General features: G+C 39.2%; 51 protein-coding genes and 1 tRNA gene (1 of these 52 running past the window's edge). 40 read left to right on the top strand and 12 right to left on the bottom strand.

What is annotated here, in order from left to right; translation table 11 throughout:
* The 4 genes from xylB to KV40_RS27245 all read right to left on the bottom strand — a co-directional run.
* Window positions 1-298: the start of a xylulokinase gene (gene xylB / locus KV40_RS27260; RefSeq protein ID WP_036487819.1), read on the bottom strand. Its footprint begins 1,169 nt before the window's first position; the window shows 298 of its 1,467 coding nt (coding positions 1-298); the start codon lies at window positions 296-298; its stop codon lies beyond the left edge, outside the window.
* Between the two features lie 208 nt (window positions 299-506).
* Window positions 507-1,910 (bottom strand): sugar porter family MFS transporter, encoded by a 1,404-nt coding sequence (locus tag KV40_RS27255; RefSeq protein WP_036487818.1) that lies wholly within the window; start codon window positions 1,908-1,910, stop codon window positions 507-509.
* 163 nt (window positions 1,911-2,073) lie between these two features.
* On the bottom strand, window positions 2,074-3,072 hold the full coding sequence (locus tag KV40_RS27250; protein WP_036487817.1) for a ribose ABC transporter permease: 999 nt from the start codon (window positions 3,070-3,072) through the stop codon (window positions 2,074-2,076).
* Entirely contained in the window at window positions 3,069-4,622 is a 1,554-nt protein-coding gene (locus tag KV40_RS27245) for a sugar ABC transporter ATP-binding protein (protein ID WP_036487816.1), read from the bottom strand. Before KV40_RS27245 ends, KV40_RS27250 begins: the two co-directional genes overlap by 4 nt.
* 149 nt (window positions 4,623-4,771) lie before the next feature.
* Here KV40_RS27245 and KV40_RS27240 point away from each other — a divergent pair, with 149 nt between their 5' ends.
* Window positions 4,772-5,158 carry a four helix bundle protein gene (locus tag KV40_RS27240; protein WP_036487815.1) on the top strand — a complete coding sequence of 129 codons (387 nt, stop codon included), beginning with the start codon at window positions 4,772-4,774 and terminating at the stop codon, window positions 5,156-5,158.
* A 143-nt stretch (window positions 5,159-5,301) separates the two neighbouring features.
* On the opposite strand, the gene KV40_RS27235 is transcribed toward KV40_RS27240, so the two are convergent.
* On the bottom strand, window positions 5,302-6,270 hold the full coding sequence (locus KV40_RS27235) for an ABC transporter substrate-binding protein (RefSeq protein ID WP_052056005.1): 969 nt from the start codon (window positions 6,268-6,270) through the stop codon (window positions 5,302-5,304).
* Window positions 6,271-6,667: 397 nt separating this feature from the next.
* On the opposite strand from KV40_RS27235, the gene KV40_RS27230 reads away from it, so the two are divergent.
* From KV40_RS27230 to KV40_RS27220, 3 genes are all read left to right on the top strand, one after another.
* Window positions 6,668-7,714, top strand: coding sequence for a LacI family DNA-binding transcriptional regulator (locus KV40_RS27230; protein ID WP_036487812.1), 1,047 nt, complete (start codon window positions 6,668-6,670; stop codon window positions 7,712-7,714).
* 258 nt (window positions 7,715-7,972) lie between these two features.
* Window positions 7,973-8,731 (top strand): AraC family transcriptional regulator, encoded by a 759-nt coding sequence (locus KV40_RS27225; protein WP_216595743.1) that lies wholly within the window; start codon window positions 7,973-7,975, stop codon window positions 8,729-8,731.
* Window positions 8,732-8,858: 127 nt separating this feature from the next.
* Complete coding sequence (locus KV40_RS27220; protein WP_036487809.1) at window positions 8,859-9,806, top strand: S9 family peptidase; 948 nt, start codon at window positions 8,859-8,861, stop codon at window positions 9,804-9,806.
* 117 nt (window positions 9,807-9,923) lie between these two features.
* Here the strand turns inward: KV40_RS27220 and KV40_RS27215 are convergent, their stop codons facing one another.
* Window positions 9,924-11,993: an NAD-binding protein gene (locus tag KV40_RS27215; protein ID WP_036487807.1), complete on the bottom strand. Its 2,070-nt coding sequence runs from the start codon at window positions 11,991-11,993 to the stop codon at window positions 9,924-9,926.
* A 251-nt stretch (window positions 11,994-12,244) separates the two neighbouring features.
* Between KV40_RS27215 and KV40_RS27210 the strand changes: the two genes are divergently transcribed.
* The 6 genes from KV40_RS27210 to KV40_RS27185 all read left to right on the top strand — a co-directional run bounded on the left by KV40_RS27210 (window position 12,245) and on the right by KV40_RS27185 (window position 16,087).
* On the top strand, window positions 12,245-12,532 hold the full coding sequence (locus KV40_RS27210; protein ID WP_036487806.1) for a PAS domain-containing protein: 288 nt from the start codon (window positions 12,245-12,247) through the stop codon (window positions 12,530-12,532).
* Entirely contained in the window at window positions 12,498-12,749 is a 252-nt protein-coding gene (locus KV40_RS27205; protein WP_036487804.1) for a hypothetical protein, read from the top strand. Before KV40_RS27210 ends, KV40_RS27205 begins: the two co-directional genes overlap by 35 nt.
* Before the next feature lie 36 nt (window positions 12,750-12,785).
* Window positions 12,786-13,388: a chromophore lyase CpcT/CpeT gene (locus KV40_RS27200; RefSeq protein WP_036487803.1), complete on the top strand. Its 603-nt coding sequence runs from the start codon at window positions 12,786-12,788 to the stop codon at window positions 13,386-13,388.
* Window positions 13,389-13,406: 18 nt separating this feature from the next.
* Window positions 13,407-14,405: a DUF6208 family protein gene (locus tag KV40_RS27195; protein ID WP_036487802.1), complete on the top strand. Its 999-nt coding sequence runs from the start codon at window positions 13,407-13,409 to the stop codon at window positions 14,403-14,405.
* Between the two features lie 185 nt (window positions 14,406-14,590).
* On the top strand, window positions 14,591-15,016 hold the full coding sequence (locus KV40_RS27190; RefSeq protein WP_036487800.1) for a TerB family tellurite resistance protein: 426 nt from the start codon (window positions 14,591-14,593) through the stop codon (window positions 15,014-15,016).
* 213 nt (window positions 15,017-15,229) lie between these two features.
* Window positions 15,230-16,087: a branched-chain amino acid ABC transporter permease gene (locus tag KV40_RS27185; RefSeq protein ID WP_036487799.1), complete on the top strand. Its 858-nt coding sequence runs from the start codon at window positions 15,230-15,232 to the stop codon at window positions 16,085-16,087.
* A gap of 166 nt (window positions 16,088-16,253) precedes the next feature.
* Here the strand turns inward: KV40_RS27185 and lipA are convergent, their stop codons facing one another.
* The gene (gene lipA / locus KV40_RS27180; protein WP_036487797.1) at window positions 16,254-17,159 is read right to left on the bottom strand and encodes a lipoyl synthase; all 906 of its coding nucleotides are present in this window, start codon (window positions 17,157-17,159) and stop codon (window positions 16,254-16,256) included.
* Window positions 17,160-17,445: 286 nt separating this feature from the next.
* Between lipA and KV40_RS27175 the strand changes: the two genes are divergently transcribed.
* The 4 genes from KV40_RS27175 (at window position 17,446) to KV40_RS27160 (ending at window position 20,708) form a co-directional block, all read left to right on the top strand.
* Window positions 17,446-18,006 (top strand): response regulator, encoded by a 561-nt coding sequence (locus KV40_RS27175; RefSeq protein ID WP_036487796.1) that lies wholly within the window; start codon window positions 17,446-17,448, stop codon window positions 18,004-18,006.
* Window positions 18,007-18,164: 158 nt separating this feature from the next.
* On the top strand, window positions 18,165-18,350 hold the full coding sequence (locus KV40_RS27170; protein WP_253274401.1) for a hypothetical protein: 186 nt from the start codon (window positions 18,165-18,167) through the stop codon (window positions 18,348-18,350).
* Between the two features lie 22 nt (window positions 18,351-18,372).
* Window positions 18,373-19,497 (top strand): AI-2E family transporter, encoded by a 1,125-nt coding sequence (locus tag KV40_RS27165; RefSeq protein ID WP_081942955.1) that lies wholly within the window; start codon window positions 18,373-18,375, stop codon window positions 19,495-19,497.
* Window positions 19,498-19,502: 5 nt separating this feature from the next.
* Window positions 19,503-20,708, top strand: a complete 1,206-nt coding sequence (locus KV40_RS27160; RefSeq protein WP_036487795.1) for a homocysteine biosynthesis protein — start codon at window positions 19,503-19,505, stop codon at window positions 20,706-20,708.
* A 24-nt stretch (window positions 20,709-20,732) separates the two neighbouring features.
* Here KV40_RS27160 and KV40_RS27155 read toward each other — a convergent pair whose 3' ends face one another.
* Window positions 20,733-21,515 carry a hypothetical protein gene (locus KV40_RS27155; protein ID WP_052056003.1) on the bottom strand — a complete coding sequence of 261 codons (783 nt, stop codon included), beginning with the start codon at window positions 21,513-21,515 and terminating at the stop codon, window positions 20,733-20,735.
* 231 nt (window positions 21,516-21,746) lie between these two features.
* Here KV40_RS27155 and KV40_RS35870 point away from each other — a divergent pair, with 231 nt between their 5' ends.
* Complete coding sequence (locus tag KV40_RS35870) at window positions 21,747-22,559, top strand: lipopolysaccharide assembly protein LapB (protein ID WP_036487794.1); 813 nt, start codon at window positions 21,747-21,749, stop codon at window positions 22,557-22,559.
* Window positions 22,560-22,565: 6 nt separating this feature from the next.
* Window positions 22,566-23,207 (top strand): 1-acyl-sn-glycerol-3-phosphate acyltransferase, encoded by a 642-nt coding sequence (locus KV40_RS35865; RefSeq protein ID WP_036487793.1) that lies wholly within the window; start codon window positions 22,566-22,568, stop codon window positions 23,205-23,207.
* 103 nt (window positions 23,208-23,310) lie between these two features.
* On the opposite strand, the gene KV40_RS27140 is transcribed toward KV40_RS35865, so the two are convergent.
* The gene (locus KV40_RS27140) at window positions 23,311-23,574 is read right to left on the bottom strand and encodes a helix-turn-helix transcriptional regulator (protein ID WP_036487792.1); all 264 of its coding nucleotides are present in this window, start codon (window positions 23,572-23,574) and stop codon (window positions 23,311-23,313) included.
* Between the two features lie 1,132 nt (window positions 23,575-24,706).
* Between KV40_RS27140 and KV40_RS27135 the strand changes: the two genes are divergently transcribed.
* The 17 genes from KV40_RS27135 (at window position 24,707) to KV40_RS27055 (ending at window position 46,222) form a co-directional block, all read left to right on the top strand.
* Window positions 24,707-24,778: transfer RNA gene (locus KV40_RS27135), tRNA-Val, on the top strand.
* A gap of 630 nt (window positions 24,779-25,408) precedes the next feature.
* On the top strand, window positions 25,409-27,406 hold the full coding sequence (locus tag KV40_RS27130) for a nucleoside-diphosphate sugar epimerase/dehydratase (RefSeq protein WP_072013921.1): 1,998 nt from the start codon (window positions 25,409-25,411) through the stop codon (window positions 27,404-27,406).
* A 116-nt stretch (window positions 27,407-27,522) separates the two neighbouring features.
* Window positions 27,523-29,001 carry a DUF4832 domain-containing protein gene (locus tag KV40_RS27125; RefSeq protein ID WP_052056002.1) on the top strand — a complete coding sequence of 493 codons (1,479 nt, stop codon included), beginning with the start codon at window positions 27,523-27,525 and terminating at the stop codon, window positions 28,999-29,001.
* Between the two features lie 63 nt (window positions 29,002-29,064).
* Window positions 29,065-30,432, top strand: a complete 1,368-nt coding sequence (murJ, locus tag KV40_RS27120) for a murein biosynthesis integral membrane protein MurJ (RefSeq protein WP_036487791.1) — start codon at window positions 29,065-29,067, stop codon at window positions 30,430-30,432.
* A 41-nt stretch (window positions 30,433-30,473) separates the two neighbouring features.
* Window positions 30,474-31,559 (top strand): glycosyltransferase, encoded by a 1,086-nt coding sequence (locus tag KV40_RS27115; protein ID WP_036487790.1) that lies wholly within the window; start codon window positions 30,474-30,476, stop codon window positions 31,557-31,559.
* A 13-nt stretch (window positions 31,560-31,572) separates the two neighbouring features.
* The gene (locus KV40_RS27110) at window positions 31,573-32,928 is read left to right on the top strand and encodes an oligosaccharide repeat unit polymerase (protein WP_036487789.1); all 1,356 of its coding nucleotides are present in this window, start codon (window positions 31,573-31,575) and stop codon (window positions 32,926-32,928) included.
* Entirely contained in the window at window positions 32,909-34,111 is a 1,203-nt protein-coding gene (locus KV40_RS27105; RefSeq protein ID WP_052056001.1) for a glycosyltransferase, read from the top strand. The genes KV40_RS27110 and KV40_RS27105 overlap by 20 nt, the downstream gene beginning before the upstream one ends.
* 64 nt (window positions 34,112-34,175) lie before the next feature.
* Window positions 34,176-35,339, top strand: coding sequence for a glycosyltransferase family 4 protein (locus KV40_RS27100; RefSeq protein WP_036487788.1), 1,164 nt, complete (start codon window positions 34,176-34,178; stop codon window positions 35,337-35,339).
* A 19-nt stretch (window positions 35,340-35,358) separates the two neighbouring features.
* Window positions 35,359-36,237: a sulfotransferase domain-containing protein gene (locus tag KV40_RS27095; RefSeq protein WP_156114208.1), complete on the top strand. Its 879-nt coding sequence runs from the start codon at window positions 35,359-35,361 to the stop codon at window positions 36,235-36,237.
* A gap of 60 nt (window positions 36,238-36,297) precedes the next feature.
* Window positions 36,298-36,909, top strand: coding sequence for a sugar transferase (locus KV40_RS27090; RefSeq protein ID WP_036487786.1), 612 nt, complete (start codon window positions 36,298-36,300; stop codon window positions 36,907-36,909).
* Window positions 36,910-37,004: 95 nt separating this feature from the next.
* Window positions 37,005-37,901 carry a phytanoyl-CoA dioxygenase family protein gene (locus KV40_RS27085; protein WP_036487785.1) on the top strand — a complete coding sequence of 299 codons (897 nt, stop codon included), beginning with the start codon at window positions 37,005-37,007 and terminating at the stop codon, window positions 37,899-37,901.
* A 43-nt stretch (window positions 37,902-37,944) separates the two neighbouring features.
* A complete protein-coding gene (locus KV40_RS27080) occupies window positions 37,945-39,036 on the top strand; it encodes a GNAT family N-acetyltransferase (RefSeq protein WP_036487784.1) in 1,092 nt (363 codons plus the stop codon).
* Between the two features lie 60 nt (window positions 39,037-39,096).
* Complete coding sequence (locus KV40_RS27075) at window positions 39,097-40,197, top strand: glycosyltransferase family 4 protein (RefSeq protein WP_036487783.1); 1,101 nt, start codon at window positions 39,097-39,099, stop codon at window positions 40,195-40,197.
* A gap of 16 nt (window positions 40,198-40,213) precedes the next feature.
* On the top strand, window positions 40,214-41,176 hold the full coding sequence (locus KV40_RS27070; RefSeq protein ID WP_036487782.1) for an NAD-dependent epimerase/dehydratase family protein: 963 nt from the start codon (window positions 40,214-40,216) through the stop codon (window positions 41,174-41,176).
* A gap of 75 nt (window positions 41,177-41,251) precedes the next feature.
* Window positions 41,252-42,229, top strand: a complete 978-nt coding sequence (locus KV40_RS27065) for a glycosyltransferase family 4 protein (RefSeq protein ID WP_036487781.1) — start codon at window positions 41,252-41,254, stop codon at window positions 42,227-42,229.
* A gap of 235 nt (window positions 42,230-42,464) precedes the next feature.
* Window positions 42,465-43,586 carry an aminotransferase class I/II-fold pyridoxal phosphate-dependent enzyme gene (locus tag KV40_RS27060; RefSeq protein WP_036487780.1) on the top strand — a complete coding sequence of 374 codons (1,122 nt, stop codon included), beginning with the start codon at window positions 42,465-42,467 and terminating at the stop codon, window positions 43,584-43,586.
* Between the two features lie 686 nt (window positions 43,587-44,272).
* On the top strand, window positions 44,273-46,222 hold the full coding sequence (locus KV40_RS27055) for a polysaccharide biosynthesis tyrosine autokinase (protein WP_216595742.1): 1,950 nt from the start codon (window positions 44,273-44,275) through the stop codon (window positions 46,220-46,222).
* 137 nt (window positions 46,223-46,359) lie between these two features.
* Here KV40_RS27055 and fusA read toward each other — a convergent pair whose 3' ends face one another.
* Window positions 46,360-48,450, bottom strand: a complete 2,091-nt coding sequence (gene fusA, locus KV40_RS27050) for an elongation factor G (protein WP_036487778.1) — start codon at window positions 48,448-48,450, stop codon at window positions 46,360-46,362.
* Window positions 48,451-48,468: 18 nt separating this feature from the next.
* Here fusA and KV40_RS35360 point away from each other — a divergent pair, with 18 nt between their 5' ends.
* Complete coding sequence (locus tag KV40_RS35360) at window positions 48,469-48,684, top strand: hypothetical protein (protein ID WP_156114207.1); 216 nt, start codon at window positions 48,469-48,471, stop codon at window positions 48,682-48,684.
* Between the two features lie 78 nt (window positions 48,685-48,762).
* Here KV40_RS35360 and panD read toward each other — a convergent pair whose 3' ends face one another.
* A complete protein-coding gene (panD, locus tag KV40_RS27045) occupies window positions 48,763-49,176 on the bottom strand; it encodes an aspartate 1-decarboxylase (protein WP_036487777.1) in 414 nt (137 codons plus the stop codon).
* A 191-nt stretch (window positions 49,177-49,367) separates the two neighbouring features.
* On the opposite strand from panD, the gene KV40_RS27040 reads away from it, so the two are divergent.
* The 5 genes from KV40_RS27040 (at window position 49,368) to KV40_RS27020 (ending at window position 54,024) form a co-directional block, all read left to right on the top strand.
* On the top strand, window positions 49,368-49,571 hold the full coding sequence (locus KV40_RS27040) for a hypothetical protein (protein ID WP_036487776.1): 204 nt from the start codon (window positions 49,368-49,370) through the stop codon (window positions 49,569-49,571).
* A gap of 190 nt (window positions 49,572-49,761) precedes the next feature.
* Window positions 49,762-50,634: a response regulator gene (locus KV40_RS27035; RefSeq protein WP_036487775.1), complete on the top strand. Its 873-nt coding sequence runs from the start codon at window positions 49,762-49,764 to the stop codon at window positions 50,632-50,634.
* Between the two features lie 22 nt (window positions 50,635-50,656).
* On the top strand, window positions 50,657-50,953 hold the full coding sequence (locus KV40_RS27030; protein WP_036487774.1) for a circadian clock KaiB family protein: 297 nt from the start codon (window positions 50,657-50,659) through the stop codon (window positions 50,951-50,953).
* A 53-nt stretch (window positions 50,954-51,006) separates the two neighbouring features.
* The gene (gene kaiC, locus KV40_RS27025; protein ID WP_036487773.1) at window positions 51,007-52,515 is read left to right on the top strand and encodes a circadian clock protein KaiC; all 1,509 of its coding nucleotides are present in this window, start codon (window positions 51,007-51,009) and stop codon (window positions 52,513-52,515) included.
* A 60-nt stretch (window positions 52,516-52,575) separates the two neighbouring features.
* On the top strand, window positions 52,576-54,024 hold the full coding sequence (locus KV40_RS27020) for an ATP-binding protein (RefSeq protein WP_052056000.1): 1,449 nt from the start codon (window positions 52,576-52,578) through the stop codon (window positions 54,022-54,024).
* A 79-nt stretch (window positions 54,025-54,103) separates the two neighbouring features.
* Here the strand turns inward: KV40_RS27020 and KV40_RS27015 are convergent, their stop codons facing one another.
* Window positions 54,104-54,541, bottom strand: a complete 438-nt coding sequence (locus tag KV40_RS27015) for a response regulator (protein ID WP_036487772.1) — start codon at window positions 54,539-54,541, stop codon at window positions 54,104-54,106.
* Between the two features lie 1,003 nt (window positions 54,542-55,544).
* Between KV40_RS27015 and KV40_RS32690 the strand changes: the two genes are divergently transcribed.
* A partial coding sequence (locus tag KV40_RS32690) for a DUF4347 domain-containing protein (protein WP_156114206.1) occupies window positions 55,545-57,671 on the top strand: 2,127 nt, incomplete at its 3' end.

Raw genomic sequence — 57,671 nt, 5'->3', positions numbered from 1 at the left:
TCCACAAAATCGCAGGGCGGATTACCTGCCCCTGAGCATCAAGGGGCACCATACCATGCATTTGCCCTGATAGACCCAAGGCGATCGCCTGTCTTCCATTCAACTGCTGAGTGACATCGCTAAGAGCCTTTAAGCTGGATTCAATCCAATCTGACGGGTTTTGTTCTGTCCAACCAGGATGTGGAGTTAACAAAGAATAGCTATAAGTCGCTTGAGCAACGATCCGCCCTTTAAGATCGACAGCGATCGCTCGTACGCCTCCCGTTCCCAGATCTAAACCAATAACAACGTCAGACAATTAAACCTCCTTATATGTTTATTTCAAATTTACGCAATAAATACTTTTTTCCCGCTCACCTGCATAATTTTATAAGTTAGTAAAGTCTACTAGTAGAGCAGGACGTAAATAAAGCAACCATTTAATTTTTTAAAAAGCTTATAAATTAAAGCTTTTTGACTTTTAATTTTTGACTTTTTACTTCCGCCTAGCGGTACTAGCTCAAAAACTACTGCATCTGTTCTAACTCCATTCCTTTAGTTTCTTTGACGAAAAAGAGGACGAAAAAGAAAGAAATAGCCGCTGCCGTTGTATAAATACCGTATGCCGCTCCCAATCCTAAGTATTGCAGTATGGGAGGAAAGCTAGTAGAAATCGCAAAATTGGCGATCCATTGTATAGCCGTGGCAATTGAAAGCGCGGCACCGCGAATTCTGTTGTTAAACATTTCTCCTAACAGTACCCAAACTACGGGACCCCAAGAGAAACCAAAGCAAAATACAAAGATATTGGCGGCAAACAGAGCGATAAAACCAGTGGTTTCGCCCAAAATAGGAGAACCAGCAGCATTTACGGGAGCATTGCCAAAAATTACTGCCAGAGTTCCCAAGGTAATGGTCATGCCAATCGAACCTAGAACTAGCAGGGGTTTGCGTCCAAACTTATCGACAAAGGCGATTGCTACTAAGGTGGTAATAATATTTACTGCTCCAGTAATTACCGTAATAGTTAAGGAATCCTGTTCGGAAAAGCCCACGGCTCGCCATAAAACGCTGCTGTAGTAAAAAATGACATTAATTCCTACCAATTGCTGAAGTACGGATAAGCCAATACCGACCCAGACAATGGGTAGTAGTCCGCCCCTTCTGGTTAAAAGATCGGAAAACTTGGGTTGGCGTTCTCGTAAAACCGTTCTGCGAATTTCGGCAATTTTTTCTCGAACGTTACCTCTGATGATTTTAGTCAGAACTTTGGATGCTTCTTGCTCTCTTCCTTGAGCGACTAGATAACGTGGTGATTCGGGAATCATTAACGCCGACATTCCATACAATACGGCAGGAGGAATTTCTGTCCAGAACATCCACCGCCAAGCGACTATACCAAACAAGAATGGCGATTCAGCCGAACCAGCAGATACGGCAATGAAATAGTCGCAAAGCAGAGCGAGGAAAATACCGATTACAATTGCTAATTGCTGGAGCGATCCAAGTCTACCTCGTAAGTTGGCAGGGGAACATTCGGCGATATAGGCTGGGGCAATGACGCTGGCAGCACCAACGGCAATACCTCCTAAAAGCCGCCAAAAGGTAAAATCCCAAATACCAAAAGCTGCTCCAGAACCGATCGCACTAATGGTAAACAAGATCGAAGCGGCAATCATTGCCTTGACGCGACCATAGCGATCGGCAATATTACCCGCATAAAAGGCTCCTAATGCAGAACCTAACAGTGCCAGGGATACCGCCAGACCGACAAACACGCTGTTAGCACTAAAACCCACAGCTAGAGCGGCAACCGCACCATTAATTACAGCAGTGTCAAAACCAAACAAAAAACCACCGAGAGCGGCAACGGCAGCAATTAGAACTATATATAAAGTATTGGATTTACGACGCGAAGAAATATTGGACATTTTTATGTCAAATTTAAAATGTAAAGGTTGAGCGAACGAAGAAGCAGGGGTGCAGGGAGTAGAGAGCAGGGGGAAGTCAGTCGGATAGAGAGCCTCTTTTCCCCCTGCACCCTGCACCCAAGCGAAGCGGTGCCTTGAAAGAGTGATGATTAAAACGCAAAGTTTATCTTCTAGAACGTTTGCGGAGGCGATCGATTATCACGGCAAAGATAATTACTAAACCTTTAACTACTAACTGCCAGAAGAAAGACATATTTAAGAGGGTCAAACCATTATTGAGTACGGCAATGATTAGCGCACCCAATAGCGTACCGACAATGGTACCGATACCGCCTGTAAAGCTAGTTCCACCTAAAATTACTGCGGCGATCGCATCTAGTTCGTAACCCTGACCTAACATACCAGTAGCACTATAAAGACGGCTGGCACTCATAATTCCTGCCAAACCCGACAGCAAGCCACTTACGCCATAGACAAATAACAGTACCCGATTGACTTTAATTCCCGTCAATCTCGCCGCTCGCTGATTACCACCAACAGCATATATTTGTACGCCCAAAACGGTCTGACGCAGCACGAACCAACTTGCAGCTACAGCGAGTAAGGCAATAATCACCAGCCAGGGTAAAGGACCTACATAGCTATTGCCGATCCAGGCGAAATTCAGGTCGCGGTTAATTACCGTCGTACCGTTAGCAATTAAAAATGCCGCACCTCGTAAAGCCGTTAGCGAACCCAAAGTAACGATAAACGGCGGCACGTCCAAAAAAGTAATCAACGCGCCGTTAGCCAAACCCAATAATAAGCCCGTTAGCAAGCCCGCAGGTACTGCCAACCAGCCTAAAACTGGAATTAGAGATACCAAAACAGAAACTACAGCAGCTACCGCTAAAACCGATCCTACCGACAGATCGATACCGCCTGTAAGAATTACAAATGTCATTCCCGTTGCCAGGACAATATTAATCGATGCCTGCCGTAAGATATTAACGGCATTACCTGCGGTAAAAAAGTTAGGAGTCAACAAAGCAAATAGAATGCAGATTAGTACTAGAATTGGTAATATTCCTGCAATCTGCAAAAAGTTATTTAGCGATCGCCGCTGGCGTGGCTTGTGTTCTTTGTCTCCTCTATTTTTGGTGGGTTTTAAACTTTGCCTCATAGTGCCGATACCTCCGTCGCTCCAGTTGCATACTGCATAATATTTTCTTGAGTAATTTCCTTACCAGAACTGTCATCTAGTACCCCTACTAGCTCCCCTTCTCGCATTACTAATACGCGATCGCTCATGCCGATAACTTCTGGTAGTTCGCTAGAAACCATTAAAATTGCCACCCCTTGAGCAGCTAAATCGCTAATAATACGGTAAATCTCGCTCTTAGCACCAATATCTACACCTCGCGTCGGCTCATCTAGCATCAGCACAGTAGGTTTAATCGCCAGCCACCTTGCCAGCAGTAGTTTTTGCTGGTTGCCTCCAGAAAGGTCTATGGCTCGAATTTCTAAGTTAGCCAGTCGGATGTTGAAGTTTTCTATGGCTTKTTTGGCAATACTATTTACCGAACTCCAGTTGACAAAGCCGCCCCTGGCATCCTGTTTGAGCCTGTTAAGTCCGATATTTTTACGAGAACTCATTTCCAAAAACAAACCCTGGTCTTTGCGGTCTTCGGGAACATAGCCAATCCCCGCAGCGATCGCATCACCAGGGGAATTAATTTTGAGTTTTTTGCCGTTAAGCCAAACTTCCCCGCTTATTTTAGGATCTGCACCAAAGATCAGCCGCGATATTTCAGTCCGTCCCGCACCCACTAGCCCCGCCAAACCGAGAATTTCCCCTGCATGAAGCTGAAAACTAGCTGGCTTGACCTTACGACCATCGCTAATATTTTTGACTTCTAGCACCACCGCGCCTAGATTAGCTCGCCGTTGATGTTCGTAAAAGTCCTGCATCGAGCGTCCGACCATCATCTGAACCAAACGCTGGGGCGAAATTTCTTCTCTGGTGAGACTGCCAATATACTGTCCGTCTCGCAATACGCTGACGCGATCGGCTAGAGCGTAGATTTCTTCCATGCGATGGCTGATATAGATAATGGCAATGCCATCACTGCGGAGTTTGCGAATTACTTCAAACAAACGCTCGGTTTCTCTGTCCGATAGTGCCGCTGTCGGCTCGTCCATTACCAAAATTTGACTTTTATCTTTCAAGGCTCTGGCAATTTCTACCTGCTGCTGTTCGGCGATCGCCAGACTGCTAACTATAGTATTGGCACCAAAAGATGCTCCCAAACTTTCTAATACCCGCTTTGCCTCTGCCTGCATAGCATTACGGTCTAAAAACTGACCTTTGGTTAACTCGCTACCCATATACATATTTTCGGTAACGGTTAGATTGGGCGCGACATTTAGTTCTTGATAGATTAAATTGATACCTGCCTGCCTTGCCGAAGCAGGGTCGGTAATTTGTACTGGTTTGCCATTAATATAGATTTCGCCTTCGTCAGCAATATAGGCTCCAGCCAAAATCTTCATCAAGGTACTTTTACCCGCTCCATTCTCACCCATTAGGGCATGAACTTCTCCTGGATAAATCGTCAGGTTTACGTTCTGCAAAGCCGTAAACCCGTGAAACCGTTTGGTAATCCCTCGCATCTCTAATACGGGGGTTACAGTAGGCGAGCGATCGTTGCCTGTTTTTATATCTGTTGTCATACGCTTAAAATTATTTCTAATGTCATGTGAATTCAAAGAGAGTGTGAAGCAGGGGAGCAGGGAGCAGGGGGCAGGGAGCAAAGGCTTTTAAGGATATAATTTTTAGATTTAATGGTTTAGATAGGCAAAGGGAGCAGGAAGCAAGGGAAGTGACAAAAGAACCAATTAAAAGTCACGAAGATTTAGAAGTATACAAAATGGCATTTGATGCCGCTATGCAAATTTTTGAACTATCAAAAAAGTTTCCTAAAGAGGAAAAATATTCTTTAACCGACCAAATTCGTCGTTCGTCTCGTTCTGTTTGTGCAAATTTAGCAGAAGCATGGAGAAAGCGACGTTATGAAGCTGCTTTTATTGCTAAATTAAATGACTGTGAAGCAGAAGCAGCAGAAACTCAAACTTGGCTCAAATTTGCGGTTAAATGCGATTATCTGAACGTCGAAATAGGTAGAAAACTATATGGAAGATACAACCAAATTTTAGGAATTTTAGTGACCATAATTAATAATCCATCCCCCTGGCTTATAAAACGTTAACTATTAATAATCCCCCTGCTCCCTGCTCCATAGCGAAGCGATGCTCCCTTGCTTCAAACTTCCTGCTCCCTGCTCCCTGCTCCCTGCTCTCTGCTCCCTGCTCCCCTGCTTTCCTAAGAACTAATCTTCTGCTCCACACCATTTCACCACCCCTCTGCCGTATCGACATTTTCTTTAGTAATTAGCTTGACGGGAATTAAAATCTCTTGCGACTCCAGCTTTTCTCCCTTCAAGACTTTGTTTCCTACTCGAACTGCCGTTTCTGCCATTCCCCTCGGATCTTGTGTAGCAGTAGCAGCATAAACACTATCTTCAGAGGCGATCGCGTCGATGGCTTCTGGCGCACCGTCAACCCCAACGATAAAGAAGTCATCCCTTTTAGCTTGATTGGCAGCCAAATCTGCTCCTACACCACTAGGATCGTTAATGGCAAACACCGCATCGATATCAGGAAAAGTAGTAAGAATATCGCTCATCACCCTCAGTCCGCCATCACGGCTTCCTTCGGCATTTTGGTCTTTAGAAAGAATTTTAATTTCGGGATATTTAGCCAAAACACTCAAACAACCATCGACACGTTCGATTACCGAAGCCACTGGAGGTCCATTGACAATTACCACATTGCCCTTTCCTTCCAGGCGATCGGCAATGTACTGGCAGCTTACTTCTCCAGCTTGTAAATTATTAGTAGTTACCGTAGCATCTACTTCAGCATCTACCCCCGTATCTACGGCAACTACTACGCTACCCGCTTCTCTGGCTTTATCGACTGCTGGTCTAATGCCTTTACTGTTGGCAGCGTTTAAGACTACTACGTCGGTATCGGCAGCCACAAAATTTTCTAGCTGGTTAAATTGCTGATTTAAATCATAGCCACTGGAAACCACCGTAACTCTGACATCATTACCGCCAATTTCCTTTGCTGCTTGTTTGGCTCCTTCTGCCATCACGACGAAAAAGGGATTGCTTAAATCTCCTACAGTAACGCCTACCGATTGAAATTTTGTATCTACTTCGTCACTAGCATTGGCAGTATTGCCATTAGAAGAGCTATTAGTACAGCCAAAAAGAGTACTGCCGACCAGACATAATATGCCAGCAGCAAGCATCATTTTATTCACATTTATCTATCTCCACAACCGATTGCCTTTCAGCAATTTTTATTAGCAGCTATCTTTACAAAATAGATATTTTTAAACTAGATGTAACTCTACTATTTAGCTATGGCACTAATGTTGTATAAAGTAAAAGATTGCGATCTAACTAATTTTAGTCGCAAATTTTTTTAATATTTTAAGATTTTTGTTTATACTTTAGTACCGACGCACTAAAAGCTAAAGCTGCTATTCGAAAATGCTGTATTATTATTTTTGCACACGTGTGCAAAAAGGTTTATTAAGTTTTTTAGCGTTTTATCTAAAGACTAAAAAACTTAATTTGTAACTCTAAGGTCAAATGTTTTTGCGCGATTTCGTACTGTCAAAACTGAGTAGATAATTTAGAAAATTCGTGAGCAAGCAAAAAGTTACCATTCAAGATATTGCTCGCAAAGCAGGTGTTTCTCATAGTACGGTTTCTCGTGCTTTGCGAGATAATCCTCTTATTAGCCTGAAAATGCGAACCAAAATTCAGCAACTAGCAAGGGAGATGAAATACACGCCCAATAGTGTTGCTCGAAGTTTACAAAATCAACGCACTCATACTATAGGAGTAGTAGTAACCTCTATCGACGATCCTTTTTTTGCTGAAGTGGTAAACGGCATCGAAGAGCAAGCAAGCAAGGCTGGACTGAGTATTATTTTGAGCATTTCACATCGAGATTTAGAAAAAGAAATTGCCGCGATCGACAACTTACATCAACGTCGGGTAGACGGTATTTTAGTCGCCGACTCTCACATCAATCGTCACCAGACAAAGCAACTGGCAAGAATTGATGTACCTATAATTGCAATCAATAGCCAAACTCAAGAGCAGGCAGAAATATTTAATTCAGTGTCAATAGACGACTGTTTGGGTGCCAGACTAGCAGTAGAACATCTTATTAGTTTGGGGCATACTCGCATTGGTTATTTAGGTGTGGGCGATCGCAGTAAATCTAACCAGCAGCGTTTAGCAGGCTATCAACTGGCTTTAAGTGTAGCTGGTTTACCTCAAAATAGCGATTGGATAGCTCTTAACAATTGCGATCGCACTAGAATTAGCGATGTCAGTACGGGACGACAATTACTATCCCAGCTAGCTACTACAGGCGTAACAGGCATCGTTTGCTACAACGATATGGTGGCGGTTGGTGCGCTGCTAACCTGTCACGAATTAGGTATTTCAATACCGCAAGACCTCAGTTTGGTGGGATTCGATGGAATTGCTCTATCTGGTTATGTCACGCCACCACTAACTACAGTTTGTCAGCCAATGCAAGAAATGGGTCGTCTTGCCATGCAAATGTTACTCGATTTATTGGCGGAAAAACCCGTAGAGAATCTGGTTTTGTTGCCTTATTTAGTCGAACGTGGTAGTAGTGCGGTAGTGAAAAGCGATCGCTTTTTTTCTTTTTAGTTTTAAGAGCGATCGCTTGTTGAAAAAGTTAGCTTTCTAATATTTTTTATTTCTGTTAAATAGTTTTCTTTACGTTACAAAAATTACTGCCCTAGCTAGTCGCTACATACTAACCTAGTATAAATAGCACTAAAATAATTCAACAATTGCGATCGATTGGTTAAAACATATAACATACCAAATTTCTTAGAATATCTTAATATCAATAGCCACAAAAGTGATGCGATAAATGTATCGAGATATGATGAACATAAAAGTTTGAAACTAAAATCCGAATCGATTGGTATTGATTTTTATCTTTTATCAATTAAATCAAATTTTAATGAGAATATTGATTATGGTAAAACCAGCTACGATAAAAGTGATTCATGTTTATTTTTAGACAGACCAGATGCTATTTTGCAGTGGAATTTAACAAAATCTTTATCTGGGTATCATATTTTAATTGATGCTAAATTTTTTAATCGATATGCTAGCGATCGTAATTTTATAGATTATGATAATCATGAAACGCTTTTCTTAACGGAAGATGAAAAAAATATTTTAATAGATATTTTTGCCAAAGCTTATTTTGAATATAAAAAAAGTGACTTCTCAATTAAAATATTAGTAGCGTATGCAAATTTAATTCTTGCATATACTCATTCTTTTTACCAAAGACAATTTGAAACACGCAGCAAAATTTATAACCAAGTAGTTGCTGACTTTTATAAAAATTTAGATACGTACTTTGACGATAAAAAAGAATGCCCAGCTCTACCAACAGTATCGTTTTTTGCCAAAAAATCTAACCTTTCTCCCAACTATTTCGGAGATGTAATTAAGCATTTTACGGGAAGTTCTCCCTTAGAGCATATTCACGATCGCATCATTAGAATTGCCAAACATAAGTTACGCCAACCTCATTTAACCATTCGCGAGATTGCCTACAGCCTCGGATTTGATTACCCTACTTACTTTACTCGTTTGTTCAAAAAAGAGACTGGCATTACGCCTACTGATTTCCGCGATCGGTAATTTGTTTCATCATCTGGGTAATTTGTTTATTCACAGCTAGCGATTGTATTGGTAGTTTTGTTTTGAGAAACAATTATTAAAACAATAACTAAAGCTTACAGTCATGGGTAGAATATCAAACGAAAGAATGGAAAAAGCTTTAGAGCAGCAAAAGTCTATTTCTCAAGAAGATTATGCCAAAGTCAAAAGCTTAGCTAATATCGTCAAACCACTCAGAAGCGTACTTCATAAGACTCCCGACGACTATGGCATGACTGGGTGGCGAGACATCTATTTTCCTTCAGACGATGGCATTCCTTTAGAAGGCTGGTACATCCCTGCCAAGGGAGGAGAAAGTGACAAGCTGATTATTTTTAATCACGCTTTGCCGATGTGTCGCGCAGGTTTCCCAGGACATCTAGGTAAACCCTGGAGTAACTTTGATGCCGTTGAGATCGACTTCGTAATTCAAATGAAGCACTTGACCGACGCGGGATACAACGTTCTTGCCTACGATATTAGAAACCATGGCAATAGCAGTGCCGCCAATGGCGGACTCTCTGGTATCGGGCGGTGGGAATGGCGGGACTGCGTAGGAGTTAAAAAATATGTGGACAACCACCCAACACTCAGCAAAATGAAAGTCGGGCTATATAGCCAGTGCATGGGAGGTAACTCGCAATACGAAGCTATCTACAGGCGATCGGATCTGTTTGAGAATGTTTTGTGCCTGTGTAGTCCGATGGTTGTTTCTATGGCGGCAATCTTCTCGGCGTTCTCGGAACTGCAAGGAATTAGCCAATATCAGGAACTCATCGATCTTGAATTGATTAAAATGGGTGCTTTTACGGCTGCCGAAATGACTCCCCAGCATTTTGCCTCGGGAGTGAAGATGCCAGTCCTCATGATTCAAGTGCTGGAAGATGCATGGACGAGAAACCCCGAAGACGCACAAAAGACTTTCGATCTGCTGGCAAGTGAGGACAAGGAATTGTTCTGGATCGAAAACACTACGAGACGTTTTAAGGATGGCTATAACTATTTTGGAAAGCATCCAGAAAAAGTGATTGCATTTTTTGATAAATATATGAAATAGTGGTGAATTCTAACTAAATTTATTCACTGTCTGGTGAAAATAAAATAGTCCCGAGAGGAAAACTAGCCCTTTTATAATTTGGATATTGAATAAAAAGAATTTTTAAACCAAGCAAATTTACTCACCAGATGTTTTTTTAAGATAAATTACATCTGCTATAACTCGAACTCTTTTTAGTTCGCGTACTAGATGTTGAGCTTGATATTGATAAAAGCTTATTGGCAATAATGCAGGGACATTATTGAGCCATTGCTTGGCTTCGCTATAATTACATTCGGCGATCGCCACTATTTTCTCTACACCTTTAATAAAAGCATCTCTACTTAAAACTTCTTCAATTCTTACCTGCCAGAGATGAGGTAACATTTTTCCCCATTCAATTCGCTGTAAACCATCACTCGTAGCTAAAACCACCAAGCGATCGCCAATACCGAGTTCGACATCTTTCCAAGGCATTAGAGAATAATGATGCTGACGATATTTCTGATAGAGAATTGGCACCACGCCATAGCCATGTGCGATTTTAGATAAAAGCAAGCCGTTTAGAGTATCACCTGCTTCGATGTTGTATTCCGTTGCCATAACGATGCGATCGTCTTGGCTGGTGCGATCGCTCAAGTGAAAAAAGCTAAGAACGTTTTCGCCAAAAGCAGCACAAACGAAAACCTCTGCCGATAAAACCGCATCGCATAAAATTTTGGCGTAGGGAAATAGACGAGAGATGTTGTCACTAAATTGACGATCTTGAGTGCGGATAATCAAAGGAATATTGGAATTTAGAGCATGAGCCATCAAACCAATTTCAAGATTTTCTAAGTTGTCATCTCCTAGTAATACAATACTTTTGGCATGGGCGAGATTGACTTTAGCAAGTGCTTCGGTAATATTTCCTTCAATTAGCGGTATGTTGGGTAAGAAATTGCGATCGCCAGTAGCAGCATTGATACCTACCAACGGTCGTTCTAGCTCCTGTAAAATAGACGCTACTTCTCTACCTAAATGATTCATACTGACTAAGACTGTATGATTCTCTTTCGGTATTGGGGGAGCGGGATTAAAAAACTGCAATCTAGAAGTCACCAAAGCATCGGTTAGCAGTACGTACAATACGCCAACAAAAGCTTGACCGATTAAAGTTAGGCAGAGGCTAAACAACCGCACCCACCAGGGAATAAGTTCGCTAGATTGTAATTGGGAAGCAAATTTTACCCCACCAAATAAATCGCCATATCCTCCCAAAAGTAAAACTGCCGTAGCAAAGAAAGCTTCAGAAAAATTAATACCAGGAAAATAAAAACGGTAGATAAATATCCCAGAAAACCATAGGAATAATACAGTAGCTGCATATATAGTGGCAATGCGCCGAATTTGATTCTGGCTTTGATAGTGAGACTGCCAAAATTGGGCTGTTCTTTGCCAAAGTTTTTTTACTCTGAACTGTTGGAAAAACTTGCGCCATTGAAAATAGCGATCGCGCGAGGTTCTTAAAGGTTGCTCGGATAAAGTTAGTTCTCGTATTACTTCTAGATAGATCAGCGTATCCCCCACCAGAACTTCTGCTTCGGGGTTCCAGTCGTAAAAATGTCTGGGTGGAGCGGAAGCAACAGGAATATGGCTTAAAATGCAGCGAGTTGTAAGATTGAGCTTGTATACTGGCTTGCCCAGACACCAGCTATCTGGCGATCGCACTTGATGCTCGATAACTCTTAGCAGTTGCCCTTCCAAAGTAAAATATCCAATTGCTTCAGAACTTAGAGCGGTTAGAGCAAAGGCATGAGCGGAAAGATAGTTAGGCTCGAAAGCAACAAAATTATCTAAATTCTCGTACAGTAACTCATTAAAATTTTGTCGATCGGAACTAACAATCAAACGAACCTGGGGAGCGAGCCGTCGAGCGACAAATGCAGTTTCTATATTTATTCGCTCGTTGTCAGTTACTAAAAGTATCGAACGACACTGTCTTATACCTGCCTGTTCTAAAATACCAGGCTGGCGACAGTCTCCAATAACTAACCTGTCTAATAAGTCAGCCAGTTCTGAAACTTCACGATATTCTGTTTCTACATTATCAATGGCTGCGATCTTGACATTGTAATCTTTAAGAACTGCAACACAATGCTGTCCCAAACTTTGAAGTCCGCATACTATAAAAAGATTTTGTCTATCGGTATTGTTGGTAGTAGACATTTTTCAATTGAAGGCAGATTACCGCCACTACCTACAATTTCAAGTGGTTCGATTGCAAAAAACCGTTCGTAAAAAACATAAAACTAAGCGAAAAAGAACACTCGAAGCTTGAAAAATTATTTTAGTAGTATAAAACAAAATTGAAGTTTGAACTTAAAACTGCAATGCAAGTTTATACTCGAACAATGGTTTTAAAATATAGAGCTTATTCTAGTTTTTTATAGATTTTAATTGAGTTGGATAGCTGCAAAATGAATAGTTTGGAGTTACCTTTTGTGCTTTTGGGAGGACTATTAATTTTAGACGAATTGTTACAATTTTCTGAGGCATCGCCCGAATTTTGTCAAGAGTTTGGCTGCAAATCACAAGTTTTAATTGGTAAAAGACTAGAAAATTTGTTTAGTCCTAAAGATCGCAAGGGAAAATTTGCTTTTTACGATCGTTTTAGCCGCGATCGCACCTACCTACAGCTTAACTCAAGAGACGTTTTAGCTCTATATACTGATGGGATATACCAAAGCCGAAAATTTAGCTGGTGAATTTTACAGCTTAGAAAAACTGTGCGAGATCCTCAGCCAGAATTGGCAACATTCGGCAGCAGCAATTAAAATGGCAGCGATCGCCGTAGATAGCGATCGAATTATGGAGCTAATTGACGAAATTCCCTCTAATTATTTAATTTTAGCTACAGAACTAAGTACATTGGTTCGTAAATATTCCTTTGACAAAATCATTGCTCTAACTGAGAAGCTCTAGTTTAGACTAAAAAGATTGGCTCTAAATTTATTTTGTATGGCTTTATCAGATCGATTAATTACACTCGGTAAATATCTTGCTGGAGAATTCGACAATCAACAGCAAGCACTAGCGCAACCTGCCTGGTTCGTTCATCTGCGTTTATGGATGCGTCCAGTGCCAATTTTTACCGAGGACAGCATTACTTTATTTGCCGAACAAGCAAACACTGTTAAATTAGACCAGCCCTATCGCTCTCGTATTATACGACTGAGGCAAAGAGAAAATATAGAGGTAGAGTACTATATGTTTAAAAACTTTACTGCATTTGCTGGTGCTAGTCAAAATGATGATTTATTACATCAAATAACTTCAGAACAAATTCAATTTTTGCCAGACTGTACTTTAAAAGTTGCTGTCGATCGCTTAAATGATAATCGGTATAGTTTTCAAACCTCACCTATAAAAAATACCCCCTGTAGCTTCAATTATCAAGGAAATACTTATCAAGTTTTTGTGGGGTTTGAAACCAATGGCGAACAGTTGCAAACTTACGATAAAGGAATCGATCCAGCTACGGGAAAAGCAACTTGGGGAGCAATACTCGACTCTTATCGTTTTACCAAACGTCGAGATTTTGCCTCAGAATTGTTTGTTTAACATATTAACTAAATAATTATGAACAGCATATCTTGGTTATGGGAAGTTCCTCTAGCTTTATTATCTTTAGTATTTTTTAAAGTTTCTAAGTTCGCGATCGGTAATTTATTTACAGTTTATCTGGCAATTGCCAAAGGTAAAGCCTCACAGTGGCGAGTTTTATCTCAAGAAACCATAGATACTCCTCTTAGTTTGCCCGTTTTGATGACTAAAGGACCTCGTTGGAATACTCATGCAGTCATCGGAACTTTAGGACCATTTAAAGTAACAAGTACGATTAGTTTGAATCTTGAAGCAGCTTATAAGTCTTCCGATTCTTGGATTGTTGTTATTTATAGCTTTCCTGGTTATAAAACCGTTACTAGTATTGAATCTAACTTAGTTTCCAGCGATAGTAGTTGGCATACAGTTAAATTACAGCTAGGGAAATATTCTTTAGGAGTTAGATACTATAATTATTCGGAACAAATTAGTTATCCTGCTGTAAAAATAGACGACGAACAATTTACTAATACTTATTTGATTAATAGTAAAGTCAACGATTTTTATCACAATTTAATTAACTATAAAAATTGGTTTTATTTGAGCTTACATTACTATATTTACGTTATTCTTAAATACAGGAACTGGCTGCCAGAATCATTTGTAAGACACGAATACTTACCTGTAGGATCGCCAGATACTTTTTTTCACTATAGTTATTTAGCAAAAAATCAAGCCTTACTCGTAGATATCGACTCTAATATTATTGAGGGTTTCGATATTTATTTTACGTATTACGATCGCTCTAGTTTGCCGATAACCTGGTGTATGATTACCGAAACTAAATTTAGCTTGCCACCACAACTGGTTAATGGCTACTATCTATTAAGAATTCGTCCTAAACCTTCAGTTACTAAAGCTACAAATAAAACCGACCGCTCGCTCGATAGATCTATCTTTGCTGCTGCCAGCCAACTTCACTCACAGTGTCTCGAACAAAATAGTTCGATTCAACATTGGCAAATAAGCAATTGATTTTTTTATATTATCACCAAACAATATTATTATAAAAATAAAGATTTTTTTTAATTTATTAACTTGTTTGAATTTTAGTCAATAAATAATAAATCGTAGTTTTAAGCAACACCATTTTCTAAAATTTACAAACATAGAGATTTTATTGTTTCAAAGCACAGTTTACTCTAGCGTGAGGAATAATTATGGTGACATCCCAGACAGATAATAATAAAAAAATATTCAAAATCTTAGTTGCAGTTGCTTGGATTGACGGTGCAATTCAACCTCAAGAACGAGAATACTTGCTTAAAATAGCGCAAGAGCAAGGCTTGGCAGGTGAAGCAGAAACTCAGGAATTATTGACTAGTAACAAACCAATACCGCCTGATGAATGCGATCGCTTATTACAAGACTATTTAGGTTCTGAACCGACGGTAGAAAATTATGAAGATTTGCTGTCTGCTGTCAGCACTATAGTTTATAGCGATGGAGATATTGCAACTGAAGAAGCAGAACTTCTAACCCAATTACAAAACTCAGACCCTAAAAATTTGGGTTCTAAATCCTCACTTAACAAAATTCAAACTCGAATTCAAAAACTTTACAAACGAGGTTTAAAATCTTTTTGAAATTATTTTGGTATGCAGATTGCTTGGCTCTAACAAAAGCAAGCCATCTGTAACTAGCGCTCGGATAGAGAAAGGTTTTGGTAAAGCAACCGAGTAATCGTGCAACAATTGATTTGTTTGGCAATTGTCATAGAGCCATAGTTTAAGTTACCAATCGTCTCGAACAGAACAAAACCGATAAAATATATCCGTTTAATTAGTTTACAGACAATGATGGATCTCCAGCTGATTTTTAATGGTCTGGCTATTGGCAGTGTCTTAGCTCTAGCTGCGGTTGGTTTGACTTTAACCTATGGTATTTTAAATCTTTCCAATTTTGCTCATGGGGATTTTATGACTCTGGGTGCTTATTTAACCTGGTTGGCGAATACTAACGGCATAAATATCTGGTTGGCAATGTTGCTCGGAACCGTAGGAACGATAATTGCCATGTTAATTGCCGAATATTTGCTTTGGAAGCCAATGCGCGATCGCCGCGCTAGTGCAACTACCTTGATTATTATCTCTATTGGTCTGGCGTTGTTTATTCGCAGTGCGATCTTATTAATTTGGGGTAGCAGTAACCAATCTTATGCTTTACCAGTTGTAAGAGCCTTAGAATTTGCTGATATTAAAGTGGCATATTATCGTTTGGTAGTCATCGGACTAGTATTCTTAGTCATTCTCGGACTACACTTTTTCTTGCAAAACAGCAAAATCGGTAAGGCAATGCGGGCAGTTGCCGATAATATCGATCTTGCCAGAGTATCGGGGATTAATGTCGAACGAGTAGTAATTTGGACTTGGGTAATTACGGGAGTTTTGACTGCTTTATCGGGAGGAATGTACGGCTTAATTACGGCTGTGCGACCGAATATGGGTTGGTTTTTAATTTTGCCATTGTTTGCTTCGGTTATTTTGGGTGGCGTGGGCAACCCTTATGGCGCAATACTAGGCGCTTTGGTTATTGGACTGGCACAAGAATTGAGCGTTCCCTGGCTCGGTTCCGAATATAAATTAGGAGTAGCTCTATTTATTATGGTGGTTATCTTATTAGTACGTCCCCAGGGCTTGTTTAAAGGAACGGGATAGTTTGTAATCAGTGAAAGCAGTGAAAGCAGGCTTTTAGGAATTAGAGCATCGCTTTGCTTGGAAGCAGGAAGCGAGGGGATAACTCTGACTTACATTATCCTCTGCTCCCTGCCCCCTGCACCCTTGCTTACAAAACCTACTATCTTGTATAGAAAAGGCTTTTACTTTATTCTTCCCCCGCGTGATAGGAGCTACGAACTAAAGGAGCCGAGCGCACGTGAGAAAAACCTAACGAACGAGCAACTTCTCCCAAATGAGCGAATTCTTCAGGAGTCCAATATTTTTGTACTGGTAAATGCGAGAGAGAAGGACGCATATACTGACCGATTGTCAGGCGATCGCAATTTATACTTCTCAAGTCTTGCATAGTTTCAATAATCTCTGCTTCGGTTTCTCCGAGTCCCAACATTAAGCCAGATTTAGTTGGAATACTGGAGTCGAGTTCTTTGACATAGCGCAAAACATTCAACGAGCGATCGTACTTAGCACCTCTTCTAACTGGTGCCTGCAAACGTTTGACAGTTTCCAAATTATGGTTGTAGCAAGCAGGTTTGGCTGCTACTACAGTAGCAACTCTAGCTTTTTGATTTACTGCTGCCTCTTTGCCACTCCAAAAATCGGGGGTCAAAACTTCAATTTTAGTCTGAGGATTTTGTTGGCGAACTGCCTGCATTACTCTAACAAACCATTGTGCGCCTCCGTCTGTTAGATCGTCTCTAGCTACAGAAGTAAGAACTACGTATTGTAAACCCAGCATAGCTACTGCCGCAGCTACTTTTTGGGGTTCTTCTGAGTCTAAATTTGTTGGTACATGTCCTTTTTCTACCTGACAAAAAGCACAGGCGCGAGTACAAGTTTGACCCATCAACAGAAAAGTAGCCGTTTTGTTGGCATAACACTCACCGCGATTGGGGCATCTTCCTTCTTCACATATAGTATGAAGATTTTTTTGCTTGATAATTCGCTGTACGGTAGATATTTCGCTAGCTTTTCCAATCGAACCCTTCAGCCACGTTGGTAAAGCAGTAATTTCTCGTCGCCACTGCTGTTTAATTGATTGAGATTCGTTCATAACTGTTAGGGTCGTTATTTCAAACGGGTAGGCATAAAGTAACTTATATATTTATATTCAAACAATTATTTTCTAGTTGATATTTTGGCAGACAAAAAGGGAACTCTATATTTGTAAATCGAACTTACTTCGACAACTCAAGCAGATTTCGTCTGTCTCAGTGCGCCTATAACCTTTGTGATTTTTTTAAAGGCTAGCCGCATTATTGTTTAAACAAAAGTATTTTCGACCCTGTAAAACAAATTTAGCAAACTAAAGATAAAATTTAGCCTCACAGGAGAGAATCGTGCCAACTCACAAAATTCTAGTTATTGATGATAGTAAAGTCATTAGAATGCGAGTTAAAGACATGTTGCCAGATGGTAACTTTGATGTAATTGAAGCCAAAGACGGGTTAGAGGGGTTTCATCTAATCCGAAGCGAAAACCCCAACCTAATTATGCTCGATTTTTTATTGCCTAAAATGAGTGGCTGGGAAGTCTATCAAGAAATTCAAAAGCAGCAGCAGCTAAGAACTATTCCTCTGGTTTTGATGTCTGGTCGCAAAGAAGAAGTGACTGATAAAATGAGCGAACCTTTTGAAACGTTCGCTTTTGTCGAAAAGCCTTTCGATCGCGAACAGTTAGTTCAGGCGATCCGAGATGCCATGATGAAGGCTAAAAAATTCGCTCAAACTCAAGTATCTCTATCTCCTGAAGTTAACGGCAGTAACTCTGGCGATGTTTCAGCTTTGCGTGATGAGATTAAATCGTTAAAAACAAAAATTACTCAGATGGAACGAGAAACCGAACAGTTGAAAAAACAATTCTCTCAACTAGTTAGTTTTATCAAACAAAAATTACAGTAAATTTCAGCATACAATACAGCCATAGCTATTTAATCTAACTGACAGATTTTTTGCCAAACTAGTTTGTTAATATTCAATATAGTTCTTAAATTGACCATAGCTCACATCGACGTTACTGCTATTGTCTGTAGTATACATGGTCTATAAATTATTAATACATGATTAAATCTCAAGCAGCTTTTATTCTTAAAATTCTGCTTTCTTCGGCAATAATATCGATACTTATCAAATATAGCGACCGATTGGTTTCGATCGCCCCTACGGCTAGCTTGGCTTTAATTATTGTTTTTTTACCAACTACAATTGTAGCTTTAATTCTCAGTTGGCAATACAGCAAACAGTAACGGTTTTGGGAGCTTATTGTAAGTGAATTTTGGAACTTGGATTGGCTTTGTCGTCTTTTTTATCTGTTTGTACGTGCTGTGGCAAATTAAGCAACTGTTGCTGTTGTTGTTTACGGCAGTTGTCTTAGCTACTTCCTTAAATATTCTGGTAGAAAATTTTCAAAAAGGTGGTATTAAACGCGGTTACGCAGTTTTTCTATCAGTTTTATCGGTGATAGTAGTTGCCATCAGTTTTTTTTGGATTATCGTTCCGCCTTTTATCGAACAATTTCAGCAGTTAGCTTTGCTAGTTCCTATTGGTATCGACAAACTAGATAGCTGGATAGATTTATTATCAGAACGCCTCGATCCCAGAGTAATTGCCTGGTTGCCAGATACAGAACAATTACGCAGACAGTTACAGCCAGTAATTCAGCAGTTTTTGGGCGGTGGCTTGAGTATTTTTTACAATTCTTTGGGTGTTTTAGTAAGTATTTTATTTTTGTTGGTAATAACTTTAATGTTGCTTGTCGATCCTGCTCCCTATCGTCGCAGCATGATTCGCTTATTTCCTGCTTTTTATCGGCGACGAGTAGACGAAATTATCGACCTTTGTGGAGAAGCCTTACAGGGATGGTTGGTTGGAATTTTGTTTAATATGCTAGTTATTGCGGTTTTGAGCTTTATCGGACTGTTAATCTTAAGAGTCCCTTTAGCTCTATCACAGGCGATGTTAGCAGGAGTTTTAACTTTTATCCCTAATGTAGGTCCTACCTTAAGTGTCCTCTCGCCAATGGCGATCGCTTTAATTGATGCTCCCTGGAAATCCCTGGCGGTTTTGATTTTGTATATTGTTATTCAACAGCTAGAAAGCAATATTTTAACTCCCCTGGTAATGGCACAACAAGTTTCCTTGCTACCTGCCATCACTTTGTTGTCTCAAGTATTTTTTGCTACTTTCTTTGGTTTTTTGGGCTTATTTTTGTCGCTTCCTCTGACAGTTGTCGGTCAAATTTGGTTTCGAGAGATAATTATTATTGACATTCTCGATCGCTGGCACGATTCTAAGTTTAAAACCGAGACTAATCCTTTAAMCCCCAAGCCAGTACCAATTTCTTCACCCCGACCTCCAAATTTACCAGTAAATAAGAGCGAGCCAAGCCAATAACCATCATGGTCACTATTGCCGAAATTAACGACAAAATCCGCCGCCGTCAAGCAGTAGTTTGGTCGGTAGAACAACTCAAAGCCAAAGTTGAAGAACAGGGAGTAGCTAAGACTTACAAACAAGTAGATGTCGTCTGTACTGGTACTTTTGAACCAATGGAGTCTTCAGGAGCGGTAATTAATCTCGGACATACCGACCCGCCAATTAAAATACGCCAGTGTTGGCTCGATGGGGTACCAGCTTATGCAGGTTTTGGCGCAGTCGATTTGTATTTAGGAGCAACGGCGATCGCCGAAGTCGATCGCGAGCTACCAGATGCTGCTGCCGCAAACAAATCGTTTTGGCAACGTGGAGGCGGTCACGTAATCGAAGATTTGATTGCTGGAAAGCCAATCCCAATCAGAGCGACCGGACAACAAACCGATTGCTATCCCAGAGCCAAATTTGAAAATATTATTACTAAAGAAACAATAAATCAATTTTATTTATTTAATCCCCGCAATCTATATCAAAATTTTATTGTCGGTGTTAATGGTGGCGATCGCCCTTTGTTTACCTATCTCGGTCCTTTGCAGCCTCGGTTGGGCAATGCCGTTTACTCTTGTCCTGGAGCCATATCACCCTTACTAAACGATTGCGATCTCAATATCGTGGGTATTGGCAGCAAAATTTTTTTAGGAGGAGGTGTTGGCTATGTTGCCTGGGAAGGAACCCAACATTTCCCTTTGCAAAAACGCCTGTCCAATCACGCTCCTATTGGACCTGCGGCAACGGTAGCCTTGATTGGCGATGCCAAACAAATGGATTCTAAATGGGTCAGAGGTTGCTATTTTAGAAATTACGGTTCTTCTCTGATGTTAGGTGTAGGAGTACCCATTCCAGTTTTGTCGGAAGAAGTCGTTTGTCAATGTGCTTTAGGCGATAAAGATATTGTCGCTCCTGTAATCGACTTTTCGATTCCCAGACGGGTTCGCCCTACTTTCGGTTTAGTTACCTACCAGCAACTAAAACAAGGACGCATCACCATTGAAGGCAAAAAAATCAGAGTTGCCCCTCTAGCTAGCATCGCACTTTCGCGGCAGGTAGCCCAAGAGTTAAAACAGTGGATAGAAGCAGGAAAATTTACCCTGACAGAACCCGTTGCGCCCCTACCAAAAGACCGTTCGTTTCTGGCTCAAGACCTCCGCAAATCCTCAATTGCTCTAGAGTAACAGAAGGATAGAGCAAATAAGTCTCTAGTTTTGAGATTTTTTATGCAGTATGGGGCGATTGACACCAGTATTGGGTTTGCGAGGTTTAGACGGTTTACGAGAAATAGTTTTACGGTCTTTCTTAAATTTATTTGGTTTGCGTTTTTGGGCAAACCCCAAATCAGTCCCTTCGTCAATAACTAAAGTTTCACCTTCTAAATGAACTTTTAGATCCCAAAAACGTCGTAAAGGTCGATCGCCTAACACTCCCTTAAGTTTTAATTTAAAAAACTTGGGTTTTTCACCTTCTTTGCGGGGAAACTGCTTGATTTTAACTACAGTTACTTTTTCTTCGCTAGAGAAAAAAATAACTTCTCCTCGAATTGAAAAGTAACCATTATCAGCATCCTCACTCTTGTAGTCTGCGTCCGATTCCTTGTTTAAAGTTTCGGGTTCCCATACTCCTACAATCTGAACGTGCAGCCTTTCTTCCTCGACTTTGGTTCTAGGATAAACTACCCAAAGATGTTCGCGTTCGAGATCGAGATGATTTTTTAGTAGTCCGATCATTCGTCCCAACACTACAGCTTCTATTTTATTTCCTTCAGAGGTGACAATAACTCCCTGAGTCATTTGTTCGCTTTGCTGATATTTACCTTTAATTAGTCCGATGGCACGATATTGTCTTGGATGTGATGGGGGTGGAATTGGCTGTTGTCGTTCTCGTTCTGACTCCAGGTTGTCTTGAGTGGTAGTAGAGAGAGATTCCTGGCTTCGATCTGGTGAAGCAGCATTTTTTTTAGGGAAATTTTTTTTAGCCAAATTCATAACGAAACCTTAAAGCAAGAACTAAACTTAAGCTGAGTGTAAAAGAGATCTGACGTTAGACTCCTGACGGGTTACAATAGCCCGCAGGTAGATAGACAGACTAGACTCGAAAGCGTAAAATTATTTAGCTTCCATGTTTAGGATAAACGATAGCAAAGTTGGTCGAGTAAAGATGCAACACAAGTTTAATCTAATCTGCTTATTATATGAGTAAAATCTATCGTTGAGATTATGCAGCGAAAGCAAAAAAGTTGGCTCTATGTAGTTTTAGGTCTGATGTTATTTTCTCTGGTAGTTTTTTCCGCACTGCCAGTTGTTAGTAGCATTGTAGAAGGGAAAAGCAAGCCTGAGAGCGAGTATCAAACTACATCAATTTCTAAAACAGATTTAGCAAGACTAGATGCTGAAGCTTCTGGATATGAAAAAGTGCTACAGCGTGAAGCTGATAATGAGACAGCATTACGCGGTTTACTACAAATCAGGCTCGAACAAAAGGATCTAGAAAAAGCGATCGCACCGTTAGAAAAATTAGCGCGATTACATCCCCAACAGAGCGAATACGGTATCCTTTTGGCTCAAGCCAAACAGCAGATTGAAGACTATGAAGGTGCGGCTACAGCTTATCGTCAGATTTTAGCCGAGCATCCTGGAGATGTTATGGCATTAGGAGGTATGGCAAATTTATATTTAAGTCAGAATCTACCCGAACGCGCGATCGCTTTACTTCAAGATACACTCCAACTGGCAGCTAGCGATAAAGAGCGGGGTGACTCTATTGACTCGACTTCGGTAAAATTGCTGTTGGGAGAACTCTATGTCAATAGCGAAAAATACGATGAGGCGATCGCTACTTATGATAAGCTTGCCAGTGCTAATAGCAAAGATTTTCGTCCCGTACTAGCCAAAGCTTTGGTATTAGAAAGAAAAGGACAAGTCGAAGCTGCCAAACCTACTTTGGAAACAGCTTACACTCTCGCCCCTGCTAAGTATAAAGACCAAATTGCTGCTGAGATACAACGACTACAGCCTACCAGGAATAAATAGTTACTCGTGGAAACGAAAGCTAGAGAACCTACTAAAAATTTAATATTGTATTACTTCCTTAAATGGTCGTTAGTTAGTCCGCTGTTACACGTCTATTTTCGAGGCAAAATTTACGGAGCGCGAAATATACCTGGAACTGGAGGAGCGATTATCGTTAGCAACCACGCCAGCTATTTCGATCCTCCGATTTTAGCTAACTGTGTGAATCGTCCTGTTGCCTTTATGGCAAAATCAGAGTTATTTAAAGTACCTGTTTTAAAACAGGTGATGTCACTCTACGGAGCTTATCCAGTTAATCGCCGTGCTAGCGATCGCCGCGCAATTCGCATGGCAATGAGTGCGATCGAACGTGGTTGGTTGGTAGGAATTTTTTTGCAGGGTACGCGCACCAAAGATGCCAAAATTGTCAATCCCAAATTAGGAGCGGCATTAATAGCAGCTAAAACGGGGGTTCCTTTAATTCCAGTAAGTCTTTGGGGAACCGAACAAATTTTAAATTCTAATCTGCCAATACCCAACCCTACACCAGTGACTATTCGTATTGGCGATGCAATTGCTCCTCCTCAATCTACTGATAAAGTTGAGTTGCAGCAAATAACTGCTCGCTGTGCGGCTACAATTAACTCGCTACATAGTCTGGGAAGATAACGCTACTTTTTTAAAAGTAGCGTTATCTAGCGTTACATGTATAAATACGTACTAGTATAAGTAAATTCACGGACGCAATAGAACGAAATAATTACAAGTTAGTTTAATTATTCTCTGTTTGATGATTCGCTGATGGTAATAAAGAGTTGGGTAGTTTTTCAAAATCTCGATCGATTGCCTGACAAAAAGCTCTCATTTGAGCAATCGTCATTGTTGGCTCGGCTTGCCCTTTTTCCCAGCGGCGAATAGTCGAAACAGCTACGCCTATTTCTCTAGCTAGCTGTTCTTGAGAAAGTTTGGCTGCCAATCTAAATTTTTTGAACGGAGAATTTGTTGTTTGAGGTTGATACTTTTTAGGTCTGGTCATAATCAAATATCAATATTAATCGCTTAAATAAAATAGTTTTTTAGAGCTATATGCTCGGTTGATATAATGCAACAAATTTAAGACGATCGAGTTCTTAATTAGTTTTTATATCAAAAAAAAATAGATAGATCGTTACTACAATTTAATTGTTAGCATATTACTATTAATATCATAGTAATAGAATTAAATACATAAACATTTAAAAAACCAAAGTAACTTTATTTCAAATATACAATTTAGATAATTTAAAAAAACCTACAATTGTTTTAAGTTTATTATTGTCTAGCTCGATTTACGTTAAAAACTAGCTTTACATCTCAATTTGAATGTTTTTTCTAGCAAACAATAAATTCGATGATAGATATAGTACCGTTTTTTTGGTCTTAACTGTCAAAAGTTAAAGTAGCAAGTAAAAATCGAGTCATAGTTTGTTAGAGTAGTTGCAAATAAATACTTCAGATTAACCGCTCAATAGTAAGCAGTATTTATATTTTTTCAGCTATATATTACTAAATAATATGCTAATATCATAAAGCGATCGCAATTAAAAACAATTACATTTGAAGCAAATTTCAACAAGCGTTTTCATACAAATGTTTACAATTTGTGTTTTTCAAATTGTTTTTTCAAATTAAATATTATAAGTAAAAAAGTCGAGTATAAGCTAAGATAGCCTTTCTTAGATAATTTCTAAACAATATAAGTTAAATACTCAATGTTTGCGATTGCCTGCAAAAAATAGTGGTACAAAACAAGATATAATTTAAAATATCACCTGCAATAGTATGTGCAAACCAGAAAAAATTGCGGTACTTGGTGATTTAATTTTTAAGCCTGTTAAAGTTCTAACGCAGAAAACTTGAGGCTGTTAATAGTAAATACAAATTCTTCTAACCTCAAACTTATGCAGCTATAGTTTGCAAGCCAGCCAATCACTCTCTAAGCTTTGTTAGCGCGGTCTAAAATAAAAAAGATTTTTATACGAAATATAATACAAAGTTTGTCACACTGTATGTCTGGCTGTTTTGCAGCTAGCTTTTAATTTCAAGTTAGTGTATGCTTTATAAGCATACGAAAAAATTACGTACGAACGAGCTGTATATGATATATAATGTTAGAGGTTCGTACTCAGGGGCGATTAGCTCAGCGGTAGAGCGCCTGCCTTACAAGCAGGATGCCACTGGTTCAAATCCAGTATCGCCCATAATTTATTTTGAAACTTAACAGCTAATAAATTTAGTTAGCGGCTTCAAATTTTAGCTGTTTTTAATAATTCCTGTGTCGAACAGGCATACAGGATGATTGATTATTCATGGATTATAAAGCTGGTTGAATCTTGACTTCATTATGCAACTATAGTCAATTGAGTAGATTCAATCTAATTTTTTTAGTAATATTAATATTTCACATATTACAAAATATAGTATTAAATGTTTTTGATACGGTTTTTTCTGTACGGTGTTACAAAAAGAGTAAATATACTTAGTTAAATTGCGTAGTATTACTTATCTAAGTGATTTTTGCTACTTCATACTTGCGATTAAAGCTTCAAAAAGAAAATTAAAATAGCTAAACTCAGTTCGGTCGGCAACATGGCATTAGAATGCAGGGTTTTCAAAACCAGTTAAAAAAATATATTTTAATAATTGTTGACTTTCACAAATTAGTTCGTGGTAGTATTACTTACTAGTTAATAGTAATAAATAAAGTATTGACTTATAGAGAAAATACGGCAAAGTGTCGAGCTACTGTCTCTATTCATATCTGCAATCATTTTGTATATCTGTAATGTAGTCGATCAGCTGTACCTGTCTTCCTTTCAGGGAATGAAATAATGATTGATAAAAAATTTTTGTACAAGAAAATTTTACGGGTAAGAAATCGGCATCTTTTTATTATTGATGCGTTCATTTTTAGTTTTATACCTATAATTGCTCTGTATATCCGTTTGGATGGCTCCGTAGACTTAGAACGTTACTCAGGTATAACACAGACAATTGTGCTGTTTGTAATTGTCAAATTAATAATTCTCGGTAGATTTGGTTTTTATCAATATTACTGGCGGTATGCCAGTGCCGAAGAATTGCTAAGGACTACAGTGTTAATGGTTAGTGCCACAGTTGTTCAAACTGGAATATTTGGCACTTTATATCTGTTAAATATCTTTTCGATCGATACTCTACCGCGCTCTCTGCCAATTCTCGATGGCTTACTTAGCTTGATTGCGGTTGGAGGCATTCGCTTTAGTGTTCGATTAATTGAGGAAACCAACCGCAAACGTAAAGAATTTAATTTAGGCGATCGCGTTTTGGTTGTCGGTGCTGGAAATGCAGGAGTTTCCATAGTTCAAGAAATGCTACGGAGTAAGCATCTAGGTCTTCATCCCGTGGCATTTATCGATGACGATCCCAAAAAAATTAACTTGCGTATCTGTGGACTGCCCGTTGTTGGCAACCGCCATCAAATTCCAGCCTGGGTCAATCATTTAAATATTCGTAAAGTGATTATCGCCATGCCAACGGCTTCAGGTGCAGTACTGCGAGAAATTGTAGATGTTTGTCAGGCTAATGAAATTAAAACCAGTACCGTACCTGGAGTTCACGAACTTCTCAGCGGTAACTTTCGCCTGGGTAGTATACGAGAAGTAAAGATTGAAGACCTTCTAAGACGCGAAGCAATCCAAACTGATATCCAGGAAGTTTTCAAACTTTTGATGGGAAAAAGAGTACTTATTACTGGTGCCGGGGGATCGATTGGTAGCGAACTCTGTCGCCAAACTTTGAAAGCCTGGCCTGCGGAGATAATTCTTCTAGGACACGGTGAAAATTCGGTATTTAATATCGCGCAGGAACTAAAGCAAATTTTACAGACCCTCGACCCAGAGGGCAAAACTAATCGACAGTTACCAAAACTAACAACTTTCATTGCCGATCTGCGATTTTTCTCACGATTAGAGTATGCTTTCGAGCAGTATCAGCCTGACATTGTTTTTCACGCTGCCGCTCACAAACACGTTCCCTTAATGGAGTTAAATGCTCCAGAATCAATTACCAACAACATACAGGGAACTAAAAATTTACTCGATCTGAGCGTGCGCCATAACGTCAAGCAATTTGTAATGATTTCGACGGATAAAGTAGTCAATCCAACGAATGTAATGGGAGCTAGCAAACGAGTTGCCGAAATGTTGGTGCTTAAAACCGCTCGTATTACTGGCAAACCATTTACCGTAGTACGCTTTGGTAACGTGCTTGGTAGTAGAGGCAGCGTAATTCCTACCTTTAGAAAGCAAATTGCTGCGGGTGGACCCGTAACCGTTACTCATCCTGAAATGTGTCGTTATTTTATGACGATTCCCGAAGCAGTGCAGTTGGTTTTACAAGCTTCAACTATCGCTACTGGAGGGGAAATTTTTATGCTCAATATGGGACGACCCGTTAAAATCGTAGATTTGGCTAAAGATTTGATCCGTCTGTCGGGATACGATATTGGTAGAGACATTGAAATCGTATTTACAGGATTACGTCCTGGAGAAAAACTGCGCGAAGAACTATTGTTACCAGGGGAACAATACGATGCAACCGAGCACGAAAAAATTCTGGCAGTACACAATGCCGACCGAGCAATTCCAGAAGAGTTCGATTTAGAATTCGATCTCAACGTCAAACTTCTTGGTGAAGCAGCTGCGATTAACGATACTCGTTTAATTATTTTGTTGCTCAAACAACTGGTGTCTGGATACAAACCAGAAAGCCAAAAAACTACGTCTCAGCTACAATACATTGGCGAAGGTCACGACGATTCTTTAAAGCAGAAAAATATTTCTCAATAATTTAGATTTTGTCTTTGAAGCAACTATTGTGGCTTGTAGCTGATGGCTACGAAGTAATAAAGTTAGTTTGCTACCAATTTACGATGCAATAAACTAGCTGAAATCATTAGATAAAGATGAGCTTTTTTGAGAAATATATTAGTTTTTGTCTGAGTTTATTACTTTCAATATTTGTTGGTAGCTGTCAAACAGCTAGTTCGTCAACCGCAACTGCTATAGTTGTCTATCAACCTAGCAATCGCGATTTTCCCAACCCAGAACGAGGGCTTTTTGTTCGATATTCTCCTTTGGGAATTAATCCGCGTCCTTCATTACAGCTTGCTCAACTTGAAAAGCTGCGACAAGAAAATATTACTTTAGCTCGTCGTATTTATCTAATTTCAAAATTTAGAGAAAAGCCACTGTCTCAGACTTTTTTAAATAAGGCCGAGGCAGATTTGGCAACTGCCAGGAAAGCTGGAATAAAAATTATTTTACGATTTTCGTACAACTGGTTGGGAGGTGGTCCAGATGCGGCTAAAGAAAGAATTTTGGCTCATCAAGAACAGCTAAAACCCCTTTTAGCAGATAACTATGATGTTATTGCCTATATGGAAGCTGGCTTTATCGGTTATTGGGGAGAGTGGAATCGCTCGTCAAATCATTTGCGTTTAGATCCTCAAGCTAGAAAAGAAATTCTATTTAATGCTCTAACTGTATTGCCTACCCAACGTATGGTGGCTCTCCGCTATACATATTATAAAAGAGATGCTTTAAATTCAAATCTACCTCTTACTTCCAAGCAAGCTTTTAATGGTTCCAGGCAGGCCAGAATTGGAGCGCACAACGATTGTTTTTTAGCGAACTTAGACAATCGAGGAACATACAACAGTCAAGATCCTAAAGCTATTGATTGGCAAAAAAACTATTTAAATCGTGATAATCGTTATCTAGTTCAGGGTGGTGAGCTTTGTCATCCCGAACCTGACAATCCTTACGATGATTGCCCAGTAGCTCTACAAGAACTAGCAAGAATGCGCTGGAGTGCTTTAAACGTCGATCATAATGATGCCAGAGTAACTCTAGCAAATTGGATTGAAGAAGGGTGTTTTGAAGAAATTAAGAAGCGTTTGGGCTATCGCTTTAGGCTAGTTAGATCTGAAATACCTATAAGTGTCAAACGAGGCGAAGCTTTTACTCTAAAATTTGAAATTGCCAATGATGGTTGGGCTAGTCCCTTTAATGCCCGAAAACTAGAAATTATTTTGCGCGATCGCCGCACGGGAGTAGAATACTATTTTCCCGTGAGAGAAGATCCTCGCCGCTGGCTTCCTGAAAAAAAACACGAGATAAATGTCGTAGCAGCAATTCCCTATGACATCGATCCAGGAATATATGAAGTACTGTTGAACTTACCCGATCCAAGTCTCAAATTATACAATCGCTCGGAATATTCAATTAGACTTGCAAATCGCAAAGTTTGGGAACAGACTACTGGTTACAATTCTTTATTAGCAAACATCAAGATCGACGAACAAAAAAAACGAATCAAAACTCAGGTAGATTTTTTTCAATTACGTCAGCAGCAACCCTCAATCCCGGTCATTGCTGATTGAAAACAGTTGCTCTATGACAAAAGTGTTTTTTAATACAACACCTATCAAAAATCGGAAACCGCAATGAAATTAATGCAGTTGCAGGCTCTAGCAATTTATTGGAACAAACTAACCAGTGGTTCTGCCAGTCGTAAAATTTTTGGTGCTGCCATTACTGTAGGGCTTTGTACTGCTTTAGTAAAGTTAGCCGCTATGGCTAAGGAATTAGTGATTGCTTGGAGATTTGGTACCAGCGATGAAGTGGATGCTTTTTTGATCGCAATGGTATTTTCTTCTTTAGTTATAAATATTATTGCCGAATCACTAGCACCTGCATTTATACCAGTTTACATCAAAGTTATAGAACGAGAAGGAAAAAGATCGGCACAGAAATTGTTGGAAGGAGTATCTATCTCTAGCCTGATATTATTGCTCGTAGCCACAATATTAATGGTTGCCATAGCTCCTTTATGTTTGCCATTCGTTGCTTCGGGATTCGACTCCGATAAGTTGCAACTCACCTTTTATCTGCTTTGCGCGATCGCCCCATTTACTTTTTTGACTGGAATATCGGTAATTTGGCGTGCGGTATTAAATGCTAGAGAACGGTTTTCTCTGGCATCACTTTCCCCGATTATGATTCCCCTAACCACTATTGTTTTGCTATTTGTTGCTAAATCATGGGGAATGTTTGCTTTGGCTGGTGGTTTGGTCTTTGGTACTATCTTTATCTTGATTATTTTAGCAATACCCCTTCTGCGTCAGAATGTTTCACTACTTCCTAAATGGAACGGTTTAGATAAAAATTTACATTTAATTGTCGTTCAATATTTTCCAATTGCAGCAGGTTCGTTATTGATTTGTAGCACTGCACCAGTAGATCAAACTATGGCTGCAATGTTACCAGCAGGTAGTGTTGCAGCACTTAATTATGGTCATCGATTGATTTCATCCTTCGTTAGCTTAGTAAGTACTGCCATTAGTGCAGCAGTAATTCCTTATTTTTCTAAAATGATTGCTCGTCAAAATTGGCAGGAAGTCAATCGTACTCTCAGGCAATATATGAGGGCAATTTTTTTGGTAACAGTTCCTTTAGCATTATTATTTATTATATTTTCCAAGCCGCTAGTTCAACTAGTTTTTCAAAGAGGATCTTTTACCGCAGAAGATACACTTATAGTATCCCAAATTCAGTCTTTATATGCTATAAAAATACCTTTTTATTTGGGCGATCTTTTATTGCTAAGAGTCATTAGTACTATGAGCAAGAATCATATATTGTCCTGGGTATCGGCATTTAATTTATTAGTCAATATCGTACTAAACTACATTTTCATGCAATGGATTGGAGTCAAAGGAATTGCCTTGTCTACTAGCTGCGTTTATGTTTTTTCTTTTTTGATATTAGGTGTTTTTGTTAGTCGTCAGCTAAAAAAATACGAGCAAATTTAATAGTTAAATTCTATTTATTTTAATTCTAAAATAGTCAATCGATGAAACGAATTGCATTTTTTATTCCTACTTTACATGGTGGTGGTGCTGAAAAAGTAGTAATTAATTTACTTAAAGTACTTCAGCATCAAAATCTGGCTTTAGATTTAGTAATTGCTACAGCAGAAGGACCTTATCTGACTCAAATTCCTCAAGCGGTAAGAACAATCGATCTAGCAACGGGTAGAGTTATCAAGGCAATTTTACCTTTAGCTAAGTATTTGCAAAATAATCGTCCTCAGGCACTGATCTCCAATATGAGTCATGCCAATCTGGTAGCAGTAGTAGCAAACAAACTTTCTCGCTTTAAAACTCAAGTAATTTTGGTCGAGCATAACACTTTATCTGCCTCACAAACAAAGCTGTTAAGAGCTAAACCTTTTCCTTTGTTGATGAGATCGATCTATCCCCATGCTGATAAAATAGTCGGAGTTTCTCAAGCTGTATCCCAAGATTTAGAACTAAAACTTGACTTGCCTAAAGATACTGTTGAAACTATATATAATCCTGTTGTTAATGAAGAAATTTTAACTCTGGCTAGCGCACCTTTAAATCATCCATGGTTTAAAGAAACTACAATTCCTGTGTTTTTAGCTGTAGGTAGGCTTACTCCTCAAAAAGATTTTGTGTCATTAATTAAAGCTTTTGCTTTGGTTAGAAAACAAGTAATGGCACGATTGATTGTTTTAGGTGAGGGAGAATGCAGAAGTGAATTAGAAACCACAATTGCGAAACTCAATCTACAGCAAGATGTAGCTTTACCAGGCTTTATCGATAATCCATATGCCTACATGAGCCGAGCTAATTGTTTGATTCTCTCATCTCGCTGGGAGGGATTGGGAAATGTCCTAATTGAAGCAATGGCTTGTGGTTGTCCTGTAGTTGCTACCGATTGTCCTAGTGGTCCTCAAGAAATTTTAGCGTCGGGAAAATACGGGTTTCTAGTACCAGTAGGTCATCCACAAGAACTATCCGCAGCAATGCTGCAGACGCTGAAAACTTCTATAAAAAAAGATTTACTAATAGAAAGAGCCAGGTATTTTTCTGTAGAGCGAGCAGCATCAAAATATTTAAAATTAATTGACTAAAAGGTAAATATAAATGTTATTAGTTACGTATTTAGCTGCAATTATTTGCTTGATTTTATTAGAAATTGCTAGAAATAAAATCTGTAAAGTAGATTTTCTAACTTTGTTTAATATTTTCTATATACTGCTGTATTTGATGCCGATGTTTATGTTTGCTTCTGGCATCGTAGATCCCATTGTTTCTCTAGGATACACAGGTTACGATCGCAATACTAGCTTGCAAATACTTACGGCAATATTCTTGAGTTATTTTATGGTTTTAGCAGGCTTTTACAACCAAAGCGCAGCTAAAATTGGCAAACAAATTAAGCTTAATAATATTAGCGATCGCAAACTGCTGGGTATAGCAGTTTTTTTTCTATTTTTTGCCACAATATCTCTTCATGTTTTTGGTATGCAGTTTGGTGGTTTTCCTGTTGCAATTGCCAACGCAAACTTAATTAGAAACGGAGCCTTACCAGGAGGAAGCTTAACTTTTTTTAAAAGATTTGTTTATTTTTCATTTAGTTCATCTTATTTACTGGCATCATATCTTTTTATTAAAAAAACTAAGAAAAATAAGCTAAAAATAAGTTTTTTATTTTTGAGTTCATTAGTTGTTGCGTTCATAGCCTCTCTAGTAGTAGCAGCACGCTCGACGATGATCGTTTCTTTTGGAATATTTTACCTGGTATATGTGATTCAGACAAAAAAATGGCATCTCAAATACTTAGTGCCAATCATGATATTGGCTATTTTTATTATTTTGTATGGTAAAGCTTTTTTCTTTAGTCTTTCAGGATTACCCGATGGATATCATGGTATTGCAACTAAGTTTAGCGAAACTATTAGAGATAAAGAAAGCAGTAATTATAGTTTTGTCGATCTAATTAATACTTTTGCCTATCCCATACAGTCTTTATACGCTGCTTTTAACGAAACCTATGAATTGAGATTACTGAGCGATTGGTATTATGCATTGCTCTCTTTTCTACCTGAAAGATTACTAAATGTAGAAACAGAACTACCGATGTCTTATTACAATACTCAATATTTAGTTAATACCGATGAATTTGATATTCCTACTGGTTATATTGCTGCTTGTATTTATAGCTTTTCCTGGCCTGGTTTGGTTTTTTTTAGTTTTATATATGGTTGGATAGGTCGTTATTTACAAACTATGATGCAAAACTACCTCAGTGAAATATATTGGATGCCTTTTATATACATACTTACTGCCAAAGTATGGACTGATTTATTGACTTATGGAGATCCCCAGACTTTTTTACAAACTAACTTTTGTTTTTTAGTAGCGATTGTCTTGTTGATTTTTATCAGTAAAACAAAACCGCATAAAATGAAGAAATATTATGAAAAACTTAGCCGCTAGATCGTCAAAACTAACAAATAAAAATAGTACGCAAATAGTCGTGTTGCATATTATTACCGGGTTGTTTACAGGTGGAGCAGAAATGATGCTATATCATCTACTGTCTAAAACCGATCGCAAACAGTTTCAACCTGTAGTAATTTCATTGATGAATAAAGGTACTTTGGGCGATCGCATTGAAGATTTAAACATTCCTCTGTATACTCTAAAACTAGATTTAGGCAAACCAAGTTTGACTGTAATTCCAAAGTTATCAAAAATAATTCGAGAGATCGAACCAAATGTTATTCAAGGCTGGATGTATCACGGTAATCTAGCGGCTCAATTTGCTAGCTTTTTTGCAAAGGGTAAAATTTCCGTGTTTTGGGGAATACATCATTCAATTAACTCTTTAGCCTCAGAAAAAAAACTTACTCAGCTACTGATTAGATTGGGCGCGGTAACTGCTCGACAAGTAGAAAAAATCATTTTTGTGTCCTCTCAGAGTAAATTACAGCACGAAAAACTAGGGTATCCAGTCAATAAAAGTTCGGTCATTCCTAACGGCTTCGATACTAATTTATTTCAGCCATCAAACTACGCCAGACAAAGTTTGAGAAGCGAATTAAACTTAGCTGCCAATGCGATTATTATTGGCTCGATCGCTCGCTACCATCCTATGAAAGATCATGCTAATTTTCTTAAAGCGGCAGCTTTACTATTATCAAAAATTTCCGATCGTGATGACGTACACTTTGTACTTATTGGAACTCAAGTTGACGAATGGAATCAAACTTTAGTTAAACTAATCAAAACTTTGAAGCTGGAGACGCGAACGCATTTATTAGGCGAGCGTCAAGATATATCTCAACTTACACCAGGGTTCGATCTCATGACCTCATCTTCGGCTTTTGGCGAAGCTTTTCCTTTAATAATTGGGGAAGCTATGTCTTGCGCCATTCCTTGTGTGGTAACGGATGTGGGAGATTCTGCCCAGATTGTCGGCAATACTGGCAAAGTCGTTCCTCCCAAAGATGCTGAAGCCCTGGCAACTGCTTGGCAAGAATTAATTCTACTTCCTCCCAGTGAAAAACAAGCTTTAGGAAAGGCTGCCAGAGAAAAAATACAGCAGTTATTTTCCTTGCAAGCAATAGTTTCGCAATACGAAAACCTATATTATCGAGCCACAAGCAAAGTACACTAAAACTTATATTGTTCGTAGAGTCGTTTAAAACGGTTATTTCTATAGCAGTTTACAAATTAAGGTTGTGAAAATATTACACATTTGCGCTTTAGGCGTTACAGCCCAAACTCTATTACTACCCCAAGTTGACTATTTACTCGCACGGGGACTAGAAGTAGAAATTGCTTGTTCTGTAGATGAAGGGACTAAAGAATTAAGGGAAAAAGGCTATATAGTCCATTCCATTCAAATCGATCGCCGAATCGATCCGATTACTAACTTTAAAAGTATACTGCAACTTACAAAGTTGATTCGACAACAACAATACGATTTAGTTCACGTTCATACTCCTATTGCCGCAGTATTAGGAAGAGTTGCTGCCAAACTTGCAGGAGTCAAGCGAATTGTCTATACTTCTCACGGCTTACCTTTTCACGATCGCTCTAGCCCCAGAGAATATTTTCTCTATTCAAATATTGAGAAATTTTGCAGCAGCATTAGCGATTTAATTATCAGTCAGAATCATGAAGATATTGCTACTGCCAAACGTCTGGGAATTGCTCCTCAAAAACTCAAGTATTTAGGTAACGGAGTCGATCTAGATCGCTTCAATCGCCATCGTCTAGACGAACGACAACAAAGCCAATTGCGGCGATCGCTAAATATTCCTAATAGTACCGAACTTATTATCGGAACGGTGGGAAGATTGACCAGAAAAAAAGGGATGGGATATTTAATTGAGGCTGCCGCCAGATTAATTCCCCAATTTCCCAATCTACAAATCACGATCGTAGGCGGAGAGTTGAACACCGATCCAGAACCTTTTTATGATGAGCTTGTCGCCAGAATAACTGAGTTAGGTATTGCCAATCACGTAATTTTTACGGGTGAGAGAAAAGACATTCCCGAACTTTTGGGACTAATGGATATTTTTACTCTACCTACTTTTACTCATGAAGGATTACCCCGTTCTATTGTTGAAGCGATGGCAATGAGCCTTCCCGTAGTAGCTACAGATATTCGCGGTTGTCGAGAAATAGTGCAGCACGAGCGTACTGGATTTGTCGTACCACCCGAAGACAGCAATAGCTTGGCAGAAGCATTAGCTAAATTGCTTGCTAATGCTGAGTTGCGTAAAGCTTATGGTGAAGCTGGTAGAAGCAGAATCGAAGCAGAATACGATGAAAAAATGGTTTTTGAAAGATTGGCAAAATTTTATCAAGATTTAGGAATTGTTATTCCCCATTAAATTTAAAATTTTATTAATTATGACTGACAAACGATTAAATTTTGTAGCGGTTGGACCTTTTAAAACAGCTACCTCTTGGATGTACGCTTATATGAGACTTCATCCACAGGTATCTTTGCCAACTAGAGTTAAAGAAACCTTTTTTTTTAATCGACAGGATAGATACGATAAAGGATGGGATTGGTTTTTGGCTAATTTCGATCCTCAAGATGACTTTAAACTAAGAGGAGAATTTGCTCCTGCTTATTTCACTTCAGAAGCAGCGAGATCCAGAATTTATCAAATTAATCCTCAATGCAAGATCGTTGTTAGTTTGCGCGAACCTATTTCTCAGTTAACTTCATTTTACTTGCACAAGTTAAATCGCGGAGAAATTACTCAGGGAACTACATTAACAGAGGCATTAAAGCAAAACTCAGATTTATTAGACAATGCACTTTATTACACCCATCTGACTAAATGGATTGCTACTTATGGCAGAGATAATGTCAAAATTGTCTTTTACGATTTGCTACAAGATAGTCCCCAGGCTTTTGCCGATAATCTGTGTGAAGCAATTGGAGTTGACTTATTAACAATTCCCGAACAACTCAATCAAAAGGTAAATGTTAATGAAACTCCCGTTAATTTTCGGCTAGTCAAACTTGTAAAACAAGCAGGTAGATGGTTTTACGACCTTGACTTGTATTGGCTAATTAAATTAACTAAAAAAATTGGTTTGAAAAAAGTAATTTACAGAAACAAAAAAACACTTTATAAACCGAGTACTGACGAAATTGATTATGTTTTTAACTTACTGGCAGCAGATCTTGAAAAATTAGAAAAAGAACTCAATCTAAATCTGGATACCTGGAAAAAAGCGTGGCAGCAATATTCAATCGAGAATTGTAGTTTATAACAATTCTAAATGAAACAAATAAAAATTTAGTAATTCACTATATACAAAAAACGCTCGAAAATGCTAAGTAAAGCAATAAAATTTCTGGCAGATAGATTGGTAGCGACCGTCGCTTTAATTATTTTGTCGCTGCCGATTTTAATTTTGGCGATCGCAATTTACTTGAATATGGGCAATCCCATAATTTTTGCTCAAGATCGCCCAGGAAAAAACAATCGTATTTTCAAGTTTTATAAATTTCGTACGATGACCGATGCACGCGATCGTGATGGTCAATTATTACCCGATAAAGATCGTATTACTCCTTTTGGTGAATGGTTGCGGCAAACCAGCCTTGACGAATTACCCCAACTTTGGAATGTTTTGAAAGGAGATATGAGTTTTATCGGTCCACGACCGTTAATAGTACTATATCTAGAACGCTATAGTCCAGAACAGGCACGTCGCCACGAGGTGCTGCCAGGAATTACAGGATTGGCACAAATCAGCGGTCGCAATGCAATTAGTTGGGAAGAAAAATTCAAACTCGATGTTTGGTACGTAGACAATTGGAGTTTGTGGTTAGACCTAAAAATTTTACTGTTAACTGTGGTAAAAGTAATTAAAAAAGACGGCATTAACCAAGAAGGTTACGCTACCTCAGAAGAGTTTAAAGGCTCGACAGATACTTAACTAATATCTTTTAGCTCATCGCTCATTAATAAAAATCTTTTGGCAAATCATATTAACCAGAACTCAAACAACTGTTTAACTTATGCGATCGCGACATGGAAACTTTAACCCAGTCTCTTACTCAAAAACAATTAGACTTTTTGCCTACCGAAACAGATATTGCTTTTTATGAAGAACATGGCTGGTATATTTCTCCAAAAGTAATTTCCGAAGAAATAATCGATTTAGCAATCGAGGGTGCAGAAAAGTTCTATCGCGGCGAACGAGATGCTGCCCTTCCCGTAACCACTGGTTACAGTAACTGGAAACCAGAAGATGGCGATATCGTTCGTAATAACGAATTTGTTTCCTTGCAAAAAAAAGAACTAGCTCGCTTAGCCTTGCAGCCGATTATTGGCGCGATCGCTGCCAGACTAGCCAGAACTAGCGAAGTTCGCCTGTTGGACGACCAGCTAGTATACAAGCCACCAAGAGACAGAAACATTAACACTACCGTTGGTTGGCATAGCGATCGCGCTTATTGGGCAACCTGTAGTTCTAATAAACTGCTTACCGCCTGGATTCCCTTTCATGACTGTGATGAAGCTAGAAGCCCTTTGGTCGTACTAGATAAAAGTCATAAGTGGTCGGGACTAGAACACGTGCGTCATTTTAACGATCCCGATTTAGAAAATTTGACAGGCAAGTTTCGAGGTGAAGGCAAACAAGTAGTTAAAGTTCCGATGACCCTAAAAAAAGGTCAGGTCAGCTTTCACAACTGCTGGACAATTCACGGTAGCTATCCCAACCGTAGCGATAAATTTCGCTTGGCTTTAGCAGTGCATCTTCAAGACGCAGATAACCACTATCGACCATATAAAAATCAGCAGGAACGTGAAATTCATATCTTTGACGAACAACTATGCCGCAAACTAGCTAACGGCGATCCCGACTTTAGCGATCCGAAGGTGTTTCCAGTTTTGTGGTCGAGAGATAAAGCTGGGTGTTCCTAAAAGTTATAACCAGTAAATTTATGACGATCGCATTACCAAAAATATGAATATCCAAACCCTCGATCTACAAAATTCTTTATGGAGAGAAACTCTTACTAAACTAAACCACGATGCCTATCATTTACCCGAATATGTATCGTTAGAAGCTAAAAGAACTAATACCATAGCCAAAGCTACGCTCATCAGTGAAAAAGACAGCATTTTTTTTGTTCCTTACTTACTGCGTTCCTGCGATGACCTCATTCCTGCCACAAATACCAGGCTGTTTGACATTGTTTCTCCCTATGGCTACCCTGGCATTTTATTAAATGAGGCTGCCAAACACGATCCTGGTTTTCCCGATCGCGCTATAAAAGAATTTCAGCAAGTTTTACAATCGCAACGAGTATGTTCGGCTTTTTTGCGTCTGCATCCGATTCTCAGCGATAATTTTCAGACGTTGTTTGCTTCCGACCTGTTTACGGAAAATGGTCAAACAGTTTCTGTAGATCTAACCCTCGACGAAGATAAAATTTGGGCGCATACCCGTAAAGGACATCAAAGCACGATTAATAAATGCATGCGTCTGGGTTTAGTTGCCAAAACCGTTCCTGTTGCCCAACATTTAAATGAGTTTTTAGCAATTTATAACGAAACAATGGAACGAGTAGCGGCTAAAGATTTGTATTTTTTTAGCCATGAATACTTTACTAACTTATTAAAGCTAGAAGACAAACTGCATTTAGGCGTAGTAGAGTCAGATGGACAAATAGTCTGTGCCAGCTTGTTTTTTGAATGCTGCGGCATAATTCAAGCTCATTTAGGCGGCACCAAAACTGAATTTTTAAAGCAGTCACCGTTTAATTTATTACTCCACCACATGCGGTTGTGGGGAAAAGAACGAGGAAATAAATTCTTACATATAGGCGGTGGCGTTGGCGGCAAAAAGGATAACCTTTATACTTTTAAATCTGGTTTTTCTCGTCAAAGACATCAGTTCTTAACACTACGTTTGATTGTCGATCGCGATAAATACAATTATTTAGTCAATTTAAGAGCGAATAATTTAGATATTCCCCCCGAAACTTTACTAAAAACAAATTTTTTTCCTGCTTATCGTGCTGTTTACCATCGAGAAGTAAAAAATCACAACTAATAAACGAGGTTTGACTAGTTTGCCTGCATTATACAATAAGCTTAATAAGAGCAAAAAATTATGAAAATATTGTTCATCGTTGCGAGAGCAGATACAGTTGCTGGAGCACAAATTCATGTTAGAGATATGGCAATTGCTTTGCAAAATCGACAGCATAAAGTATTAGTAATTACAGGAAAAAAGGGTATTTATAACGCAGTTTTAAAGCGTGCAGAGATTGAATCTATTACTTGCGATTCCTTACAGCAACCTATATCTCCCTGGCAAGATTGGTTATCCCTAAGATTTTTACTAAATAGCATTCGTAAGTTTCAGCCAGAGCTAATTTCTACTCATTCTAGTAAGACGGGGATTTTGGGACGGCTGGCAGCCAAAATTACCAAAACTCCCTGCATTTTTACCGCACATGGTTGGTCTTTTACCAGTGGAGTACCAGAACCAAGCCGTACTATTTATCAGACAATCGAACAATTAGCCGCACCTCTAGCAGACAAAATTATCTGTGTTTCAGAATGCGATCGCCAGATAGGTATTCAATCGGGAATGAATCCAGAAAGATTAGTCACTATTCACAACGGCATGAAAGATCTCGATCGCACCTTTATAGCCAGGCACAACACAACCAGCACCATCAAAATTGTTATGGTAGCTCGCTTTAGCAAACAAAAAGATCACTTAACCTTAATTGAAGCTTTTAAAGACATTCCTCAAGCAGAATTACTTCTGGTAGGAGATGGCGAAAAATTAGCGGAAGTAAAAGCCTATATTCATCAGATTGGCATCTCAGAAAAAGCAAAAATTCTGGGGTTTTGTGAAAATGTAGAAGAAATTCTAGCTCAAGCGCACATTTTTGCTTTGATATCAAACTGGGAAGGTTTACCTCGTACGATTATCGAAGCCATGCGAGGTGGTTTGCCAGTAGTAGCCTCTGATGTTGGCGGCGTAGCAGAACTAGTAGTAGATGGTGTAACTGGTTATCTCATTCCCCGACAAGATACTAATACATTACATCAGCGGTTAGCAAATTTAGTTAGCGATGCAGCGCTACGGGAAACAATGGGAAAACAAGGTCGTCAACGTTACGAATTAAACTTTACTTTCGAGCAAATGTATTACAAAACCTTGCAGGTATATGACGAAGTTATGAGCGAAAGAGGATAATATCTAGCTAAAACCTATGAAAGTTTTAATTACAGGTGCGACGGGATTTATTGGCAGTCGTCTAATCCCTAGATTAGAACGAGAAAACAATTGTCAGCTATACGCCGCAATTCGCCATCAACAGCAACTACCAACTACAGTTACGCCAATAGTCGTAGGAGAAATAGACGGTAACACAGAATGGAATCAAGCTCTAAAAGATATCGATACCGTAGTTCATCTAGCAGGGCGCGCTCACGTTTTAGATGAAAAAGCAGCCAATCCCGCAGCAGAATTTATTAGAGTCAATATAGAAGGAACGGCTAACTTAGTCCGACAAGCCATAAAAGCTGGAGTAAAACACTTTATTTTTATTAGCTCTATTGGCGCGATGACAACTCTGTGCGATCGCCTATTAACTGAAGACTATCCGCCAAATCCCGATACTCCCTACGGACGTAGCAAGCTTAAAGCCGAAAAAGCGATCGTCGAACTAACCAAAAACAGCTATATGACCTGGACGATTTTACGTCCTACCTTAGTATATGGCAAAGGTAATCCTGGTAACATGGCAAGTCTGGTTAAGTTAGTACGCACGGGATTACCTTTACCCTTTGGGGCGATAAAAAATCGTCGTAGCTTTCTCTATGTGGGTAATCTAGTCGATGCGATCGCTGTCTGTCTGGCTCATCCTCAAGCAAAAAACAGAATGTTTCTGATCGGCGATAATCAGATTCTTTCAACTCCCGAATTAATTCAAATCATTGCTCGCAATCTCGATCGACGCTCTTTCTTGCTTCCTATTCCTGCTAGTATTCTCAAACTATTGGGCTACATGGGAGATGGCATAGAAAATTTTTGGCAAAAATTTCCTTTTAATAGTACTGCTGTAAATCGTCTGCTGGGTTCTTTAGCCATAGACAATAGCGATATTTGCCAAACTCTAAACTGGAAACCTCCTTATACAACCGAGAGCGGTTTAACTCAAGATTTTTCCTGAATTTACTTACCTAGCAAATGTACTAATTTGGCAATGCCAAACCTCTACTTATTCTCTAATTACTGGTTATCGATCGTGATTTTTCTGGCTTTATTACTATTTAGTTGTCTTTTGAGTTTGGGCATTACGGGTTTAGTCAAACAGTATTCAAGTCGTCAACTTTTAGATATTCCCAATGCTCGTAGCTCTCATACACTTCCTACTCCTAGAGGCGGAGGTTTGGGTTTTATTTTGGCTTTTGCTATTGTAGGAATAATTTACGCTAGTTTGACAGAGCAGTTTTCTCTACTTATTTCCCTCTGGCTAGTATTAACGCCTTTAGCTCTTGTTGGGTTTCTTGACGATCGCTGGAATTTACCCGCTACTGTCAGATATCTGGTACAGCTACTAGCAGCTAGTGTGGCAATAGCTTATTTTGGAACTGCGCCGCTATGGGGTTTATCCAATCTAGGTATGGTTGGCAAAATTTTGACTATTGCTTTTTCTGTTATCGGTATTACTGCCACGATCAACTTTTATAACTTTATGGACGGTCTTGACGGATTAATAGCAGGAGTAACGACATTACAGCTAGCTTTTATTGGTTTGTATCTGCATCAGCCATTGTTTCTACTCTTAGCGGCAGCTTTAGTCGGATTTTTGTGGTGGAATTGGTCGCCTGCCAAAATTTTTATGGGAGATGTTGGCAGTACGGTGTTAGGTGCCAGTGTGGCGATCGCGCTACTGACTGGTAGACATGAATCACCTTATATTTGGTCGCTGTTTACCATTACCCTGCCTTTAATTGGCGATGCAGTCTATACCCTGGCTCGTCGGTTGTGGCAAGGTGAAAATATTTTTCACGCTCATTGCAGCCATATATATCAGCGTCTACAGCAATCGGGACTATCTCATGCTAACGTTGCCGCTGTCTACATGTTGTTGACCGCAGTTAATATAACGATTGTTAGTTTGTGGGATATGTATAGCGTGGGTATTAACTTAATAGCTACACTTTTGGCAATTGGTGGTTCTGAATGGTATTTGCAACGTCAGACTTTGGCATCTAACTGAGTCTATATCCCTATATTCCTAACCTAAAGTTATTTTAGGTTTAATAGAGTAAAGCTACTTATGAAAACGCTCGCCTAAAACTAAACAGAACTCACCTTAGCTTTATTATTTTGGCAAGATAATTAACAGTATCTTGATATGTAATAATGGCATCTTTATTGAATATTGATATAAGAACAATTCAATCAATCGTACAATCGATTTTATATATATAGTTAAGCAACATATCAATTTAATGACCAAACCGATCTTGCTCTCAACTCCTCACATGAGCGGGAAAGAACAGGAGTATGTCAAAGAAGCCTTTGACACTAACTGGATCGCTCCTGTTGGTTCCCATATAGATGCTTTCGAGCAAGAATTTTGTCAGGCTATAAACGCCAGTCACGGTGTTGCTGTTAGTTCGGGTACGGCAGCTTTGCACCTGGCTTTAAGATTGATTGGAGTGCAGACTGGGGATGAAGTTTTTTGTTCTACTCTTACCTTTATTGCTAGTGCTAGCCCAATTACCTATTTGGGTGCTAAACCAGTTTTTATCGATAGCGATCGCCACTCTTGGAATATGAATCCTGATTTATTAGAGGAAGCCTTGCAACAGCGAGCCAAAATCGGTAAGTTACCCAAAGCCGCGATCTTAGTACATTTATACGGTCAAAGTGCCGATATAGAACCAATTTTAAAAGCTTGCAACCGCTATGAAATTCCTTTAATTGAAGATGCTGCCGAATCATTGGGAGCGACTTATAAAGGACGAGCTACGGGAACGTTTGGTCGTATGGGAATTTTTTCTTTTAATGGCAACAAAATTATTACTACTTCTGGCGGCGGAATGTTAGTTTCTGAAGATTCTAGCCTGGTTAGTAAAGCTCGTTTTTTGGCAACTCAGGCGCGCGATTCTGCTCCTTACTATCAACACTCTGAAATAGGCTACAACTACCGTCTCAGTAACGTTCTTGCAGGTATTGGTCGCGGTCAACTGCTGGTGCTTGAAGAACGGGTGGCAGCTAGAAGACGCAATTTTGAATTTTATCAGCAAGCATTAGGACACCTACCAGGAATAGAATTTATGCCTGAAGCTGACTTTGGAAGAGCTACACGCTGGCTGACATGCCTGACAATAGATTCGACTGCTTTTGGAGTAGATCGCGACCGAGTAAGATTGGCTCTTGCAAAACGACAGGTTGAAGCTCGACCAGTTTGGAAACCACTACATTTACAGCCAGTGTTTGATGAGTGTGAATGTATTAGAGGTGATGTAGCCAAAAGTTTATTCGAGGACGGACTTTGTTTGCCTTCTGGCTCTAATTTAACAATTAAAGAGTTAGAAAAAGTTGTTAGTGTAATTAGAAATATCTAGCTAAATTTTAAGTTTGGACTTATACAAAAAAAAAGTCATTAGTACCATTTAAATAAGTAAAGATGGCTAAAGTCTTGACTATTTAGATTGTTCTAGCCAATTAACAAATTGCCAACACTTTCTTGCATCGGGTTTAAAGTTTATGGTAAAATCTGAATTTGAATTAGATAAACACAAAACCATACGTTGATTTTTATCAAGACTTAGTATACTTTACTGTCTTCTGCTATTCTGCGACAATAGTTTACAGTTTTGGTTGGTTTGGCAATTTTTTATTCTGTTATTGCATTTTAGTTAAGAATGATTTTTTAATGCAATCTTATATTAAAGATTAATTCTTTTATTTAAATTTAAAAGCTGTTTGAAAATTTGTTGCAGTTTTGGAAGCTATACTTAGTTTTGATAGATTAATTATTTGATTTTGCTGTACGAAAGATTATTAGAGCAAACACAATCTAAAAAAACATTTTCCTGGGTCGCTAAACATTTTTATATAAACTACAAATTTAGTATTGCCTTCAAAAATTACTATGGAATATATAGAAACTTCATCCAATTTTGAACCTAACGTTGGTTTAGACTATTATTTGAAAATTTTAAGGCGACGTCAATTACCTGCTTTGTTCATTTTTATTTCGGTTTTTGCAGTTTCAACTGTGTTTTCTCTAACTAAAAAACCAACATATGTGGCGGAAGGCAAGATACTAATTAAAAAACTAAGTACGATTACTTCTCTAACAGAAGTAGGTGAGGGAATAGGACAGCTACAGTCTGTAGACGATAAAGAAAGTAATCCCCTCGAAACAGAAAAAGAAATGTTGCTTTCTATACCGTTAATTGTAAAAACAATTGAAACTCTCAATCTAACTGATGATAATAATAAACCACTGACTATAGAAGAATTTTTAAATAAGGTTGCAGTTCAACAGATTTCTAAAGCAGATATACTTCAAGTTTCATATGAAGATAAAGATTCAGAAAGAGCTGCTATCGCTGTTAATACTTTAATGAAATTTTATTTGCAGAAAAATATTTCTACCAATCAAGCTGAAGCTAAAAGTGCTAGAGAATTCATCGAGCAACAACTACCAAAAGCAAAAGTTAGAGAAAACCAGGCCGAACAAGCTCTTTATGACTTTAAAGCGCAAAATAATTTGCTCATTTCGATCGAGCAACAGAAAGAGCAAGCTTCAGAAATACTTTCAGATTTAGACCAAAAAATTATCCAAATTCGAGCCGAATACACAGACTTGAGCGATCGCATCAGATTATTGCGTAATAACTTAGATACTAATTCATCAGCAGCAATCTCTACAACTTCTCTCAATGAAGCTTTTTATAATACAGTTCCTGACAATTCGGAAGAAGAAGTATTATTAACGCGATTAGAAGAGCTAGAGGCTCAATTAGCTATCCAAGAAAGCCGTTTTACTGCCAATCATCCCGATCTCGTCTCGTCACAAGCTCAAGTTAGAGGATTAAAACAACAGGTTTTAAGCAAATTAGAAGCCAAACGTCAAAATTTAGTTAATAAAATTGCAACTCTCAAGCAAGAAAAATCTGCTTACAAACAAAATCTAATGGCATTACCCCCGATAGAACAGCAGCTAAGTCAGTTAGAAAGCCAGTTGCAAACTGCCAGATCTACATATTTAAAACTAATAGACAAACTTGAAACAGTCAAGCTTGCTGAGAGTCAAACAGTTGCCAATGCCTATATACTCTCGCCTTCTACAGTGCCAGAACAACCAGTTTCTAGCAAATCTGTAGTTTTGCTATCAGGATTATTACTCAGCACTTTGGTATCTGCTGCCAGTATTTGGTATTTAGAATATAAAGACAAATCTCTCAAGACTGTAGAAGAAGCAAAAGCTAGATTGAGACTGCCAGTACTAGGGGTAATTCCGCAGTTGAATCGATCTAAGCTAGCCAATCTTTCTAGCAGTAATTCAATAGATTTCGATCGAGCGTTGGTAGTTAAAAACAACTCTATTGCACCTCTAACTCGTTCTTACTCTATGCTGCAAACAAATTTGGAATTTTCTCAGTCACAAAAAGGAGTAAAGACTATTGTGGTGACTAGTTCGATTCCCCAAGAAGGAAAGTCAACAGTAAGCTTTAATTTGTCAAAAATTATGGCACAGAGAGGACTTAAAGTTTTAATCGTAGATGCGGACTTAAATCCCAACGAAAAATACGAACAATACTCTTCTAACTTATCAGAATGGTTGGGAATCAAAGTCAGCAAGGTAAATTTAAACGATATTCTTTCGGGAAAAGTTAAATATCAAACGGCTATTCAACGCATAACTGACAATATCGATCTGCTACCAACTGAATCGGAGGCTTCCAGTTCTATAGCTCGTCTGGATTCTTCAGCAATTGCTTCCTCAATGGAAGAATTTTCTGCTGATTATGACTTTGTAATTATCGATACTCCTCCTTTGATAACTAATTCTGAAGCTTTGGTTTTAGGTAAAATGGCAGACGGCATTGTTATGGTAGTTCGACTCGGACTTGCTGATACTAACAGTATTACTCTTGCCAAAGAACGTTTAGAACGCTCGGAACAAAATGTTTTGGGTATAGTTGTCAATGGTTCTGGTTCCGAACGTGAGGCTTATGAATATTATTAAAAAGGCTTTAGGTGACTTACGAGCAACTTACTTAAATTGTCCTAATCTAACAATCTAATTTTGTGCGGCTATAAAAAAGGGCTGGCGATCTTAGCCACCAGCCTTAAGCTATTAATATTTAGTTATTTTGCGTCCGATTAAACAGCAGCAGCTTCACGCTCTTTTACTTCGGCAATTACTTCATCGGCAACATTCTTAGGACAGGGAGCATAATGAGAAAACTCCATAGAAAATTGACCGCGTCCTGAAGTCATGGTGCGTAAATCGCCAATGTAGCCAAACATTTCGCTCAAAGGAGCTTCTGCCTTAACTCGCACGCCCATAGGAGTGGTGTTTTGTGCTTTAATCATTCCCCGACGACGGTTGAGATCGCCGATTACATCACCCATGTGATCTTCTGGAGTAAACACATCGATATTCATAATCGGTTCTAGTAATTGGGGTCCTGCTTTAGGTATAGACTGACGATATGCCGCTCTGGCAGCAATTTCAAAAGCGATCGCCGAAGAGTCTACAGGGTGATAGGCACCGTCTGCTAGAGTAATTTTTAAGTCTACACAGGGGAAACCAGCCAGTACGCCGTTTTCAATACTATTTTCAAAGCCCTTTTGTACTGCGGGCCAAAATTCTCTAGGTACGTTACCACCTGTTACTTTTGACTCAAACTGGAAGCCAGTTCCTGGTTCACCAGGCTCGACAACATAATCGATTTTACCAAACTGACCAGAACCACCAGACTGTTTCTTGTGGGTATAGCTATCTTCAATTCGTTTGGTAATCGATTCGCGATAGGCTACTTGAGGCTTACCGAGTTCTACCTCTACTCCATGAGTCCGCTTGAGAATATCGGCTTTAATATCCAGGTGCAGTTCGCCCATACCTTTAATAATGGTTTCGCCGCTATCCTGATCGGTTTCGACATAGAAGGAAGGATCTTCCTGAACCATTTTGCTCAATGCCATACCCATTTTTTCAGCCATAGCTTTGTTTTTGGGTTTAACTGCAATTGAGATTACGGGATCGGGGAACACCATCGGTTCTAAAGTAGCAGGGTCTTTAGGATCGCAAAGCGTATGTCCTGTCTGGACATTTTTCATCCCCACAATCGCTACAATATCACCTGCTTGAGCCGTATCGATTTCTTCGCGAGAGTTGGCGTGCATTTCTACCATCCGCCCGACGCGTTCGGTTTTGCCAGTAAAAGTATTGAGTACGGTATCTCCTTTATTAATCGTACCCGAATAAATACGAGTAAAGGTCAGTGCGCCATAGCGGTCGTCCATAATTTTAAACGCCAACGCACGTAAGGGCTTATCGGGATCGACGATCGCATATTTACCAGATTCATTGCCTTCTAGGTCAATTTCTGGCTGTGGTTTGACTTCTTGAGGGTTGGGTAAATAGTCAACTACGGCATCTAATACTAACTGTACGCCTTTATTTTTGAAAGACGAACCGCAGTAGGTAGGGAAGAAAGATAGATCGATCGTTCCCTTGCGAATACAGTGTTTGAGTTCGTCGATACTAATTTCTTCACCCTCAAGATATTTTTCCATCAGGTTGTCATCTTGTTCGATCGCGGTTTCTACTAACTCTTCGCGATAAGCTTCTACATCATCAACCATATCGGCAGGAACGTCTTGAATTTCGTAGTTCATCGGATCGCCCGACTCATCCCAAATCCAGGCTTTGCGGGTTAGCAAATCGACAACGCCTTTAAAATCGGATTCTCTACCAATAGGCAGCACCATTACCAAAGGTTTGGCAACTAAAATTTCATCAATTTGTTTGACAACGTTGAAAAAATCCGCGCCAATGCGATCGAGTTTGTTGACATAGATGATGCGAGAAACTTTGGAATCATTGGCATATCGCCAATTGGTTTCCGATTGGGGTTCTACGCCGCCAGAGCCACAAAAAACGCCAATTCCACCATCGAGAACTTTAAGCGAACGATAGACCTCAATCGTAAAATCAACGTGACCGGGAGTATCGATGATGTTTAACTGATGATCTTTCCAAAAACAGCTAGTAGCGGCAGACTGAATTGTAATACCTCTTTCCTGCTCTTGTTCCATAAAGTCGGTAGTTGCCGCGCCTTCATGAACCTCACCGATTTTGTGAATCTTACCAGTCAGTTTGAGAATTCTTTCGGTTGTAGTGGTTTTTCCAGCATCTACGTGAGCGAAGATGCCAATATTTCGATAAAGGGTAAGGTCTTTTTTCATATTTTGCTAAATAGGTGATTGCTACAATATAGTTGGCGATCGCGCTTTGCGCGCTGGCTTTGCCAATCGCTTTTTAAGGGTCGCTCGAAGAAGATACCGTTCGATTCTAGCGAGCGGTGTAACTTCAAATTTCAACCGCTTATAGTTACGATAGAGCGTTTTTTGTTAGGATTGAGCCGTCTGGAAACGGCATTTACTATGCCCAAACCGCAGTGGCGGAGACTGTGGCAATAGTGTCTAATTATATTGCCAATTATTAATTAATAATAAGATATTTACCCCTCCGATTGTAAGTGAGGAGATCGCTACACTTCAAAATGATTCAAACTGTAGGCTATCGGTATCGGGTATTAAAGTTTGCCTGAGCAATTTTTGACAGCGATTGTTGGCATCGGCGATCGCTACTTGGGCTTGATGTCCGTACTGTAAAATTTTAGCGCGATCGCATGTCTCGTAAGCAATAATTATTAAAATATCTCCTGGCTGACATAATAGTGCTGCTCCTCCATTAGAACAAACTTCACCACTACCTGCTACACCAGGAATAGCATATGTAGTCCAACGCTTACCATTATTGAGATTAATTACGTCTACCTCTTCTAAAGGTAAGATGCCGACTTTATCCATTAAATCTCGATCGATCGTAATGCTGCCAATATAGTCGAGGTTTGCTTCGGTCACTCTGACCCGATGCAGTTTGGCATGCATCAGTTTAATTTGACCCATTGATTTGTGACTAAATTCCTCTTTTATCTTAGACAAAATAAATTTTTTAACCCCAATTCTGGATCTTAAATTTGAAGCGGCAACATCGTATCTTGTTTGGGTTTGGCAACTAATTACGCCTACCTGTCTGGGTTATTGAAGCTCAAATATTCTACTACAATTACGTATTAGATGAATTAGCATACTAAATAATGAATCCCGATAATGTAAATTGCGCGGTAGATTGCGTTGACGGTTGCGTCCTGGGCGATCGCTGCCCCCATCAAGAATATCAACAGGAAACAGCTAAATTTATTGAAGATACTTCTTTAGACAAAATGATCGAAATAGCTGAAATAGCTAGAATGAAAAAGCTGTCCGAGCCTCCTAAATGGGTGATTCCCGACGAAATTTGAACCTAAAACTTTAGTACAGTAGGCATTTTTTTAATAATTTTTTTATAAAGTTATGGTTTTCTAAGTATCCTTACCTATAATAGTGTCAGTCTTACTAAGATTTAATTATTTTAAAGCTGACACAAAGCCTAAGTGGGTTGTGAAACGTAGTGGCTTGCCATATTTTTGTAAATAAACAGAATTATTGTCCGTGTTAAATCGTCCCTGCCGAGTACTAATAATCGAAGACCAACCAGAAGACATCGAACGCACTAAAACCATGTTGAGCGGTGCGAGGTCTGCTTCTTTTCCCAAAGGATTTGAGCTAGAGTACGCTCAGACTCTAACTGGAGGCAAAAACCTGCTCGATCGCCAAAAATTTGACGTGGTTTTGCTAGATTTAATTCTGCCCGATAGTCGGGGTATGAAGACTTTGCAAGCTATAGAAGACTATGCAGAGCGAGTTCCATTTATCATAGAAACGGCAATAGAAGACGAAGTAATTGCGGTAAAAGCTTTAGAATATGGAGCCTGTGGTTATTTACCCAAGATTTTGATTGACGATAATCTAATCGTTTATGCAATTCGTGCGGCAATCGAACGCAAGCAGTTTGTCAAAAAAAATATCTCTCAGCAACAGAATGAAATAGATGTTTTAGAGCAAATAAGTACCGAAATTCCCGTCCGCGATCGCCCCTTTACTAAAGTAGAATCTTTGCAAGAAAGGATGCCAGATGTTGTTGATGAAATTAAGCAACGCTATAGCAAAATACTATTGCGACAAGTCGAAAACAAACTGTATGATGTAAATTACCAAATTAGTAACGAACTCAATCTTTTAGTCGAACAATTAGGATATTTGCAGGCTACTCCTAAAGATGCAATTGATATACATACAGCAGCTATTAAGCAAAAACAAATAAATTTGGGGCGTATAGAAGCTCAAATTTTTGTTACAGAAGGACGTTATTTATTGTTAGAAGTAATGGGCAAATTAGCAGCTTACTATCAAAGATATTACATTGGACTGAGTAAGATGAATACAACTCATAGTTATAATAAAGTGTCCTCGCCAAAAGAATAATTAAGTAGGACAAACATTTTTAATGTGTGAGATTTATAGATTAAAATTATATGTTAGCGGAGATAGTTCCAGAAGCCGTTTGGCGATTGCTAATTTACAAGAATTTTGCGATCGCGAACTGCGCGAACGTAGTGAAATTACTATTATTGATATTTTAAAATCTCCCGAAATTGCCGAGCGAGAAAAAATTTTAATTACCCCTACTTTGGTTAAAGAATTTCCACCTCCTCAAGAACGCGTTATTGGCGATCTTTCCAACACCGATATTGTTTCTTTTGCACTAAGTCTGCGCTCGCATCCGCTCAGACAAAAGCCATAACAAGTAGTACATGTATTTAGTGAATTAAAGTTGGTTAAGTAAACTATTTTTAAATGAACTCAGAACAGCAAATACCATCACTTAAATTGGCTACGGGTATACCTGGCTTTGATGACATTTCTGAAGGAGGATTACCTCAAGGAAGAACTACATTGGTAGCGGGAACCGCAGGTAGCGGCAAAACTATTTTTTGTACTCAATTTTTAATTGAAGGCATTAAGCAAGGACAAAATGGCGTTTTTATTGCCTTTGAAGAGCCGCCTAAGATGATACGTAAAAATGTTCGTGGTTTTGGCTGGAATATTTCCCATTGGGAAGCAGAAAATAAATGGATGTTTGTCGATGCCTCGCCCCAAGATCGCAGCGTTTTATTGGTAAGTGGAGAATACGACCTCGATCCTTTAATCGCACGACTAAAATATGCGATCGAGCAGGTAAACGCCAAACGAGTCGCAATGGACTCTTTAGGGGCAATTTTTAGCTATGTACCCGATGTCGGACAAGTACGCAATGCCCTATTTAGACTCGCTCAAATATTGAGAGAAATGGAAGTTACAGCCGTGTTGACTTCAGAACGTACTTCCGATTATGGCGATATTAGCCGTTACGGAATTGAAGAGTTTGTTGCCGATAATGTAATTATTTTACGCAACAGTTTGACAGAAGAAAAACGCCATCGCAGTATAGAAATTCTCAAGTTTCGCGGCAGTTCCCATCAACTGGGAGAATTTTCTTTTACTATATCCGATGAAGGTTTTGTGGTTATTCCTTTTTCTACAGATGTTCTCAAACGCCAAGCTTCTATCCAGCGCCTAACCTCTGGCAATAGAGATATCGATACCATGTGCGGTGGTGGCTGGTTTCAAGGTTCGATTATTCTGACTTCAGGAGCGACAGGTACGGGAAAAACTCTCATGGCAGCCAAATTTGCAGCTGGAGGAGTGGAACAAGACGAAAAATCCCTGCTGTTTGCCTTTGAAGAAAGCCGCGAACAAATGATCCGCAATGCTGCGGGTTGGGGAGTCGATTTTCGCAGCATTGAAGAGGCGGGGCAACTTAAAATTGTCTGTCGCTATCCCGAAATTGCTTCAATCGAATCTCATTTTGTCAATATGAGAAAACAGATTAGAGAGTTCAAACCGCAAAGAGTAGCCATAGATAGCCTATCGGCTTTAGAGAGAATTACTACTAAAAAAGGATTTCGCGAATTTTTGCTTACTTTTAATACTTTAGTCAAAGAAGAAGGCATTACCGCTTTATATACTACTAATACAGTCAATTTGATTGGCAGTGAAACTATTACCCAATCTGATATTTCTACCAACACCGATTTAATTATTTTGTTGCGCTATGTTGAGGTTTATGGGGCGATACGACGAGGTATAGCGATTTTAAAAATGCGCGGTTCGCAACACGAAAAAAGCATTCGCGAATTTACTATCGACGATAAAGGAATGCAAATTGGACAGCCTTATCGCAACATTATGGGGATTTTGGCAGGCAATCCCACTTACGCCGAGCCAGACGAAATCGATCGCCTGAACGATTTAGATTTAATTTAATTATTTACAATAGATAAAAAACTAGCAAGTGTTACCCAAAAGCGTCAGAGTAGCTACAGTATGAAAACCAGTGCCAAGAAAATCGAGCTACTAATCTTACACAATTCCCATCCAATTGCCGACTCTATAAGTTCGATGCTCGATCGCGCTACCTATAAAATTGAAGAACTACAAATAGACACTGGAGAAGATTTTATAGCCTGTTTGAACTCTAATGTCGATCTAGTGTTATTAAACTGCTGTCATTTTCCCCTGGCAGTCAAACCAGCTTTAGATTTACTCGCTTCTAAAATAGCAGTTCCTACAATTGTTATCGACAGCAAACCTAATATCGCCAATGCCATTCGGGCAATCAAAGCAGGTGCTGTTGAATATTTACCTATCACAGAGCTAGAACGCCTGCCAACTGCCATAGAGCAGACTATATTAGCAGCAAAAAACCACGATTTATCATCCGAGTCACTCAGCGAAGCCGATCGCCAGTTACAAAAACTAATTACCCAAAATGCCGATGGGATTATCGTTGTCGATCGCCGAGGTATAGTCAGATTTGTCAATCAAGCAGCATTAACCCTGTTAGAAAGAACCGAAGCCGAAATTTTAGGAGATTGTCTGGGCTTTCCTGTAATGGGTGAAGATTACTTAGAGGTAGATATTCCTTCTAGAGACAAAGGTATACCCCGCGTTGCTCAAATGCGCGTTAGTGAAATTCAATGGCAGGAAACGACAGCTTATTTGGTTTCCCTTAGAGATATTACCAAACTCAAACGTATTGAAGCCGAACGAGCCGAACTACTAGAACGCGCTCAGGCTGCTAACCGCGCTAAAGATGAATTTTTGGCAGTTCTTTCTCACGAACTGAGAACACCTCTAAACCCTATCGTAGGTTGGGCGCAAATTCTGAGCCAGAATGACCTGAGCCAAAAACAAATTCAAAAAGGAGTTGAAATTATTCACCGCAATGCGATGTTGCAGGCTCAATTAGTCGGTGACATTCTCGATATCTCGCGTATTATTAGCGGCAAACTCAAAATGCAGACGACGGTTGTTAACTTGACTGACATTATTGAAGATGCATTAGAAACCGTACGCTTCTCGGCACAAACTAAATTAATTAAAATTGTTACCAAGTTAGAATCGACCGAGCCAGTTAGAGGGGATGAAATGCGTTTGCAGCAAATTGTCTGGAACTTACTCTCCAACGCTATTAAGTTTACTCCTCGGGAGGGAAAAATAACTATATCTCTAAAAAGCGTTGGTACAGACGCGCAGTTTCAGGTAGAAGATACGGGTAAAGGTATCGAAACAGATTTTCTACCCTATATCTTTGAATATTTTCGTCAGGCAGATAGCTCTAGAAGCCGCAGTACTGGAGGACTGGGTTTGGGATTGGCGATCGCCCACTATTTAGCCGAATTACATGGCGGTACTTTAACTGCTTATAGTGAAGGCAAAGATAAGGGTGCAATTTTTACCTTTACTTTGCCAACTGTAGTCGCAGAAACTTGAAAAAATCAAAAATCAAAAGTCAAAAGTCAAAAATTTGTTTTAGCTTAATGCTTTTGACTTACGAGCGGCGCGAGATCGACTATTTCTTGCCAATACAGTCTGTAGGATTTTGCTGTTTGCTTAAAGCAAGTTCGATCGAATATGCTAGATTGCTAAAAATAAACGGCTTACTAATGTATACATCGTAACCTGCCGCCAGAATACTATCGCGATCGCTATCTCTAGCAGCAGCAGTTACGGCGATCGCTGGTATGGTAGATAAAGATTTTGGCTGTAAATTTCTCAGACGTTCGATCAACCAAAAACCATCACGTTCGGGCATGTAAATATCGCTAATCAGTAGAGAAGGTTGAAAGTTTTCTATTGCCTGTAAAGCTTCTGCGGCATTACTTACCGCTTTTACCGTAGCTCCAATCTGTTCTAAGTAGATAGTAATAATTTCTCTCGAATCAACTACATCTTCAACTACAAGCACACGCACCTGGTTAAGATCTAGCTCGGTTTTACTTTGCTCCATATTCTGTATTATGCGTTTTGCTGCTCTAATAGTTTGTTTTCAACTAACTGCTACTTTATGCCCAAAACCTTTAAATTTAACCACAGCTTTAAATCAAAACTAACAAACAACTATTATAAAATTTTACCGTTTTTATGTATTAATTTTTATCTACGCTAAAAACTTTAGCCAAAATATTTTAACAAATTTTTAATACGTTTATTATCAATTGTAATATTATATCCCTAAACTCTAATAAATTAAATGTTTGTTTAATATTTTTTTAATTAGTCTGTATAATTTCGTAAATTTTAGATAGTTGAGAAATTAAATTTTGTTTATTGCCCAGAGATTGTTTGAAAAGTTTCATTTGCCACATGTGACCTCCCTTCGGATCGATACAGAACAAGTTGCTGGCAAAGCAGCATTTTTATCCACTGCAAATTCCTTAACAAAATACTCAGCAAGATTTCTTTACCCCAAGAGGGGTGAATAGAGGCCGAGGATATGCATAACTGAGAACTCGAACTATAAAAAGAACTTTTTGGATGTTCTCTAAAGCTGCACTAGCTCCAACTTTAAAGTAATATCGCCTGTCTAACGAAAAATACTGAAACACAAACTCTACTTTAGCGCGATCGCCCACAGCCAACTTTATCTTAGCTTAAAAATTCAGTAAAAATCACTAGGCGGTTGTTATTAAAATTTCTGCGTAAATAATTTATTCAATTTCTCTAATAGTTTCGTCGCCTTGTTAAGGTCGAGACTGCCATATTTTTACTGATGTCATTTCAATTTTCGTTAATTAGATTGGTGAAGGTTTATCTAGCCTTTAAAACGCACATTTATTTTTATTTGACAGTACGTATGCGCACATAACATTTGATATTGATTGCTTTCAAACCGCTCGGCTATAGCTATAAGCGTAATTTTATACTCAATATTGCCTCAGTTTTTCTACTTATCTGGTTCAAAAATTTATTTGACTTTGTTAGGCAATTTTATAGATTTCAATTAACTACTTATGAATTTATCTCGCGCCACTTTTATTACTACTGATGTAAATATGTTGCCTACTAAAACCAAACTAGTTTTTATTGACTCTCAAGTTGAAAACTATCAAGCTCTAGCTGCTGGTCTAGTTCCCGAAGCAGAAGTAATTATTCTCTCAGAGAAGCGCGATGGTATCGTTCAAATAAGTGAAGCCTTAAGCCAAAGACAGCAGATAGCCGAAGTTCATCTCGTCTCACATGGTTCTCCTGGCTGCCTGTATCTCGGCAACACCCAACTCAGCCTCGACACATTAGATAAGTATCGTGAAGACCTAAAAACCTGCTTTTCTTCCTATTCCCTGCGCTCCACTCTCTACTCCCTACTAATTTACGGTTGTAACGTTGCTGCTGGCGATGCTGGCGAAGAATTTATCGCCAAGTTACACGACATTACTAGTGCCGAAATCGCTGCGTCTACTACTCGCACTGGTAATGCTGCTAAAGGTGGAAACTGGAATTTAGAATACCGCACTGCAAATATTTCAGCAGAAAATGCTTTTAGTTTGCAGACGCAAAATTCTTACGCTGGAATATTAGCGTATATCCTCATCGATAATAAAACTAGCGGTACTATTAGCGGTACGACAACAACGACAAATCCTCTAGTTAGAACCTTTAACATTACTAACAACGTTACCGTTAGCAACCTTACTTTAGGTCTAAATGTCACTCATGCTAGAAGGGGAGATCTTCTTTTCACCTTAACGTCTCCAGATGGTACTACGGTTACAGCAGTTACTAATGGTAGTGATGCTAACACCAACTACGACCTTCTGTTACAAGACGGTTCGGCAAACCCAATTAATGACGGTAATACAGATACTATTGCCGCCCCTATTTACAGTGCCGATCGTATTGCTGCACCCTCCAATCCTTTTTCAGCTTTTAATGGTAAGTCAGCTCAAGGAACTTGGACACTGAGAATTGCCGACACCGTTCCCGCCTCAAATAATGGAACTTTTAACAGCGCTCGCCTTACCTTAAATCTTCCTACTTCTCTAAATTTTCAAAATCCGACTCTGGTATCGGGAACAAATCTTCAACCAGGAGCGGTTTATCGCTTTTCAAATGTTATAACTGGTGTCGATGCCTTGGTTACCGTTACTGCCTTTAATGGCGGTGCGACTTTGAATGCGATCGATTCTACTGCTAATGGTACGGCAGCAGCCTTTCAACCAGAGGTCAATGTACCAGCAAACGCTGCCAATGCTAGTGTTGATTTTGCCTTTAGCTTCGTCAAAAGCGGTACAACTACTCAGACAACGGTTAACGACTTTTTATTAAGCCCAATTGATGTCGATGGTGATAATGTTGCCATTAGAGAATATGTAGAGTTAAGCAATATTTCTGCCTATACTGTCGAGACCGGTAGCAATCTTACAACTACTTATACTGCTGCTACAGAAACAACCCGTTTTGAGGCTAAAACTAATGCTGTTGTAGCAGGAATCGATCCTAGTGTTACTGCTAATATCGCAACCGCTCAATTCGGTGGGGTAAAAAGCTTTACTTATAAAGCAGGTGCTTTACAGAATGGTGCCAATGCTCAAACCAGACTTTTTTCCTTAGCTGCCAATACAGTTTATATAAATAATTACACTACTCCTGTTACTACTACAGTTAATCAGACTCCAGTTTTAGACTTAGATGCTAATAATAGCAGTACTGCTACGGGTGCTAACTTCATCACCAGCTATACTGAAAATGCTGCTGGTGTAAGCATTGGCGACATCGATACGACGATTACCGATGCTGATGATACCAACATTGAATTTGCAGTTATCACCCTCACCAACCCTCAAGCTAGCGACTTATTAGCAATAGGAAGTCTCCCTGGGGGAATAACTGGTAGCTACGATTCAGCGACACAAACAGTTACTTTAACTGGTAGTGCGACTCTGGCTAACTATCAAACTGCCATTCGTGCCGTTACCTTCAGCAACACCTCCGACAACCCCAGCACCACACCTAGAACGGTTACAGTAGTCGTCAATGACGGAGAAACTAATAGCAACACTGCCACAACCACCATCAACGTCACTGCTGTCAACGATCCACCAGTTTTAGATTTAGATGCTAATGATAGCAGCACTGCCACT

It is taken from the genome of Myxosarcina sp. GI1, assembly GCF_000756305.1.
Taxonomy (GTDB): Bacteria; Cyanobacteriota; Cyanobacteriia; order Cyanobacteriales; family Xenococcaceae; genus Myxosarcina.
Note: the sequence above shows the minus strand (reverse complement) of the source record. Positions and strands in the feature narration are given on the sequence as shown.

Coding starts and splice junctions, on each gene's coding strand:
- KV40_RS27185 (WP_036487799.1), top strand. CDS start 15,230: ATGGATCTCCAGCTGATTTTTAATGGTCTGGCTATTGGCAGTGTCTTA.
- KV40_RS27170 (WP_253274401.1), top strand. CDS start 18,165: ATGATTAAATCTCAAGCAGCTTTTATTCTTAAAATTCTGCTTTCTTCG.
- KV40_RS27140 (WP_036487792.1), bottom strand. CDS start 23,574: ATGACCAGACCTAAAAAGTATCAACCTCAAACAACAAATTCTCCGTTC.
- KV40_RS27080 (WP_036487784.1), top strand. CDS start 37,945: ATGAATATCCAAACCCTCGATCTACAAAATTCTTTATGGAGAGAAACT.
- KV40_RS27060 (WP_036487780.1), top strand. CDS start 42,465: ATGACCAAACCGATCTTGCTCTCAACTCCTCACATGAGCGGGAAAGAA.
- KV40_RS27070 (WP_036487782.1), top strand. CDS start 40,214: ATGAAAGTTTTAATTACAGGTGCGACGGGATTTATTGGCAGTCGTCTA.
- KV40_RS27015 (WP_036487772.1), bottom strand. CDS start 54,541: ATGGAGCAAAGTAAAACCGAGCTAGATCTTAACCAGGTGCGTGTGCTT.
- KV40_RS27205 (WP_036487804.1), top strand. CDS start 12,498: ATGGGATATACCAAAGCCGAAAATTTAGCTGGTGAATTTTACAGCTTA.
- KV40_RS27210 (WP_036487806.1), top strand. CDS start 12,245: ATGAATAGTTTGGAGTTACCTTTTGTGCTTTTGGGAGGACTATTAATT.
- KV40_RS27250 (WP_036487817.1), bottom strand. CDS start 3,072: ATGAGGCAAAGTTTAAAACCCACCAAAAATAGAGGAGACAAAGAACAC.
- KV40_RS27255 (WP_036487818.1), bottom strand. CDS start 1,910: ATGTCCAATATTTCTTCGCGTCGTAAATCCAATACTTTATATATAGTT.
- KV40_RS27155 (WP_052056003.1), bottom strand. CDS start 21,515: ATGAATTTGGCTAAAAAAAATTTCCCTAAAAAAAATGCTGCTTCACCA.
- fusA (WP_036487778.1), bottom strand. CDS start 48,450: ATGAAAAAAGACCTTACCCTTTATCGAAATATTGGCATCTTCGCTCAC.
- KV40_RS27075 (WP_036487783.1), top strand. CDS start 39,097: ATGAAAATATTGTTCATCGTTGCGAGAGCAGATACAGTTGCTGGAGCA.
- KV40_RS27095 (WP_156114208.1), top strand. CDS start 35,359: ATGACTGACAAACGATTAAATTTTGTAGCGGTTGGACCTTTTAAAACA.
- KV40_RS27125 (WP_052056002.1), top strand. CDS start 27,523: ATGAGCTTTTTTGAGAAATATATTAGTTTTTGTCTGAGTTTATTACTT.
- KV40_RS27040 (WP_036487776.1), top strand. CDS start 49,368: ATGAATCCCGATAATGTAAATTGCGCGGTAGATTGCGTTGACGGTTGC.
- KV40_RS35870 (WP_036487794.1), top strand. CDS start 21,747: ATGCAGCGAAAGCAAAAAAGTTGGCTCTATGTAGTTTTAGGTCTGATG.
- KV40_RS27115 (WP_036487790.1), top strand. CDS start 30,474: ATGAAACGAATTGCATTTTTTATTCCTACTTTACATGGTGGTGGTGCT.
- KV40_RS27190 (WP_036487800.1), top strand. CDS start 14,591: ATGGTGACATCCCAGACAGATAATAATAAAAAAATATTCAAAATCTTA.
- KV40_RS27220 (WP_036487809.1), top strand. CDS start 8,859: ATGGAAAAAGCTTTAGAGCAGCAAAAGTCTATTTCTCAAGAAGATTAT.
- panD (WP_036487777.1), bottom strand. CDS start 49,176: ATGGGTCAAATTAAACTGATGCATGCCAAACTGCATCGGGTCAGAGTG.
- KV40_RS27160 (WP_036487795.1), top strand. CDS start 19,503: ATGGTCACTATTGCCGAAATTAACGACAAAATCCGCCGCCGTCAAGCA.
- KV40_RS27105 (WP_052056001.1), top strand. CDS start 32,909: ATGAAAAACTTAGCCGCTAGATCGTCAAAACTAACAAATAAAAATAGT.
- KV40_RS27200 (WP_036487803.1), top strand. CDS start 12,786: ATGGCTTTATCAGATCGATTAATTACACTCGGTAAATATCTTGCTGGA.
- KV40_RS27195 (WP_036487802.1), top strand. CDS start 13,407: ATGAACAGCATATCTTGGTTATGGGAAGTTCCTCTAGCTTTATTATCT.
- KV40_RS27110 (WP_036487789.1), top strand. CDS start 31,573: ATGTTATTAGTTACGTATTTAGCTGCAATTATTTGCTTGATTTTATTA.
- murJ (WP_036487791.1), top strand. CDS start 29,065: ATGAAATTAATGCAGTTGCAGGCTCTAGCAATTTATTGGAACAAACTA.
- KV40_RS27090 (WP_036487786.1), top strand. CDS start 36,298: ATGCTAAGTAAAGCAATAAAATTTCTGGCAGATAGATTGGTAGCGACC.
- KV40_RS27215 (WP_036487807.1), bottom strand. CDS start 11,993: ATGTCTACTACCAACAATACCGATAGACAAAATCTTTTTATAGTATGC.
- KV40_RS27030 (WP_036487774.1), top strand. CDS start 50,657: ATGTGTGAGATTTATAGATTAAAATTATATGTTAGCGGAGATAGTTCC.
- KV40_RS27020 (WP_052056000.1), top strand. CDS start 52,576: ATGAAAACCAGTGCCAAGAAAATCGAGCTACTAATCTTACACAATTCC.
- KV40_RS27235 (WP_052056005.1), bottom strand. CDS start 6,270: ATGATGCTTGCTGCTGGCATATTATGTCTGGTCGGCAGTACTCTTTTT.
- lipA (WP_036487797.1), bottom strand. CDS start 17,159: ATGAACGAATCTCAATCAATTAAACAGCAGTGGCGACGAGAAATTACT.
- KV40_RS27130 (WP_072013921.1), top strand. CDS start 25,409: ATGATTGATAAAAAATTTTTGTACAAGAAAATTTTACGGGTAAGAAAT.
- kaiC (WP_036487773.1), top strand. CDS start 51,007: ATGAACTCAGAACAGCAAATACCATCACTTAAATTGGCTACGGGTATA.
- KV40_RS27085 (WP_036487785.1), top strand. CDS start 37,005: ATGGAAACTTTAACCCAGTCTCTTACTCAAAAACAATTAGACTTTTTG.